The organism is Bradyrhizobium oropedii (assembly GCF_020889685.1).
In the GTDB taxonomy this organism is placed as follows: domain Bacteria; phylum Pseudomonadota; class Alphaproteobacteria; order Rhizobiales; family Xanthobacteraceae; genus Bradyrhizobium; species Bradyrhizobium oropedii.
In genome coordinates, this window is the sequence record NZ_JACMYO010000051.1 from 1 (window position 1) to 46,998 (window position 46,998).

The following is a 46,998-nucleotide window of genomic DNA, read 5'->3' on the forward strand; positions in this document are numbered from 1 at the left end:
TTTCGCAGGGACGACAGCTGTGGTTGCTGTGAAAGCAGTCTACGCCGTGGGCGGCGGGGGGCAGCGGCCAATTTAGCCACCAGCATTCGCGCCCGGCGAACTCGCCATTGCCAAACCTCGCATTGACCGTGCGGCCATGGCCGGGCACAGCGTGCGGGCGGTGTCGTTGAACGGTTGCAAGAGCCGAAGGAGATACCGCCGGATCGGATTTTGCAGTGCAGCAATGACGGAATCGGCCCCTGCTAAAGGGGCAATGGCAATCGTCGGTGCTTGTCTGTAATGGTGCGACCGGATGTCCCGGGGCCGGTGTTCGTGCTCCGCAATTACGCGGGAGGAAACATGCGTAAACTCATTTTGGCTGCGGCGTCGATCGCGGCCTTGACCTTTGTCGGGCAGGCCTCGGCGCAGTCGCCGATCGTCCTCAAGTTCAGCCACGTGGTGGCATCGGATACGCCGAAGGGCAAGGCGGCCGACAAGTTCAAGGAACTCGCCGAGAAGTACACCGGCGGCAAGGTGAAGGTCGAGGTGTATCCGAACTCGACGCTCTACAAGGACAAGGAAGAGCTCGAGGCGCTGCAGCTCGGCGCCGTGCAGATGCTGGCGCCATCGAACTCGAAGTTCGGCCCGATCGGCATCAAGGAGTTCGAAGTCTTCGATCTGCCCTACATCCTCCCCGACCTGAAATCGCTGCGCAAGGTGACCGATGGCCCGCTCGGCGCCCAGCTGCTCAAGAAGCTGGATTCCAAGGGCATGATCGGTCTCGCCTATTGGGACAACGGCTTTAAGCAGATGAGCGCCAACAAGAAGCTGGTCGCGCCATCCGACTACAAGGGGCTCAAGTTCCGCATCCAGTCGTCGAAGGTGCTGGAAGCCCAGTTCCGCGCGCTCGGTGCGATCCCGCAGGTGATGGCGTTCTCCGACGTCTACCAGGCGCTGCAGACCGGCGTGGTCGACGGCCAGGAGAACACCTGGTCGAACATCTACACCCAGAAAATGCATGAGGTGCAGAAGTACGCCACCGTCACCAATCACGGCTATATCGGCTACGTCGTGGTCGTGAACAAGAAGTTCTGGGACGGCCTGCCGGCCGATATCCGCGACGAGCTCTCCAAGGCGATGAAGGAAGCGACCGAGTTCGGCAACAGCCAGTCGGCCAAGGAAAACGAGGACGCGCTCGCCGAGATCAAGAAGGCCGGCAAGACCGAGATCGTCGCCTTGACGCCGGAGCAGGATGAGGCGATGCGCAAGGCGATGATGCCGGTCTACAAGGACGTGGCGTCGCGCGTCGGCCAGCCGCTGATCGACGAATTCCTGAAGGAAACGGGCCGCAGCCCGATGAACTAGGGCATGATCCGGAACACTGGACTGCGGTTTTCTGGATAGACCATGCTCAGCAAAACGCGGATCTGAACCGCAAATCTAACGAATGCCGCGGCCACGTGAGGCCGCGGTTTGGGTGCCGTGGCCGGTTGCCGCATCAGGCCATGACAGGGGAGATCAATGCTGCTTAAAATTCTGGACCGGCTCGAGGAAATCATCATCGCGAGCCTGATGGGCGCTGCGACGCTCCTGACCTTCGTCACGGTCGTGCACCGCTTTTTGGTCGACGTTCCCGTGCTCTATCCGTACCTGTTCGGCATCAACCTCGCATGGTCGCAGGAACTCTGCATCTACATGTTCATCTGGATGGCGAAGTTCGGCGCCGCATATGGCGTGCGCACCGGCATCCATGTCGGCGTCGACGTGCTGATCAATCGCCTCAATGACGCCTGGCGCAAGCGCACCATCACTTTCGGCCTGCTCGGCGGCGCGCTGTTCACCGCGATCGTCGGCACCATGGGCGCCAAGTTCGTGTTCGAACTGATGCACACCGACCAGGTCTCGCCGGACATGGAGATCCCGAGCTGGATCGTCTACGCCTGCATCCCGCTCGGCTCCTACCTGATGTGCTTCCGCTTCCTGCAAGTGTGCTGGAACTACTGGTGGACCGACGAGCTGCCACATCATGACGCCTCGCATGTCGACGGCGTCGAGACCAGCAAGACTGCGCCTGTCGCGCTTGGAGAAGCGTGATGAGCGCCGCACTTATCTTCGGACTGCTGTTTGCCCTGATGCTGACGGGCATGCCGATCTCGATTTCGCTCGGCCTGACCGTGCTCACCTTCCTGTTCACGATGACCGAGGTGCCGATCGAGAGCGTCGGCCTGAAACTGTTTTCGGGCCTCGACAATTTCGGCATCATGGCGATCCCGTTCTTCATCCTGGCCGGCACCTTCCTGACTCGCGGCGGCGTCGCGCGGCGGATGATCGCGTTCACGACCTCATTAGTGGGGCATCTACCGGGCGGCCTTGGGCTGGCCGGCGTTGCGGCCTGCGCGATGTTTGCGGCGATCTCGGGCTCGAGTGTCGCCACTGTGGTCGCGATCGGCTCGATCATGATGCCGGCGATGGTCGATCACGGCTATCCGAAGCGGTTCGGCGTCGGCGTGATCTCGACCTCGGGCGCGCTCGGCATTCTGGTGCCGCCCTCGATCATCCTGGTGCTGTACGGCGTCTCGACCAACACTTCGATCGGTGCGCTGTTCATGGCCGGCATCGTGCCGGGCGTCCTGCTTGCGCTAATGCTGGCGGCGGTGACCTTCTTCGTCGCCCAGCGCAACGGCTATCCGAAGATGCCGCGCGCGACCATCGGCCAGCAGTTCACCGCCTTCCGCGAAAGCATCTGGGGTCTCTCGCTGATCGCGATTGTGCTCGGCGGCATCTATGGCGGCATCTTCACGCCGACGGAAGCAGCCGCGGTCGCCGCGACCTACGCCTTCTTCATCACCGTGTTCGTCTACAAGGAGCTGAAGCTCTCCGAGGTGCCGAAGGTGCTGTTGCAGGCGGCGAGCATGAGCTCGATGCTGCTCTACATCATCACCAACGCGGTGCTGTTCTCGTTCCTGATGACGCATGAGCAGATCCCGCAGGAGATGGCGGCCTGGATCATCGACAAGAACTTCTCGGTGTGGATGTTCCTGCTGGTCGTCAACGTCATCCTGCTGCTCGCCGGCAACGTGATGGACCCGTCGTCGATCCTCCTGATCATGGCGCCGATCCTGTTTCCGCTGGCGACCAAGCTCGGTGTGCATCCGGTGCATCTCGGCATCCTGATGATCGTCAACACCGAGGTCGGGCTGTGCCATCCGCCTGTTGGCCTTAACCTCTATATCGCGAGCAGTATTGCCAAGATGGGTATCAGCGAGATCACGATCTCGGTGCTGCCGTGGCTGTGCGCGATGCTGGTGTTCCTCGGCCTGATCACTTACGTGCCGGAGATCTCGCTGTGGCTGCCGCGGCTGCTCGGAATGATCTGACGCACGCATGATCCGGAAAAGTGTGCAGCGGTTTTCCGATGAGATCATGCGTAACAACAAGAAATCCAGAGCGCGACCTCGCGCTTTGGATGTTTCTGACGGGCAATGAAGCGGATTACATCTTGGTAAGACAGGTCTCTCTGTCCAATCCGTAAGTTGAAGGCAGCAGCAGGCGGTATCATCTTCGAGCAACCTTCAAAGGAGGTTCGGATGAATAAAGTTCTGCTCGCCGGCGTCGCGGCGCTCACGATTGCCGGTTCGACTGCGGCCTATGCCCAGCATCGTCCCTGGTTCCACGGCCATATGCGGATGAGCGCCGAGGATCGCGCCGCCTTCCTCGACGCGCGCATCGCCGCGGTGCACGCCGGGCTGAAGCTCACCGCCGATCAGGAAAAGCTGTGGCCGCCGGTCGAGGCCGCGGTGCGTGACTTCGCCAAGATGCGGATCGATCGCGCCAATGCGCGGATGGCCGTCGAGAAGACCGACGCGGACAAGGCCGACAAGCCGGATGATCCGATCGCGCGTCTGCGTGAGCGCGCCGACAACATGGCGGCGACCGCGACGTCGCTGAAGAAAATCGCCGATGCCGCCGACCCCCTCTACAAGACGCTCGACGACAACCAGAAGCGGCGGCTCACCCTGCTCACCCACATGGAAGGCCGCGGATTCGGCGCCGAGGGCTGGCGCCGCCACCGCCTCGAGCGCGGCATGGACCGCTGGGAACGCGGCGGCCGCGACCACCATTTCGACCACGATGACGGGCCGGATCAGGAGCGCTCGGGCCGGCTCTGAGCGCCAGTCGACGACGCTTTCCCCAAGCCCATGAAAGGCCGCCGGAATCCGGCGGCCTTTCGGCTGTCGGGAGGGTTCGCAAAAGTCGGGAAAACTTGCGCCAGCTTGCTGGACATAGCGGAATCGCTTTGCTAAACGACGGCCTCTCTTGCGAGGGTCATTTCCGGACGAGTTCCGGGCGCATAGCTCAGTTGGTAGAGCAGCTGACTCTTAATCAGCGGGTCCCAGGTTCGAGCCCTGGTGCGCCCACCAATCCTCTCAACGAGTTAGCAGGGATACGAGGTCGTCATTCTGACAACGTGTCACCTGCTTATTCTGACAAATTCCCCCTATCCGTTCTCGCGTTCAGTCGTTTGCGCCCGGCGATCTGCCGCTGCGCGTCGGTCTCCTTCGCGTACCGGAGCAAGGCGGCGGTACTCTTGTGGCCCCCCAGCGCACGCATCTGTGCGTCGGTCAACCCGGAGTTCGCGCCGTCTGTATGTCCTCCGTGCCGGAAGGTCGTGAAGGTGATGTCGTCAGGGAGGCCAGCGAGGCGGCAGATTCGACGTACCTCGGCCTGGACGTAGCGCATGGGGTTCCGGCCGCCCGTCATCCAGGGAAGATGGACTTTCTTCCGGCGGTCGGCGTTGTCGCGCATCACGACCAGTGTTCCCGTACGCTTCGCTACTTCGAGCCGAGCCGTCATCTCGGGCCAGAGAGCAGTGCCGTCGGTGTCGAACAGGGGAACGGCTACCTTCTCGGTCTTCCTGTTCTTGTGGTGCCAGGCCAGAACATGGTCCTGCCGGTCGGCAGGGCGGTAATCCGACCATGCGAAGCGACCGAAGATGTCCTCCTCGCGCACCAGCCAATAGAACGCGATCATTGCCGCGGTGCCCAGCGACGGGGTGCCGTCGGCGTCGGCCGCGGTTACGAACTGGATCAATTCGGGTAGCGTTGCCGCTCTGTTTTGCTTGGGCTCATATTCGATCTCGAGCCCTTTGAACGGGTTTGCCGTCGGCACCACCGTCGGATGGGCGCGATGCGCGACGTCCCATGCGCGCTTGCAAACGGTCATGGATAGCAGGGCGCTCCTGTGCCGTGTCTTTCCGTTCGAGCCCACCTTCAGCTTCTCGTACAACCGATCGACGGCATGGGCATCGATGCTCTTGATGTGTAGAGCTCCGAACCGGCGTCCATCCTTGAGGGAGTACCCCGCCACATCATTCAGCGCGCGGTCGTAGCTGGCTTGAGTGCGGGCTGGGCGGTTGGTGAACTTCTTGCTGGATCGATATGCGGCAACGAGCCAATCGAACGACCCCACTATGGCGCGAGGCCTCCTGAAGTCATCGGTAGCACCACCGGTCCGCCAGCTGTCGAACGCAGGATTCAGGAATTCGTCGCATCGTGCCTTCGCTGCGCCGTAGTCGGTCCCAAGCGCCTCGCTGGTGATCGGGTAGTCGCGTTTTCGCGCCCAGGACGGCGCGTTCCAGTAATAGCGTAAGCCGCTCGCGGTCTGCTTGGCCTCCATGTAGTCGGGCCAGCCTGGTGGTTTGCGTTTCATCCGATCAGCGCCGCTGCATCTTCAGATTCTAGGCGATCATGCTGCAGCCCGTGACGGTGGGCAATGCTGGCGTCCAGCTTGTGGCGGTGCCATTTTGGATGGGAGCCTTTCTCGCGCCTTGGAGGCGGATACACGCCTCTCGAAACCTTTGCGAGAAATGCCTCTACGCTCGGCTCGTCGCAGTAAGCCGCAGCTGTCTCGGCCCTCATCTCCAGAGGCCAAGCTCCAACCGGCATTGCGACAGGGCGCGCCATACGCTTGTCCTTGAAAACTCTATCCCGCGGCTTTCGACCGTGCTGCGGCCCAAGCGATCGGATCGGCTTCCCACGCCAGCACCTCAGACCTCCGCCAGCCCGGCGTGTGGGGAGCGAGCGCGACCCTGTTGGGAAAGAGGCCGGCGATCTCCGCGCGTTTCCTTGCGCGATCACTCACCGGGTGGACTTTCTCAACTTCGCTTTTCAGCATGAAGTTGGGTTCAGCCTGAGTGGTCATCAGTCGTCTCATCCATTGGTCGAAGGGTCGTTTAGTGTCTGCGGTCAATACTAGGCGCTCGGGGGCGAAATGGTATTTTTTCCTAGTGTTGTCCACATGAAAAAGACAAATAGATGTTTGTTATCAGGTGGTTACCTACCAGTTCGGTACTGGTTCGGTAACTGCGGAGAAACGGTTCGGTTGCACTGGAGAAGAGGTTCGGTATTGGTGGGGAAGTAGTTCGGTACAAGTAGGGGAGCGGTTCGGTGGTGGTGGGGAAGCGGTGGTAATGATATTGAACGAGAAGTGGTGCGCATAAGACGGCACAACTCTTTGAGCTGATGACTGAATTGGCAGTGGTTGCTTGATGGGGGTTTCGAGCAATTTTGATTTTCTTGCGGTGCAGGACGAGCGTCTTGCGCGGCTGGGCGCGTTGGCCGAGCGCTATTTCTTCGATGACGCCCCATCGACACTGATCAAGCTGCGGCAGCTCGGCGAATTCCTCACCAAGGAGGTCGCAGCCCGGCACGGTCTTCTGCCGTCCAGCACTGCGACTTTCGACGAGGTGCTGCGGACTCTGAAAGTTCGAGGTGTGCTACCGACCGAGGTCGCGAACCTCCTTTTCCACCTGAAGCGCGTTGGTAATGCTGCGGCTCACGAGAATGTAGGCTCGACAGCAGATGCGCTCGCTGCGCTGAAGATTGCGCGCGGTGCGGCCGTATGGTTCCACCAGAGCTATGGTGGTCGGCCGAACTACCGGCCCGGTCCATTTGTCCCCCCAACGCCTCCTGTTGACGCCACGGTCGCTCTCAAAGCCGAACTGGAAGAGCTGCGGAAGGTGGTCAGCGTCAGCTCCGATGAGGCAGCGAAAGCATTGCTTGCGTATCGGGACGCAGAAGACGCGCGCCTGAAGGCGATCTCGGAAGCAGAAGCATACCGGCAGGACAAGGAATTCTGGGAGACCTATGCCGCCGAAACCGAGGCCGGCATGCGAAGGACCGAGGCCGCATTGAAGGCGGCCCAAGCTGCGGCGGAGGCCGCACCGCCACAGCAGCTCGATCTCCTGGCGCAGCTCGCCAACCGGCAGGCACAACAGGTCGAGCTCGACGAGGCGACCACGCGCGTCCTGATCGACGAGCAGCTCCGCGCCGCTGGTTGGACTGTCGACAGCCGTAAGCTGCGGCACGCAGCCGGCACGCGGCCGCAGTCAGGGCACGCGATAGCGATCGCCGAATGGCCGACCGACAGCGGTCCCGTCGATTAGATTCGATGGCACAGGTCGATCACGTGCCCGTCGTAGAATGGGATAATTGGGCGAGCAAAACGGACAATCCTGTTCCGCCCTTCGCGGGAGGGTACCGCTTGCTGCAGAATTAGAATCGGATTGTCCGGGCGGGGAGCGATGTGCTCCCTAGCCAGGCTTCGCCTGGGCCGCCGTGTTCCTTGCCGTGAACAGTATCTGCTTCGCAGCGCTATCGCGCCCTCCGTACCGGAGCGTCTTTCGCCGCCTGACGATTGGCTATTCCGGACCGAGCTTGCTTTCGAACAGGATCCGCTCAGCGGCACCTTCGAGGTCATCGTATTGGCCGTTCCGAAGCGTCCACATGAATGAAGCGAGGCCGGCCAATCCCAATCCTATCGCGATCGGCACGAGAAAAAAGAAGTCGATCATTTGTGCATCCCGAGTATCACGGGCCTTGTATCGCGGGCTTTGCCGCCCGAACGACATCCCGCGATTCGCGTTGCGTCCGGCAGTCAAGCCGTAGCGCGTTGGCGACAACCGTTACCGATGAAAGCGACATGGCGACCGCGGCAAGAAGCGGCGTCACCGTGCCGAGCACGGCGAGCGGGATCGCCACGATGTTGTAGGTGATCGCCAACGCAAAATTCTGCCGGACCAGAGCACGCGCCGCGCGCGATATTGCGATCGCCTCAGGGACCGCCTCGAGGCTATCGCGCAAAAACACGAGATCGGCGGCGTTGCGTCCGATATCGGAAGCCGACGCCGGCGCCATCGACACATCCGCCGCACGGAGCGCGGGTGCGTCGTTCAGTCCGTCGCCGACCATCAGCACCGTATTGCCGGCCTGCTTCAACGCCGAGATGTGTAGGACCTTGTCGGACGGTCCGGCATCGGATGTCCAGGTCAAGCCAAGTTGTCGGGCAACGTCGCGCACGCGCGGCTCGCGGTCGCCGGACAGAATTTCTACGAACGCTCCCGATCCTCTGAGCTCGGCGACGGCCTCTCGCGCTCCAGCGCGCAATGTGTCGTCGAGGCGGAAATCGGTCGCGCCCACGCCGTCGATCGCAAGTGTCACGGTCGCATCACGATCATTCGCGGGAATTTGTCCTCCGGTAACGGCCCAGTCTCGACGTCCCAGGCGATAGACGTGGCCGCCGCGTCTTGCTTCGACACCTTTGCCGGGAAATTCCGACACCGCGTCGAAGACGGCTTGTCGACCGTCGGGGCCCAACGCGGCCACCGCTTGCGAATAGGGGTGGCGCGAGTGCATCGCGATCGCAGCGGCGAGGCCCAGGATATCGGCATCGGTTCTGCCGCTCGCCGCAGGCCGCGGCCGGCCGGCAGTCAGCGTGCCGGTCTTGTCGAAGACCACGACATTTGTTTCGGCGAGCCGTTCGAGGGCGCTGCCGTCTTTGATCATGATGCCCTTTTTGAACAGCCGCCCGGCGGCGACAACGTGCACCATTGGAACGGCGAGGCCGAGCGCGCACGGGCAGGTGACGATCAGGACCGCGATCGCAATGGTGACGGCCCGGTGCGCATCGCCGGTCGCGATCATCCAGCCAACGAAGCTCAGAAACGCAACCGAGTGAACCACCGGCGCGTAAAGCCGTGCGGCGCGGTCGGCGATCCGGCGATAGGCCGATCGGCCGGTTTCCGCAGCCTCCATCATCCGCCTCATCTCGGCCAGGAACGAGTGATCAGCCGTGGCGGTCGCGACGACGGTCAGTGGTCCCGACAAATTGAGAATGCCCGCCTGCAGCTCTGCACCCTCGATGGCTTGCCGCGGGGCGCTCTCGCCCGACACCAGCGAATAATCCAGCTCGGAGACCCCCTTGAGCACCCGCGCATTGACCGGGACCCGGTCGCCGGCCGCCAGCAGGATGGTCATTCCAGGCTCGATCTCATCAACCGGCAGATACGCCCGGCTGCCGTCGGGCCGCAGGACGAGTGCGCCGCGCGCGGCTAACCGCGCCAGCCCGCCAACCGCCTCCCGCGCCCGCTCGCGCATGATATGGTCCAGCGTCCGGCCGATCAGGAGAAAGAACAGGAGCGATACCGCCGCGTCGAAATAGGCGTAAGGTCCATGATGAAGGGTCTCGTACAGGCTCATGGCGAAGGTGAGCAGGACGCCGATCGAGATCGGGACATCCATGTTGGTCCGGCCGTGCTTCAGGCTGCGCCAGGCGGAGCGGAAGAAAATCCGGCCGGAATAGACAAGCGTCGGAAGCGCGATCAGCGCCGATATCCAGTGGAACAGATCGCGCGTCTCGGCTTCCGCGCCCGCCCAGATCGAAACCGACAGCAGCATCACGTTGGTCGAGGCGAAGCCCGCAACCGCCAGCGCGCGCAGCAATTGCGCCAGCGCCGCGTCCTGCTTTCCGGTGTCGATATCGTGGACATGGGCCCGATAGCCGATCGCTGTCAGCGTCGGGATCAGGGGAGGCGGTGAATCGCCGCGCCAGAGAACCGTGACGCGGCGGGTCGAGAGATTGGCCCGCGCTTCTGCCACGCCTTCGAGCTTGCGAAGGGCCGCCTCGATCTGCTGCAGGCAACCGCCGCAATGGATGTCGGGCACCGACAGGTCGGTCTGACGGAGATCGTCATGGACGGTCCGGCTTGCAAGCAGGATCTCGTCGTCAACGGCTTTGACCTGCTGAAGGTAGAGTTCGGCGCCGGGGGCACAGCAGCTCATCGGGAAGCTCCATCAGTTTCGCGGTCAAGCCTCCTCCGGCTGCACGGCACGATAGGCGTGCCAGGTGGCATGACCGAGCAGGGGGTAGATCACGATCAACCCGAACATGCCGGTGCCGAGACCTGCAAGAAACAACGCGAGCACGATCGCCGCCCACACCAGAAGGACGCGCAAATTGTTCCAGACCAGGGCCATACTGGAGCCCATCGCGGTCAGCGCGTCGGTGCGCTGGTCGAGCAGCATCGGAATTGAGAACGCGCTGATCGCGAAAGAGAAGGCAGCGAACAATCCGCCGGCGAGGGTGCCGACGGTCAGCATCGCCCAGCCGGTGCCTGATGTGAACAGCATCGGCGCGATATGGCCGAGGCCGGGGAATGCCACCATGCCGAAGAACAGCGCATAGATCAGCACGGCCGCACGGATCCACACGATCATCAGCAGGCAGAGCAGGACGCCGGTGAACAGAATCTGGCCGCCGGAACGCGGCCTGACGAAAAAGAGGTTTTGCCAGCGCACCGGCAGGCCTTCCTCGATCCGCCGGCTCTTCTCGTAGAGCCCGACGGCCAGGATCGGGCCGATCACCATGAAGCCCGCGAAGACCGGAAACAGGATGTAGTCGCGCTTGAGCGCGATCAGGCCCGACACCAGGATCAGGGAGATCGCGAGGATCAGCACGCCATAGGCCAGGCTCAGCGGCATCTGCGTGACGAAATCGCGCCAGCCTTGTGCCAGCCATTTGACGGGATCGGCCATCGTCAATGGCCGAGCCCATTTGTTGATCGTCGGGAGCGGCGGCGCGACGGAAGGGAGCATCGTCATCGCTCGTTTCCTTGTGCAGGAGGGCGGCGGGCGGACGGCGAACAGGACGAGTTGGCCGCGCGGTAGAGGCCCGGTTCGCTACCGGCTTCGTTCTGGCGGAGGTGGTCGACGCAGGCCGGCTGCGAGCTCGACGCGACATAGAGCAAGTGCGCATTGGCGGCCAGCACGGCGACCACGCCGCACGCGATCAGGGACCAGAGCGCCACGGTCGCCCTGCCGCGCCGCCGTTCGAAGGCAAGGTCGGTCATTCGGGCGGTATCCTCTTGTCGACGAGGTAGAGCGTCAGGATCTTGCGGTCGAGCTGGGAGAGCCGGCTTTCCCAGGTCGGCATGTGGCCCTGACGTCCGCCCCACACCGTGGTGTCGATCGTGTCGAAATCGCCGCCATAGATCCAGAAGCGATCGGTCAGATTGGGAGCGCCGAGTTCCGGATTGCCCTTGGCGTCAGCTCCGTGGCAGGCCACGCAATTTGCAGCGAAGATCGCCTTGCCGGCTGCGATCGCCGCGGGATCGACATCATCCGCGCGCGGATGCGACAAGGAATAGATGAAGCGCGCCACCTTGATGACGTCCTGGCGCGGCAGCATCTGGTCGCGGCCGAATGCCGGCATCTGTGAGACGTGCGTGTCCGGATGCGCGGAGTTGACACCGACGCGGATGGTGTTGAAGACATCTTCAGGCTTGCCGCCCCAGAGCCACGAGTTCGTCGTCAGGTTCGGAAAGCCGGGACCGCCCCTGGCATCGGCGCCATGGCACGCCGCGCAATTGTTGCCGAACAGGGTGTGACCGGTCTCGCGCACGATTGTCATCAGACGCGCATCAGACTGGATCGCGGCAAAATCCTCGGTCTCGATCCGCTTGGTCCAGACGCTGCGTTCGAGTGCGGCATCCTGCAGCGATGCCGCTACGAGCTTGCGCTGGTCGATGCCAAGCAGGCCTTTGGTGTAGGTCACGCCAAGCGGCCAGGCCGGCATCAGCACCCAGTAGCCGACCGAGAACAGGAACGCCAAGGTCAGGAAAAAATAGAGCACGCGCGGGACCGGCGTGTTCAGCTCCTTCAGGCCGCTCCACTCGTGACCGGTCGTGAGATAGCCCGTATAGGCGTCACGATCTGGATGCTCTACCGCCATGGTTCTGCCTCATCGCGAAGGATCGATCGGGCCGCCTCGTCGAATCGTTGCTTGTTCGACGGTTTCATCGCGTGAATCGCCACAGCGACCGACAGGGCGATCAGGTAGAACAGCCCGAACGACTTCGAGAAGCCGACCAGGAACGCGTGCTCGACGATCATTGGCCGGCCTCCACCTCTGCAATCGATTTGCGCGCCGCGTCGGTGAGATGCCCAAGCACCTGGAGATAGGCGACCAGCGCGTCCATTTCGGTCAGGCGGGTTGGCTGGCCGTCGAATGCGCGCAATGTTGTGGCCTTGCCATAACGCTTGATGACACCGTCCGCCTGTGGCGCATCCGGGTTGGACTGCGCGTATGCGTCGCTTGCGGCGTTGGCGATCATGTCGTCGGTGTAGGGTACGCCGACCTTGCGCTGGGCCCTCAGGTGAAGGTCAAGATCGTCGGTGCGCAATTCCGTTGTGAGCAGCCATCCGTAGGCCGGCATCACCGAGACCGGCACCACATCGCGCGGATTGTTCAGGTGTGCGACGTGCCATTGGTCGGAATATTTCTCGCCGATCCGGGCGAGGTCTGGACCCGTGCGCTTCGATCCCCAGAGCATCGGGTGGTCGTATTTCGACTCGACCGCGAGCGAATAGGGGCCATAGCGATCGACCTCGTCGCGCAGCGTCCTGATCATCTGCGAATGGCAGGCGTAGCAGCCTTCGCGGATGTAGATGTTGCGTCCAGCGAGCTCGAGCGGTGTGTAGAGCCGCATGCCGGGCGCGTCTTCGACGGTCTGGTGAATGGTGAAGAGGGGGGCGATCTCGACCATCCCGCCGATGCTCGCGGCCGCGATGATCCCGAGGGTAAGGCCGATCGCCTTGCTCTCCAGCCGGTAGTGAAATCCGAACAACGACATGATGTTCACTCCGCGGCCTGCGGGATGCCCGCGCCGAGCACGACGTGCTGGGGAAGATCACCCGCATGTTCAGCAGCCGTGCCCGGCAGCTTGATCGTCTTCCAGACATTGTAGGCGCCGAGACACCCGCCGATCAGGAACAGCAATCCGCCGACGGCGCGCGCGATGTAGTAAGGGTGCATCGCGACCAGTGTGTCGACGAAGGAATAAGCGAGCGTGCCGCTCTCATTGTAGGTCCGCCACATCAGTCCCTGGACGATGCCGGAATTCCACATCGCGAAAACGTAGATGACGGTGCCGGCCAGCGCGAGCCAGAAATGCGCCTCGATGAGCTTGGGCGAGTACATCCGCTCGCGTTTCCACAGCCAGGGCACGCACGCGTAGATCGATCCGAAGGTGATCATGGCCACCCAGCCGAGCGCGCCGGCGTGAACGTGGCCGATCGTCCAGTCCGTGTAGTGCGACAGCGAATTCACCGAGCGGATCGCCATGAACGATCCCTCGAAGGTCGTCAGTCCGTAGAACACGCCAGCGACCATCATGAAGCGCAACGTGGCGTCGTCGCGGACCTTGTCCCAGGCACCATTCAGCGTCAGCAGCACGTTGCCGGCGGAAGCCCAGGACGGGATCAGGAGCATCAGCGAGAATGTCATGCCGAGCGTCTGCACCCACTGCGGCAGTGCGGTGAAGTGCAGGTGATGTGATCCGGCCCACATGTAGAAGAACGTGATTCCCCAGAAGCTGATGATCGACATCCGGTAGGAATAGATCGGTCGACCGGCGCGCATCGGCAGGAAATAGTACATCATGCCGAGGAAGCCGGCGGTCAGGAAGAATGCGACCGCGTTGTGCCCGTACCACCACTGTGTCATCGCATCCTGCACGCCGGAGAAGGCTGAGTAGCTCTTGGCGTGACCGATCGAGACCGGAACGGCGAGGTTGTTGACGATATGCAGCATCGCCACCACCAGGATGAACGCCATGTAATACCAGTTCGATACGTAGATGTGAGGCTCCTTGCGCCGGGCCAGTGTGCGCAGATAGAGAATGAAATAGGTGACCCACACCACGACCAGCCAGAGGTCGGTGTACCATTCCGGTTCGGCGTATTCCTTGGACTGGGTAATGCCCATCATGTAGCCGGTGACGGCGAGTAGGCAGAACAGGTTGTAGCCGAACAACACGAACCAGGGGGTCACCTGGTCCGGCAGGCGGGCGCGCGAGGTTCGCTGCAGCACGTAGAACGATGTCGCGATCAGCGCATTGCCGCCGAATCCGAAGATCACGGACGTGGTGTGGACCGGCCGCAGCCGTCCAAAGCTCGACCAGCCGGCGCCGAAGGTGAGATCGGGATTGACCAACTGCCAGGCGACCCAGTCGCCAACCGCGAGTCCGACGACTACCCACATCATCGAGAGGACAATGCCGACCTTGCTCGGATCGTCATAGTAGTGCCTAAGGCGATCTTCGGAGGGCGGCGGAGCATAATAGCTCCCGCCGATGCGGAAGATCATGATGATGCTCGCGGCAGAAATCAGAGCACCATGAACGCCCATGAGGTCGTCCCGGCCGGCCAGGATCATCAGGCCGCCGAGAAGGGCGATAGCCGCGCTGATCATGATCGCGTGCTGCCGCTCTATCAGGGTCAATTGGGCGATCATGCGACTGTCCCCGCGCATTTGTAAGAACCTGGGCAAGTCTTGCGCCGATGTAGCTTGGCATCGCGAAGGCGCTTGTCGATTCGAGGACGTCTTTGCTGCGTTTCGCAGCTGATTCATTGCGGAAGGAGTTAGTTTCGCTGCGCGGTCCAATAGCCCAGGCACTGTGCGCTTCCGGAGTGGCCGCGCCATGTGCCGCGGCCCGTGGTATTGGACAGGCGGCCCGTGCCAGCGGCGTATTTCTCATGAACGGTTACCGAAGCGCGAACGGCGCCCGATCTCGCGACGTGCCCCCTGAATTTCACCAGGTTGGGGTGCGTCACGACCCCGTTGAAAACATTGACCGTGAAGTTATAGCTCGGATCGCAGTCGCCGCTTTGGGTCACAAAGAGGAGATCCCAGGACCCGTCATAGGCCGAGCGCGCATGTGCTGCGGGCGTCAGGGCCACAATGCAATTCGTTGCCATCACACAAAGCCAAAGCCGTTTCATGGTCATCTCTCCGAGGCATTCTTGTCGCGTTCAACCCGGTCGGTGGGCTGCACCAATCAGAACAGCCTGCACGATTTCACAGGGCGCTTGCCGCGATCTCACCCTGTCCAACGGCAAAACGCTTGTTCAGATTTGTCTCAATCGTCCTGCACTGGCGAAATTGCCGTCGCGCCGTCGGACAGATGACGGCCTGGCCAACGTTTGCAGGCAGCCGCCACCACGCCGCGTCCTTTCGGCATTGACATCGTGGTGCTAGGCTTGATGCCGGCAGGGAGCATCTGCGCCCTGCTTCATACCGAACGGAGGACGACATGCCTGAGAGCGTCTACAAGGTCATTGAACTGATCGGTACCAGCAGCGATTCCTGGGAGAAGGCCGCCGCCAACGCGGTCGAGCAGGCCGCAAAGTCACTGCGGGATCTTCGTGTCGCCGAGGTCATCAAGCTCGACGTACAACTGGACGCCAAGGGCAAGGTCGAGGCCTATCGTGCCAAGCTGAACGTGTCGTTCAAGTTTGAAGGCACCTGAGTAGATCAGCCTCGCCCTGCTTGCGGGGCGAGGCTGGCCTTACGCAGTGCAGCAATCAGAAGGGGGCATCCCGGTCAGGCCACGGGAGCGGCTTCAACCGTCTGTGCACCCTCGATCATGAGGCTCGAGATTGTACCAAATACGGAAATCCAGGCGGCGCGCATCTCGGGGCTGAATTCATCGCCGAGGAACTCCACCAGTGTCAGCAGCAGAGCGCTAGCGACCTTGTTGTAGTGGTTCATGGAAGCTCCATATCGGCAATGACGCTGTCCCAGCTCTCGCACGCCGCCTTTGATGTCCGCGATCCGGTTTAGTCCCTTGACCAGCGAGCTCAGCATCGACACCGATATGCGTTGCTGGGCAGCAAGGTCGTTCTTGAACAACGGACGCAGTTCCGGGTTGGCTTCAAACAAAATGGTGTAGAAGCGTTCGCCGAACGCGATCAGGCGGGGCGCGATCCGATGGAAGGACGATTGGACGAGGTGAATCGGATCGGGGCTTATGAAGCCATCGCAGGCGTGCAGCAGGGCGGCTTCGGAAGTACCCTTGAGGCGAAGCCTGTTGGAGACGCCAAGACGAAGTGCGCCGGACAAATGGGTGACGACGCTGTCGCTTAGCAGGATTGGGGCATTGAGCTGCTTTGTCATGCGCTCGATCCGGCTGGCGACGTTCACGGTATTGCCGATCACCGTGATCTGCCGCTTTCCCGGATGGCCAACATGGCCCAGGATCGCCGGGCCAAAATGTACGCCGATGCCGATACGCAATGAAATGTTGAGATCGCGCTCGAAGATCGGAGAGAGCCGCGTTGCGGCGTCTTGCATCCCGATCGCAGCGCGAACCGCATTGCGGCACGCGACCGCGGGTGCCTCGCCCCTGATCCCAAAAACTGCAAGCAAGCCGTCCCCGATATACTTGTCGATGAAGCCGTTGTTGTTCAGCACCACTTCGGCGGCCGCGGCGAAGTGGCCGTTCAGGAAGTAGACGACGTCGTAGGGCAGGCTGCGTTCGGTCTGGCTCGTGAAGTTGCGTATGTCGCAGAAGAGCACGGCGACATCCAGCTCTCGCTCCTCGGCTCCCGAACTCGCGCCTAACTCGTCGAGGTCGAGGACGACGACGTCCTGCGGGCTCTGCAACAGCCGGCGTGCAACGACGTTGCCATATATCCTGGTCTGACAGGCGAGACGCGTGAAGTCGTCCCAGCCGCGCTGTGCCGCGACTTGCTCCTCGAGTGGTGCGCGCGCCGAGACCTGCGAGAGACCGTCGAGAATCCGAACGCGGCAGGTCGTGCAGCGCGCCTGACCGCCGCACTGGTGGTGATGCGGAATGCGGTTTTCGATCGAGGCGTCGAGCAAGGTCTGACCACTGGATGCCTCGATCGTAACTCCGTGAGGGTAGGTTATCCGATGCACGGTATCAGCTCCCGCAGATTCCCATCACTGGTATCCGATGTCGGCTCGCACCTTTCCGCGGAACACCCAGTAGGACCAGCCGGAATAGGTCAGGATGACGGGCAGCAGAAACAGCGTGCCTACCAGCAGGAAGGCCTGGGTGCGCGGCGAGGAGGCGGCATCCCACAGCGTCAACTGATAGGGAACGATCATCGGATAAAGGCTGATCGCGATGCCGAGATAGGACAGCAGAAACAGCCCGATCGCGCCGAGGAAGGGCATTGCCTCGGCTCTGCCGCTGAGCGCGCGCCAGGTAACGAACCCGACCGCGGTCGTAAGCACCGGCACCGGTGCGAACAGCAACATGTTCGGCCAGTCGAACCAGCGGGCTGCGACCGTCGGGCTGATCATCGGCGTCCAGATGCAGACGATGCCGATCGCGGCAGCCACGCCCGCGAGACAGATCCGCCCATGGCGGCGCGCTGCGGCCTGGACGTCGCCTTCGGTTTTCAGGATCAGCCAGCCAGCGCCGAGCAGGCCGTAGCCGAACATCAGGGCAGCGCCGGTCAGGACGGAGAACGGGGTCAAGAATGCGAACGAGGTGCCGCCGAATTGCCCGTCAACGACGGAAAACCCCTGGATGAAAGCGCCTAGCACGAGCCCTTGGGCGAACGTTGCGATGGCCGATCCATAGCAGAACGCGTGATCCCAGAACGTCTTGTTCTCGGCGTCACGGAAACGGAATTCGAACGCCAGACCGCGGAACACCAGCGCGAGCAGCATCACGAGGATGGGAAAGTAGACCGCGGGAATGATCACGGCGAATGCGACCGGAAACGCAGCCAGCAGGCCGATGCCGCCAAGCAGCAGCCAGGTTTCATTGCCGTCCCAGATCGGCGCGATGGAGTTCATGATGGTGTTTCGGGCACCGGTGTCGGGCGCCAGGCCATAGAGCATTCCGACGCCGAGGTCGAAGCCATCGAGCAGGACGTAGAAGAATACGGCCAATCCGAGTATGACGGTCCAGATCGGGACAAGATCGAGAACCTGGGTCATAGCGTTTTTCCTTTCGCTACGGCGATTGCGGGCGCAAGAACGGGTCCGGCGGGACGCCCGGCCTCGACGGCGGCGTCTGCCTCGGGTGTCTCCATCGGGCCTCTGCGCACCAGCCGCAGCATGAGGATGAGGCCCCACGGATAGATCAGCAGATACACGGCCATGTAGCCCAGCAGCGACAGCGTCACGTCGAGACCCGTGAGCGACGGCGACACGGAGTGCGCGGTGCGCAAGAGCCCGTAGATCGTCCAGGGCTGGCGTCCGACTTCGGTGACGAACCAGCCGGCGATCACGGCGATAAAACCGAGCGGAATGCCGTACTGGCACAGCCGAAGGTAAAGCGGCGTGTCATAGAGCCGCCCGCGCCAACGCAGCCACGCGCCGGCCACGACCAGCAGGAACATCACGCCGGCACAGCCGACCATGGCACGGAATGCGAAGAACGGAATCGCGACCGGGGGACGCTGATCGGCCGGAAAGTCCTTCAAGCCCTTCACCTGGCCGTCGAGGTCATGCGTCAGGATCAGGCTGCCGAGCCATGGAATCTCGATCGCGTATTTGTTGCGCCCCTCCTTGTCATCGGGCACGGCGAAGAGCGTCAACGGCACGCGCCGCGCGGTATCCCAGCGCGCCTCGATCGCCGCGAGCTTTGCCGGCTGATGGTCGCGCGTATTGAGGCCGTGCAAGTCGCCGACGACGATCTGCAGCGGCACCAGCACGGTCAACATCCACAGTGCCATCGATAGCATGGTGCGCGACTCCGCCACCGAACGGCCGCGGCGGAGCAGGTAGGCGCCGACGCCGAGCACCACGAAGCCGGTGGTCGTGAAGAAGGCGATGACGGTGTGGGCCAGCCGGTAGGGGAACGACGGATTGAAGATCACCTCGATCCAGTCCTTCGGATAGAACTGGCCGTTGATGATCTCGTAGCCCGCCGGCGTCTGCATCCAGCTGTTGGCGGACAGGATCCAGAACGACGAGAACAGCGTTCCCAGCGCCACCATGACGGCCGCCACGAAGTGCGCCCAGGGCGGGACCAGCTTGCGGCCGAACAGCAGCACGCCGAGGAATGCCGCTTCAAGGAAGAAGGCCGTCAAGCCCTCATAGGCGAACAGGGGGGACAGCACATTGGCGCCGGCTGAGGCGAACCGACTCCAATTGGTGCCGAACTGGAATGGCATGATGATGCCAGTCACCACGCCCATGCCGAAGGCGATCGCGAAAATCTTGATCCAGAAGGTCGAGATGCGGACGTAGACCTCGTGCCCGGTCTTCAGCGCCAGGCCTTCCACGACGGCGATGAAGGAGGCAGCGCCCACGGTAAAGGCCGGCAATAGGATGTGCCAGCCGATCACCCAGGCAAACTGAATACGCGATAGCAGCACAGGGTCAAAGGACATCGCGGACCTCGCATGATCTGGTGGCAGACGCCGGTGAGGCTTGCTCTTCCGGGGCAGCTTTCGACTGTTGCTGCCTGATATGCCGATCCGGGCGATGGAGTGCGTGCATCGGTTTGACCGCAGCGGGACGTTCTTGCCGCGTAGTGTCTGACCCGCAGCCAGTTCCTCAAGCACGCCCCAACCTCGGCGGAACCGAGAACCGGTTCGAACGCGGCAAGAGCGTTCTAGGCTTGGCAACCCCGTTCAAGCGCGGAGGGGCAAGCCGAAGTATCTCGTCTCGGACAATGGGCAGACGGCCTCAGCAGGAAAGATCGTCAGGGACGCCGATGAGCACCGTTTTGACCGAGAATCTTTCGCAAGCGAAGAGCACGCCGGACGCCGAGCTGCAATCGAGGCGCAAGCGCATCGTGATCGTCGGCGGCGGATTTGCCGGGATCGCCGCCGCGCGTGCACTGAGGAAGGTCGATGCCGAGGTGATTCTGATCGATCGGCGCAACCATCATATCTTCCAGCCGCTGCTGTACCAGGTCGCGACTGCGGTCCTGGCCCCGTCGGAAATCGCGACGCCGATCCGCCAGCTCGAAGCCAAGCAGAAGAACCTCAGCGTGGTGCTGGCCGAGGTCACCGGCATCAGCTTGAGTGGGCGCACGGTCGAGGCGATCCATCCAGGCCTTGGTCTTCGCAAGCTTGGATTCGATTACCTCGTCGTCGCAGCGGGGATGCGCCCGAGCTATTTCGGGCACGACGAGTTCGCGCTGTACGCGCCGGGCCTCAAGAGCCTCAACGAGGCCGAGACGATCCGCACCAAGATCCTCAGCGCCTTCGAATTGGCTGAAGCGACAGAAGACGACGCCGAACGGGCTCGCCAGATGACGTTCGTGCTGGTCGGGGCGGGCCCGACCGGCGTCGAGCTGGCGGCGTCGATCGCCCACATGGTCTCGATTACGCTGCGCGACAATTTTCGCAGCATTGATCCGGCGCGAAGCCGGATCGTCCTGGTCGATGGCGGCAATCGTATCCTGCCGACGTTCGCCGAATCCCTGTCCGGGAAGGTCGAGCGGCGGCTCGCGCGGCTCGGGGTCGAGGTAAGGACCGGCCTGAAAGTCGAGAAGGTCGACGAGCAGGGCGTTGTTGCCGGCGGCGAGCGCATCGCCAGCGCCACCGTGCTGTGGACCGCTGGAGTGGCGGCGTCACCGGTCGTGAAAATGCTCGGTACCAAGACCGATCGGGCGGGACGCGCGCTGGTCGGTCCCTACATGGAAATCGGAGAAGCTGGCGATGTGTTCGTGGCCGGTGATGCGACATCAATGACACAGGACGACCACCCGGTGCCGGGTGTCGCGCAGGCGGCGATCCAGCAGGGTGGGTTCGTCGGCCGGCTGATCGCCAATCGCGTCACGGGACGCAAGGACGGCCGCCCGTTCCGTTACCGCAGCAAGGGCAACATGGCGGTTGTCGGCAAGAATTTCGCGATCCTGGAGGCCGGCCATTTGCGCACCAGCGGCTTTGCGACCTGGGTCGTGTGGGCCGTTCTCCACGTGCTCGCATTACCCCAGCTTCAGAACCGCTTCAGGGTCCAGACGCAATGGCTGTGGTCGTATCTGACCGGCCAACGCAGTTCGCGGCTGATCACGGAAGCGCCCCGTCCCATCGACCCCGGCAAGCAGAAATCCGCACCATGAGCGCCTCATCCGCAGCCTTGAAAACTGTCCGCTGGATCGTCCTGGCCGGGGCCGTGCTTGGACTCGGCACTTTCCTGTGGTTTGCGACCCGACCGCCGCCGCTGACTGTCCAGGGCGAGGTCACCGCCAACCGGGTAGATGTCAGTCCCCGTGTCAACGGGCGGGTGGCAGAACTGCGCTTTGACGTCGGCGACACGGTCGATCGAGGCGTGCTGCTTGCGCAACTCGACAGCCCCCAGCTCAAGGCGGCCCTCATAGCCGCGCACGCCCAACTCGCGGTCGCCAGGGCCGATTTCGATCGGGTCTACAGCACGCGCCCGGAAAATATCGCCGCCCACAAGGCTGACCTCGCAGCGGCCGACGCCGACGTCGTTCTCGCCAAGGAGGTATTTGACCGGCAGACGAGCCTGATCAGTTCGGGTTCAACCCCGCAGCAGCGCGTCGATGAGGCTACACGCAATCTGGAGACAGCAACGCGCAAGCGCGAGGCCGCGAAAGCCGCGCTTGATCTCACCATCAAGGGCGCGAGTGACGAGGAGAAGGCGCTGGCGGGCGCGCAGGTCAAGCAGGCCGAAGCCAACCTGAACCAGCGCGAGGTCGATGTCGCCGAACTTGCGCTGCATTCCCCGACCTCGGGGCAGATCACGAGCCGCGTCGCCGAACTCGGTGAGAATTTCAGCGCCGGCGCGCCGGTGTTCTCGCTGATCGACATGGGCGATCTCTGGTTCACCTTTAATCTCCGCGAGGACCTGCTCGCCGGGTTGAAGGTCGATGACAAGTTCGACGTGACTGTGCCGGCCCTGAAATCGCAGGTCATTCCCGTGCGCGTTACGATGATCAACGTTCAGGGGCAGTACGCGACCTGGCGGGCCACGCGCGCAACCGGCGACTTCGACCTGCGGACATTCGAGGTGCGCGCGAAGCCGTTGCAGCCGGTCGACGGGCTGCGGCCCGGCATGAGCGCCATCGCGGCCTGGTCGGCACGGGGCCGCTGACATGCAGCGCCGAGACCGCGAGCGTCCGGGCTTCTCGCTGGTGTTTTGGCGCGAACTGGCCTGGCTGCGGCGGCGCCCGCTCCTATTGATGCTCACTGCCGTGATCCCGCTCGGCTTGATGCTGTTGCTGACGGCGATCCTGAGCGCCGGGCTCGCAACACGGTTGCCGATTGCCGTGCTCGACCTGGATGGTTCGGAACTCTCGCGTTCCGTCATCCGCGCCGTCGACGCCACGCCGGATACCGCAGCCGTGCTGCACGTGGCGGAATTATCGGAAGGGCGGCATCTCATCGTCGCACGTAAGATCCGCGGTCTGTTGATGCTGCCGCGGAACCTCGAGCGCGACGTGTTTGCCGGGCGCCGACCGGAGGTCGTGTTCTTCTACAACACCCAGACGTTCACGGTCGGAAACCTCGTGCTGCGCGGCGCGAATGCCGCAATCCCGACCGTTGCCGCCGGCATCCGGATCTCGCTGCGAACCGCGGAAGGGCAGCCGGTGGAGGAGGCGCAGGCCGCGATCACGCCGATCCCGCTGCAAACCCACGCGCTGTTCAATTCGACCTTGAACTACGTCCACTTCCTGCTTGCGGCGTTGTTGCCGGCGGTGCTGCAGACCCTCGTGGTGACGACCATGGCCTATGCCGTCGGCCTCGACGTCGAGACCCGTCATCGCTTCGCGGTACTGCGTCGATTGGGTGGTGGGCTTGTGCCGGCGATGTTCGGCAAGATGCTTCCATACACGATCCTGTTCCTGTCGATGCTCGGGATCGCGGACGCGGTGCTGTTCCGCTTTCTCGAGCTGCCATTGCGGGGCGATCCGTCACTGCTCGTGTTCGCCGGCGTCCTCTTCGTGCTGGCCTGCCAGTTCATCGGGGCACTGCTCGCGCTGTTGCTTCGGCAGGTAGCTGTCGCGGTCAGCATTGCCACGCTGCTGACGGCGCCGGCGTTCGGATTTATGGGCATCGGCTTTCCCCGGCTTGGCATGAACCAATTCGCCTATGGCTATGGCGAATTGCTGCCGGGCACCTGGTACCTGATGGCCCGGATCGACCAGACCATCCGGGGAACGCCGCTCGATCTGTCCTGGAAGCCGATACTGGTGCTGGTCGGCTTCGTGATCGTGCTCATCAGCTTCACCGCACTCAGGATCTGGAAGATGCGGGGCTCCAGCGAGGGCCGCGCACCATGACGATGGTCCTTGCTGTCTTTCGAAACGAGATCGGCCGGCTGTTCTCACTGCGGCCGGTGGTCTCGGTCGTGGTGGTCGCGGCGGCCGTCTACGCCGTGTTCTATCCGCAGCCCTATCTGAATGAAGCTCTGCGCAAGGTTCCGATCGCGGTCGTGGACCAGGATCGCACCCAGACCAGCCGCGAGCTGGCCCGGCTCGTCGATGCGACGCCGGACGTCGCAGTCGCCCAGGTGCTGCCGGATGTGCCGACCGCACAGCGCGAAGTCTATGCGCGATCGATCTTCGGCATTTTGCTGATCCCCCGGCATTTTGAACGCGACCTGATGCACGGCCGTACATCCCCGATCGCGCTGTATGCCGATGCCAGCTACTTCCTGATGTATCAGCGCATGAACGGTGCGGTGACGGCAGTGTCGCGTACGCTGGGGACGAGTTTCGAGGTTTCGCGTCTGGTCGGGCTCGGCGTCGATCTCCCCGTTGCCGAGGCGGCCACCGATCCGATGCCATTCATCCCGGTGCCGCTGTTCAACCCGCAGGGCGGTTACGCCACCTACATCCTGCCAGCCGCCCTCGTCCTGATCCTGCAGCAGACGTTGCTGATCGGGGTCGGGCTGCTCGGGACCTTGCCGGGTGGAGCGGCGATCGCCGTTGGCACGTCGCGGCGGCGCTTCGGCGATCTGGCCTACGAGTCGATCGCAACCGTTGCCGGCAAGCTTCTCGCATACCTGGCGGTGGAAGCTTTGATCGTCGCGACATACCTGATCGGCTTGCCATATCTCTACGGCATTCCGCGCCTTGGTTCGGTCGCGACCATCCTCGCATTTGCGTTGCCCTTCACGCTTGCGGTCGGCGCGCTGGGCTTGTTGGTCGCGGCCGCTCTCCGCAAGCCGCTCGCCATTCAACTCGTGTTCGCGGCAATCGGGCTGCCGTTTTTCTTCCTCGCCGGCTTCGCCTGGCCGGCCGAAGCCATGCCCTTGGCGGTGAGGTGGGTCGCGAAGCTCCTTCCGAGCACGCTCGCGATCGACGGCCTCGTCGACGTTGCTCAGCTCGGCGCGAGCCTGTCCGACGTACGCGGCGAGTTCCTGGGACTGTGGCTGCTCGTGGCAGTCTATGCCGGCATTGCAGTTGTCGTCGAGTTCAACAACCGGCGTCGTGCGTCAACACCTGCTCTAGTTCGGGGAGCTTCATAAATGGATGCATCGATCATCTCGGCGCTGGCTGCCTTGACCGGTACTGCCGTCGGCGGAATGAGCAGCCTGATTGCCAACCTGATGAGCCAGCGCGTCCAGCTTCGTGCACAATGGCTGTCGCATGAGAAAAATCGCCGCCAGAACCTTTACCGGGATTTCATCGAGGAAGCCTCCAAGTGCTATATCGACTCGCTCCAGCACGACGAGGCCGACATACCGAGCCTGGTCAGTCTTTACGCAAAACTTGGTCGGATGCGAGTGCTCTCGAGCGAACCGGTCGTCAGGTCTGCCGAACATATCGCAAGGAAGATCCTCGACACCTATCTGGAGCCGGATAAGAGTTTTGTCGAGCTTCGTGATATGGCACAGAACGGCGCGATCGACCTGTTGCGCGAATTCAGCACAGCAGCCCGCGTGGAATTCGAGGCGCTTGATGCCGCCCGGCGATGGTTCTGACGACCGGGGCCGACCAATCTCTATTCAGCTGCAACCAGGGAATTGGCGAGGGGAAGGCGCAGCCGCTGCCACACGTCCACCAAGGCGTCCCGGAGTTGATCGATCAGCGCATCGTCATGGTACGGCGTCGGCGTGATACGTAGTCGCTCGGTCCCCTTGGCCACCGTCGGGTAGTTGATCGGCTGGATGTAGATTCCGTAATCGCTGAGCAACAGATCGCTCGCCTGCTTGCAGAGTCTGGGATCGCCGACCATGAGCGGCACGATATGCGTGCTGGTCGGCAGGATGGGAAGTCCCGCCGCAACTAACACTTGCTTCAGCCGCGCGGCGTGCCTCTGCTGCAATCGGCGTTCCTCGTCCGAGGTCTTGAGGTGGCGGATCGCGGCCGTTGCGGCGGCGCAGAGCGGCGGCGGCAGGGCGGTGGTGAAGATGAAGCCGGCGGCGTGGGAGCGGACCGCGTCGATCAGGTTTCGGCTCCCTGTAATATATCCGCCGAGGCATCCGAACGCCTTGGCGAGCGTCCCCTCGATCACGTCGATGCGGTGCATCGCGCCATCACGTGCGGCGACGCCGGCGCCGCGCGCGCCGTACATGCCGACGGCGTGGACCTCGTCGCAATAGGTCATGGCGCCATAGCGCCCGGCTAGATCGCAGATGCGATTGATCGGCGCCACGTCGCCGTCCATGGAGTAGAGGCTCTCGAACAGGATGAGTTTGGGACGGGACGGCTCGGCAGCCAGCAGGCGCTCGAGTGCTGCAGTGTCGTTGTGGCGCCAGACCTTCTTCTCGACGCCCGACTGCCTGACACCCTCGATCATCGAGTTGTGATTGAGCTCGTCCGACAGGATCAGGCAGTCCGGAATCAGCCTTGCGATTGTCGAGATGCCGGTCTGGTTCGAGACGTATCCGGAGGTGAACACCAGCGCCGAGGCCTTGCCATGCAGGTCCGCAAGTTCGCGCTCGAGCGTGACCAGAGGCGAGTTGGTCCCGGCGATGTTGCGGGTCCCGCCGGCGCCGATGCCGGTCCTGGCGGCGGTCTCGGTCATCGCGCGGATCACGTCGGGGTGCCGGCTCATGCCGAGATAGTCGTTTGAGCACCAAAGCACGACGGTGCGCGGTCCCGTGGGGGATTGCCAGGTTGCCAGCGGACAGCGGCCGGCGATTCGTTCGATCTCGATAAAGACGCGGTAGCGCTGCTCATCATGCAATGGCTTGAGCGCGTCTGCGAAGAGTTTATCGTATGTCATGCGGCGGGCTCCGTGCCTGGCATGCCGGCCAGCCGGGCATCGACCGTGGCCGACCGGCGCAGGGTTTCGCTGACCGGGCATTTTTCGGAGATCTGAAGGAGGCGCAGCTTCTGCTCGTCAGTCAAATCCCCTTCAAGAGAGATGGTCCGGGTGAAGTAGTCGAGCGTGCCTGCGTCGCCGATCGACGGCAGGGTGAAATGCTGTAGCTCGACCGTCGTTCGGGTGAGCGGCATTTTGTGGCGCTCCGCATACATCCGGACCGTCATGGCGGTGCAGGCGCCGAGAGCAGCCATGATGAGCTGGTACGGCGACGGCCCGTGGTCGTCGCCGCCATTTGTTGCCGCTTCGTCCGAGCGAAGCGTATGGCGGCCGATCCTGATCGTCTCCGAATATCGGCCGTCGCCGCTTTCGCAGACTGTGACCTGATGCTCCGTCATGTCCGCCTCGCTGTGTGTCTGCGGCCGTTGCTAGGCTGCGGAAGGTTTTTGTTCCTTCGCGCGTGGCACGGCGCCGCTGACCAGGAGGCCCTCGATCCGCCCGTCGTCATAGCCGAGCTGTTTCAGGATCTCGGCGTTGTGCTCGCCGAGTTCGGGCGCGCGCCGGGCGGCGACCTTGGTCACGCCATGGACCTTCAGCGGACTGCTGACGGTGAACGTCAGATTGCCGCCGGCGCCTTGAAGCGGAACCACGATGTCGTTGTCATGCAACTGCGGATCCTTGACGACCTCGTGGGGCGCCCGGACGACGCCGAAGGTGATGTGGTTGTGGTCGAAGACGTCGTGCCAGTGCGGCATCGGCTGCGCGTGGAATACCTCGTCCAGGATCGCGGCGAGCTCTTTTGCGTTTGCCACCAGCTTGGCCGCATCCGAGAACCGGGAATCCGACAGCAGGTCCGGGCGGCCGATCCCGGTTGCAAAGGCCGGCCAGCGGTCCGGCGTCAGCACGATCAGGAACCAGGTTTCGTCCGATGCCTGGTAGACGTTGAAGATCGCGTTCGGCGGGCTTTTGCGATCGTGCAACGGATAGAACTGGGCATCGCAGAGGGCAGCCTGCACCGAGACGCCACAGGCCCAGACGCCGGAGGCGAGCAGGGATGTCGTCACGGAGGAACCTTGTCCGGTCCGTTCGCGGCGGTACAGCGCGGTGACGATGGCGGAGTAGAGGCTCACCGCCGTGGCGTGATCGCCGCTACCCGAGACCGGCAGGGTCGGCGGCGCGCCAGCGTCCCGGGTCAGAGATAACAGGCCGCTCCGCGCCCAATAGGCCGTGATGTCAAATCCGGGAAGGTCGGCATCGGGCCCCTTGTCGCCGTAGCCGGTAAGGTCGGCGTAGATCAGGCGCGGGTTCCAGGCCGAGACGTCCTCGTAGGTGAGTTTCAGGCGTTTGCGCGCTGGTTGTGGCGTGTTGACGATCAGGACGTCGGCCCATTTGACCAGCCGCTCGAGGATCTCGGCCGCGTGTGGCGACTTCAGATCGAGCGTCAGGCTCCGCTTGTTGCGATTGCTGAGATGCCAGGGATAGTTGTCCTTGGCGCGCGGTTGTGGCGGGATCTTGTAGCCGATCCGCCAGGTGTCGCCGCTCGGCGGCTCCACCTTGATGACGTCGGCGCCGTAATCCGAGAGGATGACGGCAGCGCCGGGACCGGCAATGAAGCTCGCCAGATCCACGACCTTCAGGCCGGAAAAGATGTTGTCAGTGGACATTGCCGTCTCCTCAGCGTTGCAGTTCTCGCGCAATGGAAAGATGGTTGGTGTGGACGTCCGACCGGTCCAGCACATCTGAAATCCAGCCGAGCAAACCGGTTTGGACGTCGCGACGGTTGATCTCGTTGAGCATCTCGTGGCGGCCGCCCGGATAGAAGTCGAAAGCGATGTCGCGCAGGCCGGCAGCTTGATAGCGTTCGATCAGGAGATTGACGCCAGCCAGGTGCTGGCCGACGGGATCCTCGCTGCCGGAGAACAGATAGACCGGCAGGTCACGGCGGATCTTCGACAGCGCGATGGGGTCCGCGAGCCGGCGTGCCGAGCCGAGAAACGACGCGAGCGAATCCGGCTGCAATGCCGCAAAGCACAGCGGATCGTTGACGAAGGCGTCGACGATCCGCTGATCGCGGCTCAGCCAGTCGAACGGGGTCCGTGCCGGCTCAAAGGCCGCGTTCAGCAGGTTTGCGCCCGGCGGCGCCGCATTCACGAGGCGAGCCAGAGTATCGAGCGATCCCGATCCGGAAAGCATGAGTCCGTCGATCTCGTGGCTGTGATCGATCACGTAGCGTTGCGCGGCGAAAGAGCCCATGCTGTGGCCGAGCAGTAGCAGGGGCACGTCGGGATTTTCGTCGCGGGCAAGCTCGGTGAGGCGCAGCATGTCGGCGACCAGGAGCTCAAAGCCTCCTTCGCCGAAATCCCCGAGAGCCGCTGCGGAACGTGCCGAAAGTCCATGGCCGCGGTGATCGTTGCCGTAGACCGTGAGCCCGGCCGACACCATGACTTCGATGGTGTCGGCATAGCGCCGCAGATGCTCGCCCATGCCATGCGCGATCTGGACCACGCCGCGGGTCGGACCGCGGCTGTCCCAGCGCGCACATGCGATGCACATGCCGTCGGCGCTGGTCAGGCGAAATTGGGCGTCTGGAATCGGCTGTTGGCTCGGGATTGCCATGATCATCCATCCGGGTTCGCTTGTGCATCACCGTCCGTGGAATTGCGGCAGCCGCTTCTCGAGGAAGGCGGACGTACCTTCCTTCTTGTCCTCGGTCGCCGCGCAGATGCCGAAATAGGAGGCCTCGAGCGCGAATCCCTCGCTCTGGCTGGTGTCGAGGCCCTTGTTGGCTGCCTCCAGCGAGAACTTCACGGCGATCGGCGCGTTGGCCGAAATCTGCTTCAGGATCGCCTCTGCGCGCGCGACCAAATTTGCCGCGGCCACGACCTCGTTGACCAGCCCGATGCGGTAGGCTTCCTGGGCCGAGATCGTCTCTCCGGTGAGGATGAGCTGCAGCGCGCGCCCCTTGCCGACCAGGCGCGGCAGCCGTTGGGTGCCGCCGCCGCCTGGTACCAGGCCGAGCTTGACTTCGGGCTGGCCGAACTTGGCATGTTCGGCGGCGATCCGGATGGTGCAGGCCATGGCGGTCTCGCATCCGCCGCCCAGCGCAAAGCCGTTGATCGCCGCGATCACGGGCTTGCCGAGATTTTCGACGAGGCTGAGAACTTCCTGGCCGAAACGGCTGGATTCCTCGGCCTCGTAGGCATCGACATGGGCGAGCTCCCCGATGTCGGCGCCGGCGATGAAGGCCTTGTCGCCCGCGCCGGTCAGGATCACGCCGTGCACCGAGCCGTCCTCCTTCGCGTCGAGGAAGGCTTTCCGCAGATCGATCCAGGTTGGCGTATTGAGCGCGTTGAGGACCTTCGGCCGATTGAGGGTCACATAGGCGATACCGTTCTTCTTCTCGTAGAGCACGTTCTCCAGCGCCAACTGGGCTGCCATGGCTGTCTCCTTTTGATGGAATGAGGACGGGCGGAGTGGTCTGACGCCCGTCCTCCGATGTGGTCAGACGAAGGCGCCGATGCCGGTGATCGCCTTGCCGACGATCAGGTTCTGCATCTGATAGGTGCCCTCGTAGGAGTAGAGCGCCTCCACATCGGCGAACAGCTTGCCGACGTGATAGTCGGCGACGATGCCGTTGCCACCGAGCAGTTCGCGTCCCCACGCCACCGTCTCGCGGGCCTTGGCGGTGCAGAAGGCCTTGGCGAGCGCGGCGTGATGGTCTCCGAGCTTGCCCTCGTCGTCGAGCTGCGCGAGGCGGAGCATCATGCACTGGCACGCGGTGAGATTGCCGAGCATCTTGGCCAGCAGGTCCTGCACCAGCTGGAACGAGGCGATCGGCTTGCCGAATTGCTGCCGGCTCTGGGTATAGGCAAGGGTGTTCTCGAACGCGCCCATCTGCGCGCCGGTCGAGGCCCATCCGACCATGTAGCGGGTCATCCGCAACACGCGGGCGGTATCGCGGAAAGAGTTGCCGCCCTGCAGCCGGTTGGCTTCGGGGACCTGCACGTCCTTTAGCGTGATCTGCCCGTTCTGCACCACCTTGAGCGCGACCTTGTGCTCGATCTTCTCGACGCTGAAGCCGGGAGTGGTCTTGTTCTCGACGATGAAGCCCTTCACCTGGTTGTCGGCGAGGTCGCGCGCCCAGATGATGGAGAGGTCGCACCAGGGAGCGTTGCCGATCCAGCGCTTCTGACCGTTCAGAATCCAGCTATCACCGTCACGCCTGGCGGTCGTGGTCAGGCCGCCGCTGGCACCCGAGCCGATCAGCGGCTCGGTCAGGCCGAAGCATCCGATCTTCTCGAACCGCGCCATCTGCGGCAGCCATTTCTGCTTCTGCTCCTCGGAACCGTCGAGATAGATCGAGCCCATCGCAAGGCCACTGTGAACGCCAAAGAACGTGCACATCGACGGATCGACGCGCGCGAGCTCCATCGCGACATAGCCGAACAGCTTCTGGCTGCCGCCGGCGCATCCATATCCCTCGTAGCCGAGGCCGCCAATGCCGAGCTCCTTGAATGACGGCAGCAGCTCGAACGGGAAGGCGTCGTCCGACCAGTATTTGCTGATGATCGGCTTGACCTTGGCGTCCATGTAGGCCCGGACCTTTTTCACCAGCGCTAGTTCGTCGGCGGTCAGCAGTTCGACGAGCTGATAGAAGTCACCGTTTGGTACCGGCAGCGCTTTCGCGTCGGTTTTGCGGGCTGCAGCAGCTGTGGCCATGTTCGATCTCCTGGGCAGGACATTTGAAAGCGATGAGCGCGGCGACGCACTGGGCGTCGTTCGGTCGTGGTCGAAATGTGCCGGGAGTGCCGCTCGTGTTCTTGAAGCCGCTTGCCGTCCCGGGGACGTTTTTGCGTTGTTGTCGCGGCCCGCAAGGTCGTGACGACGGAGCTGCCCTGCAAAATCAATTCGCCCCAGAGGGGCACGACCTCTGGAGGCGAATCGGCGCGATCGGGCAGCTGTCGTCTAGGCGACCTTCGCCTGGTTTGCCTTGCTCGCCTTGTTGCGCATCTCGATCAGTCCGAGCAGGATCTCGTCGCGTTCGGCAGCCAGATCATCGATCGAGCGCGCGCCGACTTCGGCGTGAACGCCGTCGATCAGCTTTTGCTGAACTTCGGGCGTCATCTCCGGCGAGCCCAGCACCTTCCACCAGGCGGTCATGGGACCGATGAATTGCTTGAGGAAGTGCTCGATGCCGCCTTGGCCGCCACCGAGATGATTGAGCATCACCTGGCCCATGATGCCCCAGCGCAGGCCCGGGCCCCAGCTCAAGGCGGTGTCGACATCGGCGACGCTGACCACGCCTTCGGCGACCAGGTGATAGACTTCGCGCGCCAGCGCTGCCTGCAAGCGATTGGCGACGTGGCCCGGCACTTCCTTGTGCAGGCGCACGGTCCGCTTGCCCATCGCGGTATAGAACTCAGCTGCCCGGCGGATCGTGTCCTCCGAGGTCTTGGCGCCGCCGACAATCTCGACCAGCGGCACGAGGTGCGGGGGATTGAAGGGATGCCCGATCACGCAGCGCTCGGGGTGCGCCGGGCAGGCCGCCTGGATCTCGCTCATGGTCAGGCCGGACGAGCTGGAGGCGATGATCACATCGGGCGGCAGGAGCTCGTCGAGCTGCTTGTACAGCGTCCGCTTGAAATCGATCTTCTCGGGGCCGTTTTCCTGGACCAGATCGACGTTCTTGACGGCGTTCACGAGTGCTGCCGTGAAGGTCAGCTTGCTTTGTGTTGCGCCGGGCGCGAGGCCTAATCGTTGCAGCGCCGGCCAGGCCGCCGCAACAAAGCGCCTGAGGGCCGCTTCCGCGTCCGGCGCAACGTCGGTCGCCACAACCTCGAGGCCGTTCGCCAGGAAGAGGGCGGTCCAGCTTGCGCCGATGACCCCTGTGCCGATGATCGCGACCCGGCGAATGGGCTTCTGTTGTGACATGTCAGATCTCCTTCGGGATTTCGGCATAGGCGATGCCGGTGAGGTTGCCCTGGGCGTAGAGGAAGTTGCGTTCGGCCGACCCGTCCAGCTTTGACGAGTACAAGGATCCCGCGAAATCAGTCACGAACATCCGGTTGTTGGGGACGTCGAGCGCGATGCCGATCGCCTCCATGAGGTGGGTCAGCACGATGTCCGGTTCGGCCGGCTTGTTGTCGATCGAGGCCCGGTTCACGGTGTTGCCGCGCGGTGCGTCGCCGCGATCGGTCCAGTAAAGGACCCGGTTCTTGGCATCGAGTTCGAGGTCGATGGGTTCCGGCAGGCGGCCGAAGAACACTTCGACGTCGGTACGGCTGGCCGGCGTCTCGCCCTTGGGAATCTCGAGATTGGCGCGGAAGATGCAGCCTCGGCCGGCATTGTCGGGGCCCTTCTGCGTCCAGTAGATCTTGTTGTGCATGTGATCGATGGTGAGGCCAACGCACCACTTGGTCTGGTCGCGGCGATCTGCGTCGCCGTGCCCGGCCTCGATCAGCGTTTCCAGTTGGGAGCCGTCGAGGTTCGCGCGCATGACGCGCATCCCCTCGCGATCGCACCAGTAGAGCTTGCCAGCCTTCTTATCGAGGATGATCTGCTTGGGTGTGTAGGTGCCTCCCTCGGCCACGATCGTCCTGCGACTGCCGCCGTCCAGATCCGCGCGCTCGATCGACCCGTCGTTCTTGCTGGGAACGCCCATATTGGTCCAGTAGATGTGGCCGTCCTCGACGTCGACGACGATTCCGTCCGGGTGCCGGCACCCGGTGACGATGGTCTTCTTGTCCGAGCCATCGATATTCATCGAATGAATGTTGCCGGCATTCAGTTCGAGTACGAACAGGCGGGGAGTGGCTGTCGGCGCGTCTGCGCGCGGTGCTGATTTCAAGACGGATTCGGGCATCTGTCACCTGTGGGGCCAACGCGTCCGACACGCGATCGGGTTCGATCCGCGTCGCCGGCGACAGTGCCTCAGGCTCCGTTCGCCATATTGAATGGGATTGCGACCTCTGGGATGGTTTTGCGCTTCTTCTTGGCCGCCGCCATGCCGCCCACAGGTCGTGTTGGCGCGTTGCAATGGCTATTGCCGGGTTCCGCCGGCCGCTGGAAGCGTAAACGAGAATCGAGCGCCGCCGTGGATGCTGCCATTGTCGGCTTCGATCCGTCCGCCATGCGCCTCAATGATGGAATGGCAGATGGACAATCCCATCCCCATGCCGCCCGGCTTGGTGGTGAAGAAGCTGTCGAACAGGCGGGGCAGGTGATCGGGCTCGATTCCCGGGCCGCTGTCCTCGACGCTACAGCGCAACATGGCTCCGTCGGAGGAAGCCGTCCGCACCGTGATCCTGCGCTCGGCCGTCCCGACCTGGGCCATCGCCTGCATGGCATTGACGGCGAGGTTGACGATGACCTGATGCAGCAGGGTCCTGTCTGCCAGAACCTGCGGCGCCGCGGGCGAAAAGATGTGTGACACGGTGACACCGCGCCACTCGACTTCGTGACGAAGAAATTGCAGCGCCTCGAGGATCACGTCGTGAGGTCCGACAAGTACGCGCTCGGTCGCGCGGCGTGCTGCCATGGCGCGCACCCGGGCGATGATGTCCGCCGCACGCCGCGCATCCGCAAGACTGCGCCGGGTCAGGGCGAGGACCTCGTTCAGGTTTGGCTCCGGCCGATCGAGCCATCGCAAGCCGGCCTCGCAATTGGTCGTGATCGCTCCGAGGGGCTGGTTCAGTTCATGCGCGATCGAAGCAGTGAGCTCGCCGAGCGTTGAAACCCGCGCTGCGTGCGCAAACTCGATCTGCAATCGTTCTAGCGTCTCCTGTGTCCGAACAAGGTCGGTCAGCTCGACCAATCCAGCCAGAGCGACGCCGAACTCGGTGCGCTCCGCGGTCAGGAGCACGTCGATCAGGCGGCCGTCCATTGTGACGAGCTGCGACTTCTCCTCAAACAGCGCATCGTCGTTGAAGCGGCTTTCCAGGATTCGCTCCATCGTGTCTGGACGCATCTTGAAGAAACGCCCGATCGATCCAAGCAGTTCTTCCTGCCTGCTGGCCCCGAACATGCGGACGGTCGCTTCGTTGACCTCCTCGGCAATGATGACATCCGTTGCGCGGTTGAAGAACTCGGGATGGTCCGAGAGATAGGCACGGAAGTCGGTCACACCGTTCCCCTTCAACTCGTCGAACATCTCCATCAGCCGGCGCACGTCGAGCTTCCAGAGCGAGATCGGCATGAACTTGAAGAGATTGCGATAGCGCAGTTCGCTGTTCTCCATGGCATCGTAGGCAATTTTGTGCGACGTCACGTCCATGACGGCGCCGATCATCTTGACTTGGCCGCTCTCGTCGGTTGATGGCCGGCCGACGACGTGCAAGGTCTTGATCGAGCCATCCGGCATCTGCGCCCGATGTTCGAAATCGAGTGGCTCTTCGCGCGAGGTTGCCTGCTCCAGCGTCCGCTGCACGAGGTCGCGGTCCTCCGGATGGACGCGTTGAAACAACATATCGAGCGTCGGGCTGGTTGTTCGGTCATATCCGAATATCCTGAAGCTTTCCTCCGACCACGTTAGTTCGCCGGTCGTGACGTTCCAGCCGAAGCTGCCGGTATGGCTCAGCCGCTGCGCCTCCGACAGATACGCGGCCTGGCTCCTGCGAAGCGCCTCTTCGGCGCGCTTTCGGGCCGTGATGTCGGTATTGCTCTCGAGGGCGCCGATCGGGTTTCCGCGAACGTCCCGTCGCAGGATCAACTTGCTCTGGACATAGACCTGCCCGCCGTCCCGGTTTGTCTGGACAAGCTCGCCTTCCCAGCGCCCCATGCGCTTCGAGGTTTCGAGAATTTCGTCGAGCGGGGCGGGATAAGCAGTCTTCAACAGAAGGTGTGCGACTTTTCCGATCGCCTCATCGCGTTTCCAGCCAAACAGGTTCTCGGCGCCGCGATTCCAGTATGTGATGACGCGATTGACGTCGAGGACGAGGATCGCATCGGGCGTCAGGTCGAGAAGATGGGCCTGCTGATGCTGCGCCTCGCCGAAGTGCCGTGCCCTGCGCACCAGCGTCGTGATCGCAAACGAGGTTGCGATGAAAGCCGCGAGCGCCACCATGTCCTGCGTGCTTGCAATCTCGAGGGAATAGAGCGGCAGCATGAAAAAGTAGTCCAGGCAGCCGACCGCGACCAAAGAGAAGATCGCCGAGGTGATGAAGCTGTCCATCAGCGAAAGCACGACGATGATGAGCAGATAGACGAGAGCCGCGGTGCCCGGGCGATCGAAGATATCGAGCCTCACCATCCCCCAGGTCGCCGCGGTCATCAGGACGACGCCAAAAAGCCAAAGCTTTGCGAGATACCGTACCTGCTCGCCGAGCGAGGTGGCTTGCGGCACGAGTACATTCGGCGGCCGCTTGGTGTTGAGAAGGGCACCCACGAACTCGGAGAGGAAGCTGGTCGTCGCGCTCTGGCTGGCGTCCAGCGGTTTCCGTTCGATGATGGTGTCTGTTTTCCTCAACTGTTTCATGACCATTGCTCGCCGAGATGTCGCGAAGCGCAATCGGCCGGTTGGCCGGCTGAATCCTTCGTCTGCGGCCTATCCCTTCCTCCAGTTCTTGGGATGCTGGCCGGTGACACGCCTGAAACTCCGCGCCATGTGATCGTCGGTGGCGAACCCGCACAGCCTGGCGACTTCACTCAGACTGACCGGCGCTCGCTTCAGCAGGGATTTGGCATGCTCGACCCGATACTGCATCAACCAGCGATGGGGGCTGACGCCGGTCGCCGCGCGGAACGCCCGCAGGAATGCAGCGGTCGGAAGCCCGCACTCGCTTGCAAGGTCGGATACGAAGAGTTCGCCATCCAAACGGGAGCTCAGCAGCTCCTCGGCGCGGCGGACCTGCATCGGCGTCAAGGCCGTAACGACCGATGAAGCCTGTCGCGGTGCCACGCCATAGGTCTTGATCGCGTGACCCATGGCGGCGATCGTCAAGTGATCCACGAAGAGCTGATCGGCCTCCTCGGGGCGGCGGAACGCAGGCAGCAAGGCCTCGCCAAGTCCGCCGAGGGTCGCATCTCTGGTGCCGAGGCCGGGCTTGTTGTCGAATTCGTCGACCCGGCCACTGTCTTCCATATCGGCAATGGCATTGAGCGCTGCCCGCGGCACGTAGAAGTGCAGCGAATGAAAAGGGCTGATGCTGTTGGCGACCGGGCTGGATCGCAGGTCGTAGATGCAGACGGAGCCAGCCTGCAAATGGCCGCTCGGCACCTGCCGATCATCGATGAACAGATCGTGCCTCGGGCAATCCCGCAGCTGCAGTGTAATCAGAAAGGCCTCTTCGCGTGGAATCGGCGCGGTCAGGCCGTGGTTGGTGATGCCGCATTTGATTTCGGTGACGGCGATTGTCGACTTCTGCAGCGAGCGCGTGACGAACGACGGCGCACGCTCGAGCTGAAAGACATCTGCAAGCCGCTGTCCGTAGGCGCCCTGGTCGGTCACGAGTGATTCTCCTGCAAGGTGCGGTGGTGCTATTTGCATCGCTCTTGCAGAAAACGATTGTCAGAATGCCGCAGGCTTTGCCGATTTCGACCAGGAAGCGAATGACGGCGTCAGTCCAGATTTCGGCGCCAGGCACCGGGGCTGATACCCGTCAGGCGGGTGAAAACGCGGGTAAAATGGCTCTGGTCACCGAAACCGCAGGCGAGGGCGATGTCGGAGAGGGGGATCTGTCGATCGCGCAGCAGGTGCTTGGCCATTTCCACGCGATGCCGCAGCAGCCACTGGTGTGGTGAAAGACCGGTCGATTGCCGGAAGGCTCGGGTGAAGTGACTCGCTGATAGGCCGCACTCGTTCGCCAGATCGGCCAGTGCAATGCCGCCACGGAGATCGGCGGCAAGGGCATCCTGTGCACGCCTTAATTGCCACGGCGCCAATCCGCCGCGCGGGGGGCGGACCGCGGAGATCATGCCCCCATAGGTTTTGGCGACGTGAATGCCGACCGCAAGCGTCACGTGGTCGATGAACAGCCGGCTGGCCTGTTCCGGTGCTTCGAATGCGGGGACGAGCGAGGAGGTGAGCGCGCGCATGATGGGATCGTCGATTCCGACACCGGGCTGGTAGCGTAACTCGCCGATTTGGGCTGCTTCGGCGCTATCCGCGATGATGTTCAGGGCCGTCCGCGGAAAGTAGAAATGAACGCAGTGGCACGCCTTGTTGATGGTGAATTGCGGACTGCGCTTGAGGTCGTAGAGCGTGGTGTTTCCGGCTCTGAGCGATGTCACGGGTGCGACGCGGTCGTCCTCGAAATACTCGTGCACCGGGTAGTCGACGAAATGGAAGCCGATCAGATAGGCGTCTTCGCGCACGAGCGGCGCCGATATGCCGAGCTCGGGGTTGTCAGAGCGAAGCTCGGTGACCGCGATATCGGTATTGCGAAGGGTGCGCGAAACGAACGCGGTCGCCTTCGCCCGCAAGCGCTCGCCGAACCGCTCGCCGTAACCGCTGCTTTCTTGCATCCCAAGTCTCGGTCGCTTGAGTGTTACTGTCCCCGGATTCGGTGGCCAATCGGTACTGTAACCGCCGTCGCGAACGCGCGGGCTAGAACATGCCGAAAGCATACAAATCCGCGGCGACTGGCGGCTATTTCCCCGTAGATTGACGGGGTTATCGAGCAGATGATTGAAAAAACGTGCGCGTATTGTCGATTCCGATCATTAACCCAACGCTTGTAGATGACTTTAGCCGCTGTTGCGGCGCCAAGCGCCCGGGCTGGTCCCGGCGAGGCGCGAGAACACACGCGTAAAGTGGCTCTGATCGGCGAATCCGCACGCTAGCGCCACTTCCGACAGTGTCAGCTTGCGGTCGGACAGCAGGCTTTTCGCCAATTCGACACGGCGCCGCAGCAGCCACTGATGCGGCGACAGCCCGGTTGATTGTCGAAACGCCCGGGAAAAATGGCTGGCCGACAGACCGCAATCGCTGGCGAGGTCCGCCAGCGAGATATCTCCCTCGAGATCGGCCGCCAGCGTCTCTTCCGCGCGCCTGATTTGCCACGGCGCGAGCCCGCCATGCGCGGGCCTGGTCGCCGGCCGAAGACCGCCATAGGTCGTCGCGGCATGGGTGCAGGCAGCCAGCGTGACATGTTCGACGAACAGGCGACTCGCTTGTTCGGGATGCTCGAACGCCTGTCTGAGCGAGCCGACCAGGCCGCGCATCACCGCATCGTCAACCCCCGCGCCCGGCTGGTACCGCAGCTCATCGATCCGCTTCGCTTCAGCGCCGTCCGCAACAAGTTCGAGCGCGGCCCGCGGGAAATAGAAATGAACGCTGTGAATCGGGTTGTTGATGAGGAATTGCGGGTTGCGCTTCATGTCGTAGAGCACCGTCTCTCCGGCCTTGAGCGACGTCAGCCCTGCGATTCGTCCCTCCTCGAAATACTCATGCGCAGGATAATCCCGCAACTGCACCGTGACCAGAAACGCGTCCTCACGTATTTGGTCACCTGACAGACCGTGCGGAGGGTCGTCGTTGCGCACCTCCGTCACTGCGATCTGGGTGTGGCGCAATGTGCGAACGAACGAAGTGGCGCGTGCCCGTAGGCGTTCGCCAAACGCTTCGCCAAAAGCGCTGCTATCTTCCATGCCGGACCCCCTCGACCTCGTTGTCGTCAGGTGCACGGTCGGAGATACCAGTGGGCCAGGCTCCGTCCGAGCAGTCGCGCGACAGCAGTAGCTATCTAGGCATCCTCATACCACAGTTGTCTTTACCGATCTTGCTCTCGCACAACGACCTTGAACGTGTCGCCCTGACTATCGCGGCGGCTTTTTGCCGTCCTTGCGGAATGTGCCAGGCGGTGCTCCGAAGGCGCGGGTGAAGGCCCTGGTAAAGCTCGATTGCGAGGAAAAGTTGCAGATCAGCGAGATTTCCGCAAGGGACGCGTCGCTCTCGATGAGAAGTTGCTTTGCCTTTTCCAGGCGGCATCCGCGCACGAAGCGGTGGGGCGGCTCGCCCGTCGACTTCCGAAAAGCCCTGGAGAAATGAAACGGACTCAGGTTCGCGACATCGGCCAAATCCTTCAGACGAATGTCGGCGTGCAGGTTGGCCTCAACGAACTGCATGATCTTGCGCAATCGCCGGTCATCGAGTGCGCGGGGCCGGGGCCGGGGCGCCTTATCGCCAGGGGGCGGCATATCCACCTCGCCCGGCTGCCAAACGAGGCGCTCCGTCCAGATGTTGTTGCGCAGTCGCGCCGTGACAAGCCAACTTCCTCTCCCCACCGGTTGATGAATGACGATGGGCGGGAGTTAAAGAGCGCTGCGCGGACACGGGATCACGGAGAACCGTGAATAGGAGGTCACGGACGCAAGCGGCTGTGTTGACAGTGGAAAACTACCGTCGCAGCATTCCTTGCACATCACGCCGGGCTGGAGCACTGGATGCCGTTATCCCACGAGAATTCAACGGCAGGCCTGCGAGGCGCTCGCTTTTCGCCCCCGCGGGCGCCGGCTGCCATGGTCGAGCGGGCCCGCCTGGTGTCCCAGATCGACGAAAGCCACGCCCAGCTCACGCTGATCTGTGCGCCGGCCGGATTTGGCAAGAGCACGCTGATGCAGCAATTGCGCCAGCGTCTCCAGGCACGCGATGTCGCTGCGGTTTGGCTCGCGGTCGAGCAGGCCGACAACGATCTCGGTCGTTTCCTGCAATCGCTGACCGCGGCCGTCCAGGCCGTGCTGGGGGGACATCCGCAAAGCCCAGCCCCGGAGCCCTACGCAACCAACGCGAACCCGCCGCAGGGCAGGGCAGCCGACCTGATCGCGCGCCTGTCGCACTCCGACGTGCCGGTCACCCTGTTTCTCGATGATCTCGAACTGATCGTCGACCGGGGCGTTTGGGCGTTTCTGCAGCGCCTGTTGGGCGATCTCGACATGCATCACCGCATGGTCCTTGCCAGCCGCACCAGGCCTCCGCTGGAGCTTGGTCGGGTGCGCGCGCATGGCCAGCTTCTCGAACTTGGTCAAGGCGAACTGCGCTTCACGCTCGAGGAGACCCAGGCGTTTCTCGAGCGTCAGAACGTCGGCGCACCGGTCATTCGTGCACTGCAGCAGCACACCGAAGGATGGCCTGCCGTCTTGCAGCTTGCGGCGGCGGCAATCCACGGCAAGCATGGGTCCGATGCGTTGCGGTCCATTTCCGGAATGAACGCAGGCATTGCCGAATACCTCGCGCAAGAGATCCTCGACAGCCGGTCCGCTCCGCAACGCGAATTTCTCCTGTACTCCGCTGTGCTCGGCCAATTCTGTGCCGAATTGTGCGATGCAGCGCTGGAGCGATCGGACAGCGAGGAGATGATCTCTCAGATCATGCAGGACAATCTTCTCCTCGTCCCGATCGATGCCGAGCAACTCTGGTATCGCTATCATCCCCTGCTTGCGGATTTTCTGCGCGCGCACGTGGCTCGCGATGGGATAGAGCGGCTGACTCTGCTTCATCGGCGGGCGGCGGACTGGGCGGCCGCCCACGGCTTCATGAATGAGGCCTTCGCACATGCGCTGGCGGCAAATGACCAGTCACTCGCAGGGGATCTGCTCGCCGTATTCGCAATGGACAACCTCCAATCGGGCCGCGTGGCCGACACCGCGCGCGCGATCGAAACGCTACCTGACACCGAGGTGTACCGCAGGCCGAAATTGCTGCGGGCCGCTGCCTTCGCCGCGATCTTTGCACACCGCTACGAGGCGGCCAGGCGATACATGGACGTCATCGAGCGGGTAGATGAGCGCGCCGGCGACGACGAGACCATCGCCATGCGGATGATGCTGCTCGGTTGGACCGACAGTATTCCCCAGCTGCTTGGCGCTATCGAGGAGCTGCGCGCCAAGGCTACTCATTTCGGAGAATTCACCGCAGGATTGGTCAGCAATGCAAGGGCCTTCTGCCATATCGCATTGGGTCAATATGCCGAGGCAGAGCGCGACCTGACGCGGGCGCGCGAGGCCTGCGAACCGATCGATGCGCTCTATGTCCTGAGCTACAGCGTGTGCTTCGCCGCTGCGCTCGAGCTGAATCTGGGGCAGGTCGTGGTGGCGCGCGCGAGGCTGGAGGAGGCCTTCACTCGTGCGATCGACGCCGGCCAGCGATATGGCAGCGCCGGCGCCGTCATCGCGACCTATCTCGCCGAATGCCTGTACGAGGCCAACGAGCTTGACGCCTGCCAGTCGCTGGTAGACGACTATCTGCCGATTGTGATCGAGACCGGACTGCCGGATCACCTCATCATGTTGCATCGTATTGCAGCTCGGCTCTATTTCCTGCGCGGACGCGTCGATGCGGGCCACGCGGTACTGGTCCGACTTGGCGAGATTGGCGCACGGCGGGGCCTGCGCCGGCTCGGGGTCGTTGCGTGGCTTGAGCGCTCATATGCGTCGCTGCGCAGCAACGACGCTGAGAGCGCGCGCCGGGCGCTGGCCAACGGCAGCGATACGGCCATGTGGGAGAGTTTTGGTGCGTTCAATCCACATACCAGCGAGATCGACGACGTGCTGATAGCCGGATTGCGCTTGTGCCTGGCGACCGGTGAGGGCACCAAGGCCTTGCCAAAGATCTGCGCCGAACGGCACGCGGCCGAATCGGCCGGGCGTCGACGGCGCGCGTTGCGGCTCCTGTTCCTCGAATCGCAGGCGCTCGAAGCGGCGGGGCGCCGGCGTGAGGCAAGCGAGGCGTTCGATCAGGCGGCGACTCGTGCCGCGGAAAGCGGAATGGTGCGGGTGTTGGCCGACGAGAGTTGGCTCACCGAAGCGTTGGCGGTGCGGTCGTCAGTTACTGGTGAAGCTCGCCTGGTCGGGCTTCTGCGCGAACTGGGTGAGCCGATCGCCCGGTCGACCGCTCCGGACCGGGGGGATGTGGCGAGCGCCGATGCTGGCAACGCCGTTCGCCTGACCTCCAGGGAAGTTCAGGTCCTGCGGCTTGTCTGGAAGGGAAGCACGAACAAGGCAATCGCCCGGACTCTTTTCTTGACCGAGAATACCATCGAAACGCACCTGCGGCGCATCTATGAGAAGCTTGGGACGCGTAAACGTACACAGGCGGCCGCGCTTGCGCACGAGGCCGGCGTGATATGACGATATGTCCTATTAAGTGCGGAGCGCCTTCTCAAGGCAGCCGACCAATGTCGCCGCCTCGATCGGCTTGCGGAGGAAGCACGCTGCACCGCTCAACATGGCTTTCTCTTCGAGATCGGGCTCGGCGCGGGCGGTGATCATGATCACGGGGACGGTCTCGTGACGCTGGCTTAGTTGCCGCTTGAGTTCGATTCCATTCATGCCCGGCATCTGGATGTCGGTGATCGCGCATGAGAAGCGCCCGAGCTCGTCGGATGCCAGAAAGGCTTCGGCCGACGCGAAGACACGAACCTCGTGTCCCAGCGAACGGATCAGCCCTGCGAGAGCGTCTCGCATCGAGGGATCATCGTCGACAATCGAAATCAGATGTCCCGCAGCCATGTTTCAGCCCCTGGGGAGGCGGCCGCAGGCAATGCCTGCTGGCGCCAGGTGAGTTCGCGGCATGCGTTTGGCATGTTTCCGGTCATCGCGCCCTGTCCTTCAACGCATCCGCCATGCGAACGAGGTCAGCCAGCGAGCGGGCCCCCATCTTTCGCATTGCCGCGCCGCGATGAATTTTAACCGTGACCTCACTCAGGCCGAGCTCTGCGGCGATCTGCTTGTTCATTTTGCCCGCGGTTACCAGGGCCATGACCTCGCGCTCCCGCGGCGAGAGTGTCGCGTGGCGGTCGACGATGGCGATGGCTTGGTTCTCGTTCGCCCGCTGCAACCGATCGCGATTGATCGCCGCAGTGACCGCGTCGATCATGTCCTGCTCGCGAAACGGCTTTGGCAGGAAGTCGACAGCGCCGGCCTTCATCGCGCGCACCGACATCGGGATGTCGCCGTGCCCCGTCATGAGGACGACCGGCAGGCGAATTCCCAACGTCGCCAGCTCCTCCTGGAAATCGAGCCCGCTGGTGCCTGGAAGGCGAACGTCGAGCACGATGCAGCCAGGCCCATCCAGCCGATCCGCTTTCAGGAATTCCTGCGTCGAACCGTAGGTCCGTGCCGCGAGACCCACCGAACGAAGCAGGCTGTCGAGCCCAAAGCGCTGCGAGTCGTCGTCGTCGACGATGTGCACGACAGGGGTCTCACCGGACGCCTGGGGCATGTTACAGTCCACCGAGTGGCTGGATGAGCAGCGATACCGATGTCCATACCATGGTTCAAGGCCTTAGCATCATCACACGAAAGTATGGTCGCCAAGCGGAGCCGTCGCTGCGGAAATTATGAGCGGCGGTTCGCCAGCAACACAATTGAGCTACGCGCCAACCCGCCTGATTGCCCTGTTTTGTACAAAACGCGCACGCTTTTCATAGATCGATCATTCGTACCACACCTCGCCCATACCAACGTGTGATGGGATCAGACCCCGGCACGATTGGCGCCGCGAAGGGCGTCCATCATCCTCACTGGCACGACGAAGCACCTTTCTTAACGCGAAGTGATCGGGCCCTCCCATGCTCGATGCGGAAGCGACGAGAACCGATCTAACAGAGGATCCAATCATGCTCAAATCGTTGGACGAACGACAAATCGAGCCTTTGATGCTGCTGTTGCGGCCTTCAGTCGCGGAAGAAGATCCCGAGCCTCGCCTGCCACAGTCGCTCACAGCCGGCGTGGTCGATCGTGCAGCTGCCGCGCCATCGCAGGGCTTTATCCGAGGCGGATTGCCTCCGAGAGTCTTGCGTCGGATTCGCGATCATGTTGACGCCAACATCGAGCAGCGGATCAGTGTCGAAGCACTGGCCAGGCTCGCGAATCTCTCGGTGTGCTACTTTGTCCGCGCATTCAAGCGGTCTGTGGGCCTCACGCCACATGATTATCTGATCCGGCGCCGGGTCGAGCGAACAATGGAAATGCTATCGCACACGAACCTGTCCCTTTCGGAAATCGCCCTGGCGGTGGGCTTCGCGGATCAAAGCCATTGTGCGCGGCGTTTCCGGCAGCACGTCGGAATGTCGCCGCGCGACTATCGCTGGTCGATACCGTAGGGGCTTGCCGGCGGCGGCCCCTGCGCCACGGATGATTCATCCCGACGCGGTTATCAAGCAGATCTCAACGTTGATTCCGGCGCATCGGGCTCGTCCGTTGCGCCGATGCCGGCTTCGTGGTTTCCGTAGCTCGGCCCTCGCTCGGCCTGCGGGAACCAGCCCGTTTGCCGTTGGCCGCGCTACCGCTGTTGATCACACCGAAATCTCCGTTCCGTTCGAAAGCCAAAGGCGACTGGTCCGGCGACCACACCCATGCCCACTCGCGGTAAGCGTTAGCCGCCGCATCGGGCGAGGGCGTCGTTGAAGGCGTCGATCTCCGAATCCAGAAGCGCGAGGCCACGTTCGCGATCGGAGCCGCGGACGCAGTTCGCGGCTGCCTGGCGGATGGTTACCAGCTCGTAGAACGAGGCGGCGTACGCACGGCAAGTCCTGTCGTCGTGTGCCATGCCGGCTGGCAGGCTGCGCGTCGCCGCCAGACGGGTGCGCGAGGCCGCGATGTCGGAATTCGATATGCATTCGGAAGCACGGGCAGCGATCGACGCGACGTTGAACGCCACAGACGCGATGAGAATGGCAATTCTCGTCATTGGGTAGCTCCACGGCGGACTTGATGCCGTGAGTTCTAGCGTCGCCGTCGCATAGCTTCGCGAATGACCTTGCGCCCATATGAACGGGCTTGCGCAAATACGGGCGGGCGCGACGTGCCGTCAACTCCGCTGGTCTGTGTTCACGACAACTCCAGACAAGCGGCGATCACCGCGATCATGTAGCTTGAATTGCGTCGCACTCACCCCCGTACCATGCGTGCGACACCCGACCTGAGGTGGGCGTCTTCTTCTCCCGAGATGCTCGTCGTCGTCGCAGTCCTTGCGTGACGTCGACCGGGTCAGTTGGGCCGATGGCCAGCGCCGCCGCCATCGGCCCATTTTTTCGAGCATCTGGCTGTCGAGCCCGCCTCGGGCTGGCCGTCACCTGTTCGCGCGTCGGCAGCGCTGCGCGGCAGTTGAACGAGCTGCGATTATTCGCCGCGGATCTCGCTCGGCGCCTTGTTGGTCCAGCGATGGAATGCGCGCCTGAAGTTCGCGGCATCGCTGAATCCGAGCGCAAGGGCGATGTCTTCGTTGGCCAGAGACGTGCTGCGGAGGTATTTAAGAGCGATCTGCCTCCGCAATTCATCCCGCAGTCCGCGAAAGGAGAAGCCTTGCTGACGAAGCTGGCGCCGCAGCGACCGTTCGTTCACACCAAGCAGCTTGGCGATGGCCTCAAAGGTCGGAGGGTTCGCGATGTCGCGGAGCAGGACGGTACGAATCTTCCCTGCGATCCCGATCCGTAACGTCAGGTCTCCGAGCAAGTCGTCGCACAGGGCGACAATGGTCGGATACGTCGTCTTGTTGCCTAGGCCGGCAAGTTGATCCAGCCATTTTGACTGGAAGACAATCTGATTGACCGGCTGGTCGAAACCGGACCGGGCATCCGATGTGATTCCGCGGAAGCTCGAAGTCCGACGCCTGCGGGTAGGTGAGCGTGATTTCCGAGGGTGCAAAGGTCGGCCCCATGATGTCGCGCATCAGCGATATGTGGATGCCGATCTGCATCTCGGTGACAAAACGGTAGAGTGCGGAGTCGCCCATCGCATGCAGATTGGGTTCGATGACCCATCTCGCGTCAGCCTTGTCTTCCCTGAAGTCGATCGTTGCCAGGGGCGCAGCGAGTGCGTGGTGGCGCATCGCAAAATCCATCGCCTTGCGGAAGTCGGGACAGCAGAGGAGCGCATAGCCGTACATCCCGTAGGTCGAGACGTGGATCGACGCGCCGATCCGATACAGCAGGTGGCGGTCGGTCGATAGCCGGAGCGCGTTTTGACAGATGGTGATCAACTGCGTCAGCGATATCCCTGCCTGCGGCGAATGGATGTCCTGCAACGGGATGCGCACGTCGCGCAAGATGGCATCGGCGGCGACGCGTGACTGATCAGCACGTCGAAGACGGCGCCCAGCTTGGTGGTCTCATAGACCCTGTCGCTGACGCCGACGGTCATGATGTCGCCGTGTGAGCCCTGATGTCTCTTGGGTCGCGTGGTTGGTCGCAATCTGAACCAGCCTTTCCTTCCGCGACGGAAAAGGACACCGTATGTTTGAGCCGGGCCTAGCTTCTCCTGGGCGGATTCTGTTCGCCCATGCAACAGAACATAACCGGTTCCCTGTACAACCCAAGGCATATTGGCCGCGTCGTCCTTGCTGCGGAGCAGCATGGATCGCGTTGAAAAGAACTCGAATACGACAAAGAGAGCAATTTCGGACAAGACCGATGCCTGTCATGCGAGCAGCCTGTCCGGTTCAGACCGGGGCGATGTCCGTTTCGGACCTTCACAAGGAGCGGGCATCACGCGACGCTTCCGCCGTAAGGTCGCGCGGTGAAATCGTCGCGGCACAGGACGGCTGACCAGGCGATCCGCGCACTCAGAATTGCAGACGCCTGCATCGGTTGGAGGGAATGACAAGTCGAGGGAGGCCGCCATGGTAGGAAGGCTGATTCAGACCGCCAAATCCGCCTATCAATATCCGCTCATCTTCAAGCAATTGTGGCACACGCCGCGTGTGCAGGCGCCGGATCAGGAGATCGTCTACCGCGATCTGAAGCGTTTCACCTATCTTCAAACCAGGGAGCGGATCGGCCGTCTCGCGTCGGCGCTG

General features: G+C 62.9%; 45 protein-coding genes and 1 tRNA gene. 14 read left to right on the plus strand and 32 right to left on the minus strand.

The window, feature by feature from the left end:
- Positions 1-339: 339 nt before the first annotated feature.
- The 5 genes from H8A95_RS16375 (at position 340) to H8A95_RS16395 (ending at position 4,400) form a co-directional block, all read left to right on the plus strand.
- Positions 340-1,344 (plus strand): TRAP transporter substrate-binding protein, encoded by a 1,005-nt coding sequence (locus H8A95_RS16375; protein WP_229184053.1) that lies wholly within the window; start codon positions 340-342, stop codon positions 1,342-1,344.
- Between the two features lie 156 nt (positions 1,345-1,500).
- Positions 1,501-2,073 (plus strand): TRAP transporter small permease, encoded by a 573-nt coding sequence (locus tag H8A95_RS16380; RefSeq protein ID WP_229184054.1) that lies wholly within the window; start codon positions 1,501-1,503, stop codon positions 2,071-2,073.
- A complete protein-coding gene (locus tag H8A95_RS16385; RefSeq protein ID WP_092115778.1) occupies positions 2,073-3,356 on the plus strand; it encodes a TRAP transporter large permease in 1,284 nt (427 codons plus the stop codon). Before H8A95_RS16380 ends, H8A95_RS16385 begins: the two co-directional genes overlap by 1 nt.
- Positions 3,357-3,566: 210 nt before the next feature.
- A complete protein-coding gene (locus tag H8A95_RS16390) occupies positions 3,567-4,148 on the plus strand; it encodes a Spy/CpxP family protein refolding chaperone (protein WP_229184055.1) in 582 nt (193 codons plus the stop codon).
- Between the two features lie 176 nt (positions 4,149-4,324).
- A tRNA-Lys gene (locus H8A95_RS16395) sits at positions 4,325-4,400 on the plus strand.
- Between the two features lie 58 nt (positions 4,401-4,458).
- On the opposite strand, the gene H8A95_RS16400 is transcribed toward H8A95_RS16395, so the two are convergent.
- Both H8A95_RS16400 and H8A95_RS16405 read right to left on the minus strand, forming a co-directional pair.
- Positions 4,459-5,688, minus strand: a complete 1,230-nt coding sequence (locus tag H8A95_RS16400; protein ID WP_229184056.1) for a site-specific integrase — start codon at positions 5,686-5,688, stop codon at positions 4,459-4,461.
- A gap of 273 nt (positions 5,689-5,961) precedes the next feature.
- Positions 5,962-6,180: a helix-turn-helix transcriptional regulator gene (locus tag H8A95_RS16405; protein ID WP_229184057.1), complete on the minus strand. Its 219-nt coding sequence runs from the start codon at positions 6,178-6,180 to the stop codon at positions 5,962-5,964.
- A 412-nt stretch (positions 6,181-6,592) separates the two neighbouring features.
- Between H8A95_RS16405 and H8A95_RS16410 the strand changes: the two genes are divergently transcribed.
- Complete coding sequence (locus tag H8A95_RS16410) at positions 6,593-7,423, plus strand: DUF4145 domain-containing protein (RefSeq protein ID WP_229184058.1); 831 nt, start codon at positions 6,593-6,595, stop codon at positions 7,421-7,423.
- Between the two features lie 255 nt (positions 7,424-7,678).
- Here H8A95_RS16410 and ccoS read toward each other — a convergent pair whose 3' ends face one another.
- The 9 genes from ccoS to H8A95_RS16455 all read right to left on the minus strand — a co-directional run bounded on the left by ccoS (position 7,679) and on the right by H8A95_RS16455 (position 15,095).
- The gene (ccoS, locus tag H8A95_RS16415; protein ID WP_229166507.1) at positions 7,679-7,831 is read right to left on the minus strand and encodes a cbb3-type cytochrome oxidase assembly protein CcoS; all 153 of its coding nucleotides are present in this window, start codon (positions 7,829-7,831) and stop codon (positions 7,679-7,681) included.
- A gap of 16 nt (positions 7,832-7,847) precedes the next feature.
- The gene (locus H8A95_RS16420; protein WP_229184059.1) at positions 7,848-10,097 is read right to left on the minus strand and encodes a cation-translocating P-type ATPase; all 2,250 of its coding nucleotides are present in this window, start codon (positions 10,095-10,097) and stop codon (positions 7,848-7,850) included.
- A gap of 24 nt (positions 10,098-10,121) precedes the next feature.
- On the minus strand, positions 10,122-10,916 hold the full coding sequence (locus H8A95_RS16425; RefSeq protein WP_229184060.1) for a DUF2189 domain-containing protein: 795 nt from the start codon (positions 10,914-10,916) through the stop codon (positions 10,122-10,124).
- On the minus strand, positions 10,913-11,164 hold the full coding sequence (locus H8A95_RS16430; protein WP_229184061.1) for a hypothetical protein: 252 nt from the start codon (positions 11,162-11,164) through the stop codon (positions 10,913-10,915). The genes H8A95_RS16425 and H8A95_RS16430 overlap by 4 nt, the downstream gene beginning before the upstream one ends.
- Positions 11,161-12,045 (minus strand): cytochrome-c oxidase, cbb3-type subunit III, encoded by an 885-nt coding sequence (ccoP, locus tag H8A95_RS16435; RefSeq protein WP_229184062.1) that lies wholly within the window; start codon positions 12,043-12,045, stop codon positions 11,161-11,163. Before ccoP ends, H8A95_RS16430 begins: the two co-directional genes overlap by 4 nt.
- Positions 12,036-12,206: a cbb3-type cytochrome c oxidase subunit 3 gene (locus tag H8A95_RS16440; protein ID WP_229166502.1), complete on the minus strand. Its 171-nt coding sequence runs from the start codon at positions 12,204-12,206 to the stop codon at positions 12,036-12,038. Before H8A95_RS16440 ends, ccoP begins: the two co-directional genes overlap by 10 nt.
- Positions 12,203-12,946, minus strand: coding sequence for a cytochrome-c oxidase, cbb3-type subunit II (ccoO, locus tag H8A95_RS16445; protein ID WP_229184063.1), 744 nt, complete (start codon positions 12,944-12,946; stop codon positions 12,203-12,205). The genes H8A95_RS16440 and ccoO overlap by 4 nt, the downstream gene beginning before the upstream one ends.
- A 5-nt stretch (positions 12,947-12,951) precedes the next feature.
- Positions 12,952-14,607 (minus strand): cytochrome-c oxidase, cbb3-type subunit I, encoded by a 1,656-nt coding sequence (gene ccoN / locus H8A95_RS16450; RefSeq protein ID WP_229184064.1) that lies wholly within the window; start codon positions 14,605-14,607, stop codon positions 12,952-12,954.
- A 128-nt stretch (positions 14,608-14,735) separates the two neighbouring features.
- The gene (locus H8A95_RS16455) at positions 14,736-15,095 is read right to left on the minus strand and encodes a hypothetical protein (protein WP_229184065.1); all 360 of its coding nucleotides are present in this window, start codon (positions 15,093-15,095) and stop codon (positions 14,736-14,738) included.
- Between the two features lie 311 nt (positions 15,096-15,406).
- On the opposite strand from H8A95_RS16455, the gene H8A95_RS16460 reads away from it, so the two are divergent.
- Positions 15,407-15,622 (plus strand): dodecin family protein, encoded by a 216-nt coding sequence (locus H8A95_RS16460; RefSeq protein WP_229166498.1) that lies wholly within the window; start codon positions 15,407-15,409, stop codon positions 15,620-15,622.
- A gap of 74 nt (positions 15,623-15,696) precedes the next feature.
- On the opposite strand, the gene H8A95_RS16465 is transcribed toward H8A95_RS16460, so the two are convergent.
- The 3 genes from H8A95_RS16465 to H8A95_RS16475 are packed head-to-tail and all read right to left on the minus strand — an operon-like array spanning position 15,697 to position 19,469.
- Positions 15,697-17,034 carry an adenylate/guanylate cyclase domain-containing protein gene (locus H8A95_RS16465; RefSeq protein WP_338027858.1) on the minus strand — a complete coding sequence of 446 codons (1,338 nt, stop codon included), beginning with the start codon at positions 17,032-17,034 and terminating at the stop codon, positions 15,697-15,699.
- Positions 17,035-17,058: 24 nt separating this feature from the next.
- Positions 17,059-18,069, minus strand: coding sequence for a cytochrome d ubiquinol oxidase subunit II (locus H8A95_RS16470; protein ID WP_229184067.1), 1,011 nt, complete (start codon positions 18,067-18,069; stop codon positions 17,059-17,061).
- The gene (locus H8A95_RS16475; protein ID WP_229184068.1) at positions 18,066-19,469 is read right to left on the minus strand and encodes a cytochrome ubiquinol oxidase subunit I; all 1,404 of its coding nucleotides are present in this window, start codon (positions 19,467-19,469) and stop codon (positions 18,066-18,068) included. The genes H8A95_RS16470 and H8A95_RS16475 overlap by 4 nt, the downstream gene beginning before the upstream one ends.
- A 326-nt stretch (positions 19,470-19,795) precedes the next feature.
- Between H8A95_RS16475 and H8A95_RS16480 the strand changes: the two genes are divergently transcribed.
- From H8A95_RS16480 to H8A95_RS16500, 5 genes are read left to right on the plus strand one after another with little or no spacing between them, the layout of a single operon-like run.
- Positions 19,796-21,151 (plus strand): NAD(P)/FAD-dependent oxidoreductase, encoded by a 1,356-nt coding sequence (locus tag H8A95_RS16480; RefSeq protein ID WP_229184069.1) that lies wholly within the window; start codon positions 19,796-19,798, stop codon positions 21,149-21,151.
- Entirely contained in the window at positions 21,148-22,146 is a 999-nt protein-coding gene (locus H8A95_RS16485; RefSeq protein ID WP_229184070.1) for an HlyD family secretion protein, read from the plus strand. Before H8A95_RS16480 ends, H8A95_RS16485 begins: the two co-directional genes overlap by 4 nt.
- Before the next feature lies 1 nt (position 22,147).
- Positions 22,148-23,335, plus strand: coding sequence for an ABC transporter permease (locus tag H8A95_RS16490; protein ID WP_229184071.1), 1,188 nt, complete (start codon positions 22,148-22,150; stop codon positions 23,333-23,335).
- A complete protein-coding gene (locus H8A95_RS16495) occupies positions 23,332-24,525 on the plus strand; it encodes an ABC transporter permease (protein ID WP_229184072.1) in 1,194 nt (397 codons plus the stop codon). Before H8A95_RS16490 ends, H8A95_RS16495 begins: the two co-directional genes overlap by 4 nt.
- Positions 24,526-24,981: a hypothetical protein gene (locus tag H8A95_RS16500; RefSeq protein WP_229166490.1), complete on the plus strand. Its 456-nt coding sequence runs from the start codon at positions 24,526-24,528 to the stop codon at positions 24,979-24,981.
- Positions 24,982-25,001: 20 nt separating this feature from the next.
- On the opposite strand, the gene hemA is transcribed toward H8A95_RS16500, so the two are convergent.
- The 13 genes from hemA to H8A95_RS16565 form a co-directional block, all read right to left on the minus strand.
- Positions 25,002-26,228 carry a 5-aminolevulinate synthase gene (gene hemA / locus H8A95_RS16505; RefSeq protein ID WP_229184073.1) on the minus strand — a complete coding sequence of 409 codons (1,227 nt, stop codon included), beginning with the start codon at positions 26,226-26,228 and terminating at the stop codon, positions 25,002-25,004.
- Positions 26,225-26,665 carry an OsmC family protein gene (locus H8A95_RS16510; RefSeq protein WP_229184074.1) on the minus strand — a complete coding sequence of 147 codons (441 nt, stop codon included), beginning with the start codon at positions 26,663-26,665 and terminating at the stop codon, positions 26,225-26,227. Before H8A95_RS16510 ends, hemA begins: the two co-directional genes overlap by 4 nt.
- Positions 26,666-26,695: 30 nt before the next feature.
- Positions 26,696-27,931, minus strand: coding sequence for a CaiB/BaiF CoA transferase family protein (locus H8A95_RS16515; protein ID WP_229184075.1), 1,236 nt, complete (start codon positions 27,929-27,931; stop codon positions 26,696-26,698).
- Between the two features lie 10 nt (positions 27,932-27,941).
- On the minus strand, positions 27,942-28,883 hold the full coding sequence (locus H8A95_RS16520; protein WP_229184076.1) for an alpha/beta fold hydrolase: 942 nt from the start codon (positions 28,881-28,883) through the stop codon (positions 27,942-27,944).
- Positions 28,884-28,910: 27 nt separating this feature from the next.
- Positions 28,911-29,705 (minus strand): enoyl-CoA hydratase-related protein, encoded by a 795-nt coding sequence (locus H8A95_RS16525; RefSeq protein WP_229184077.1) that lies wholly within the window; start codon positions 29,703-29,705, stop codon positions 28,911-28,913.
- A 63-nt stretch (positions 29,706-29,768) separates the two neighbouring features.
- Complete coding sequence (locus tag H8A95_RS16530; protein WP_229184078.1) at positions 29,769-30,986, minus strand: acyl-CoA dehydrogenase family protein; 1,218 nt, start codon at positions 30,984-30,986, stop codon at positions 29,769-29,771.
- 246 nt (positions 30,987-31,232) lie between these two features.
- A complete protein-coding gene (locus H8A95_RS16535) occupies positions 31,233-32,198 on the minus strand; it encodes a 3-hydroxyacyl-CoA dehydrogenase NAD-binding domain-containing protein (RefSeq protein WP_229184079.1) in 966 nt (321 codons plus the stop codon).
- Position 32,199: 1 nt separating this feature from the next.
- Entirely contained in the window at positions 32,200-33,114 is a 915-nt protein-coding gene (locus H8A95_RS16540; protein ID WP_338027860.1) for a 3-hydroxyacyl-CoA dehydrogenase, read from the minus strand.
- A 192-nt stretch (positions 33,115-33,306) separates the two neighbouring features.
- A complete protein-coding gene (locus H8A95_RS16545; protein ID WP_229184081.1) occupies positions 33,307-35,739 on the minus strand; it encodes a PAS domain S-box protein in 2,433 nt (810 codons plus the stop codon).
- 69 nt (positions 35,740-35,808) lie between these two features.
- On the minus strand, positions 35,809-36,711 hold the full coding sequence (locus H8A95_RS44175) for an AraC family transcriptional regulator (protein ID WP_229166481.1): 903 nt from the start codon (positions 36,709-36,711) through the stop codon (positions 35,809-35,811).
- Positions 36,712-36,821: 110 nt separating this feature from the next.
- Positions 36,822-37,727 (minus strand): helix-turn-helix domain-containing protein, encoded by a 906-nt coding sequence (locus H8A95_RS16555; RefSeq protein ID WP_229184082.1) that lies wholly within the window; start codon positions 37,725-37,727, stop codon positions 36,822-36,824.
- Positions 37,728-37,949: 222 nt separating this feature from the next.
- The gene (locus tag H8A95_RS16560; protein ID WP_229184083.1) at positions 37,950-38,852 is read right to left on the minus strand and encodes a helix-turn-helix domain-containing protein; all 903 of its coding nucleotides are present in this window, start codon (positions 38,850-38,852) and stop codon (positions 37,950-37,952) included.
- A gap of 168 nt (positions 38,853-39,020) precedes the next feature.
- Positions 39,021-39,341: a helix-turn-helix domain-containing protein gene (locus H8A95_RS16565; RefSeq protein ID WP_229184084.1), complete on the minus strand. Its 321-nt coding sequence runs from the start codon at positions 39,339-39,341 to the stop codon at positions 39,021-39,023.
- Positions 39,342-39,722: 381 nt separating this feature from the next.
- Between H8A95_RS16565 and H8A95_RS16570 the strand changes: the two genes are divergently transcribed.
- A complete protein-coding gene (locus H8A95_RS16570; RefSeq protein WP_229184085.1) occupies positions 39,723-42,329 on the plus strand; it encodes a winged helix-turn-helix domain-containing protein in 2,607 nt (868 codons plus the stop codon).
- A 12-nt stretch (positions 42,330-42,341) separates the two neighbouring features.
- On the opposite strand, the gene H8A95_RS16575 is transcribed toward H8A95_RS16570, so the two are convergent.
- Together H8A95_RS16575 and H8A95_RS16580 are read right to left on the minus strand one after the other, a co-directional pair.
- Positions 42,342-42,710, minus strand: coding sequence for a response regulator transcription factor (locus tag H8A95_RS16575; RefSeq protein WP_274617422.1), 369 nt, complete (start codon positions 42,708-42,710; stop codon positions 42,342-42,344).
- An 82-nt stretch (positions 42,711-42,792) separates the two neighbouring features.
- Entirely contained in the window at positions 42,793-43,422 is a 630-nt protein-coding gene (locus H8A95_RS16580) for a response regulator transcription factor (protein ID WP_229166473.1), read from the minus strand.
- A 397-nt stretch (positions 43,423-43,819) separates the two neighbouring features.
- Between H8A95_RS16580 and H8A95_RS16585 the strand changes: the two genes are divergently transcribed.
- Entirely contained in the window at positions 43,820-44,305 is a 486-nt protein-coding gene (locus tag H8A95_RS16585; RefSeq protein ID WP_229184087.1) for a helix-turn-helix domain-containing protein, read from the plus strand.
- 272 nt (positions 44,306-44,577) lie between these two features.
- Here H8A95_RS16585 and H8A95_RS16590 read toward each other — a convergent pair whose 3' ends face one another.
- From H8A95_RS16590 to H8A95_RS16600, 3 genes are all read right to left on the minus strand, one after another.
- The gene (locus H8A95_RS16590) at positions 44,578-44,892 is read right to left on the minus strand and encodes a hypothetical protein (protein WP_229166471.1); all 315 of its coding nucleotides are present in this window, start codon (positions 44,890-44,892) and stop codon (positions 44,578-44,580) included.
- Between the two features lie 431 nt (positions 44,893-45,323).
- A complete protein-coding gene (locus H8A95_RS16595) occupies positions 45,324-45,656 on the minus strand; it encodes a helix-turn-helix transcriptional regulator (protein ID WP_233287074.1) in 333 nt (110 codons plus the stop codon).
- The gene (locus H8A95_RS16600; RefSeq protein ID WP_338027861.1) at positions 45,568-46,251 is read right to left on the minus strand and encodes an AraC family transcriptional regulator; all 684 of its coding nucleotides are present in this window, start codon (positions 46,249-46,251) and stop codon (positions 45,568-45,570) included. The genes H8A95_RS16595 and H8A95_RS16600 overlap by 89 nt, the downstream gene beginning before the upstream one ends.
- Between the last annotated feature and the right edge of the window lie 747 nt (positions 46,252-46,998).

Coding starts and splice junctions, on each gene's coding strand:
- H8A95_RS16420 (WP_229184059.1), bottom strand. CDS start 10,097: ATGAGCTGCTGTGCCCCCGGCGCCGAACTCTACCTTCAGCAGGTCAAA.
- H8A95_RS16385 (WP_092115778.1), top strand. CDS start 2,073: ATGAGCGCCGCACTTATCTTCGGACTGCTGTTTGCCCTGATGCTGACG.
- H8A95_RS16405 (WP_229184057.1), bottom strand. CDS start 6,180: ATGACCACTCAGGCTGAACCCAACTTCATGCTGAAAAGCGAAGTTGAG.
- H8A95_RS16375 (WP_229184053.1), top strand. CDS start 340: ATGCGTAAACTCATTTTGGCTGCGGCGTCGATCGCGGCCTTGACCTTT.
- ccoO (WP_229184063.1), bottom strand. CDS start 12,946: ATGTCGTTGTTCGGATTTCACTACCGGCTGGAGAGCAAGGCGATCGGC.
- H8A95_RS16585 (WP_229184087.1), top strand. CDS start 43,820: ATGCTCAAATCGTTGGACGAACGACAAATCGAGCCTTTGATGCTGCTG.
- H8A95_RS16515 (WP_229184075.1), bottom strand. CDS start 27,931: ATGTCCACTGACAACATCTTTTCCGGCCTGAAGGTCGTGGATCTGGCG.
- H8A95_RS16425 (WP_229184060.1), bottom strand. CDS start 10,916: ATGACGATGCTCCCTTCCGTCGCGCCGCCGCTCCCGACGATCAACAAA.
- H8A95_RS16570 (WP_229184085.1), top strand. CDS start 39,723: ATGGTCGAGCGGGCCCGCCTGGTGTCCCAGATCGACGAAAGCCACGCC.
- H8A95_RS16495 (WP_229184072.1), top strand. CDS start 23,332: ATGACGATGGTCCTTGCTGTCTTTCGAAACGAGATCGGCCGGCTGTTC.
- H8A95_RS16485 (WP_229184070.1), top strand. CDS start 21,148: ATGAGCGCCTCATCCGCAGCCTTGAAAACTGTCCGCTGGATCGTCCTG.
- H8A95_RS16555 (WP_229184082.1), bottom strand. CDS start 37,727: ATGCAAGAAAGCAGCGGTTACGGCGAGCGGTTCGGCGAGCGCTTGCGG.
- H8A95_RS16480 (WP_229184069.1), top strand. CDS start 19,796: ATGAGCACCGTTTTGACCGAGAATCTTTCGCAAGCGAAGAGCACGCCG.
- H8A95_RS16390 (WP_229184055.1), top strand. CDS start 3,567: ATGAATAAAGTTCTGCTCGCCGGCGTCGCGGCGCTCACGATTGCCGGT.
- H8A95_RS16580 (WP_229166473.1), bottom strand. CDS start 43,422: ATGCCCCAGGCGTCCGGTGAGACCCCTGTCGTGCACATCGTCGACGAC.
- H8A95_RS16520 (WP_229184076.1), bottom strand. CDS start 28,883: ATGGCAATCCCGAGCCAACAGCCGATTCCAGACGCCCAATTTCGCCTG.
- H8A95_RS16575 (WP_274617422.1), bottom strand. CDS start 42,710: ATGGCTGCGGGACATCTGATTTCGATTGTCGACGATGATCCCTCGATG.
- H8A95_RS16500 (WP_229166490.1), top strand. CDS start 24,526: ATGGATGCATCGATCATCTCGGCGCTGGCTGCCTTGACCGGTACTGCC.
- H8A95_RS16590 (WP_229166471.1), bottom strand. CDS start 44,892: ATGACGAGAATTGCCATTCTCATCGCGTCTGTGGCGTTCAACGTCGCG.
- H8A95_RS16380 (WP_229184054.1), top strand. CDS start 1,501: ATGCTGCTTAAAATTCTGGACCGGCTCGAGGAAATCATCATCGCGAGC.
- ccoN (WP_229184064.1), bottom strand. CDS start 14,607: ATGATCGCCCAATTGACCCTGATAGAGCGGCAGCACGCGATCATGATC.
- H8A95_RS16455 (WP_229184065.1), bottom strand. CDS start 15,095: ATGAAACGGCTTTGGCTTTGTGTGATGGCAACGAATTGCATTGTGGCC.
- H8A95_RS16490 (WP_229184071.1), top strand. CDS start 22,148: ATGCAGCGCCGAGACCGCGAGCGTCCGGGCTTCTCGCTGGTGTTTTGG.
- H8A95_RS16535 (WP_229184079.1), bottom strand. CDS start 32,198: ATGTCACAACAGAAGCCCATTCGCCGGGTCGCGATCATCGGCACAGGG.
- H8A95_RS16510 (WP_229184074.1), bottom strand. CDS start 26,665: ATGACGGAGCATCAGGTCACAGTCTGCGAAAGCGGCGACGGCCGATAT.
- hemA (WP_229184073.1), bottom strand. CDS start 26,228: ATGACATACGATAAACTCTTCGCAGACGCGCTCAAGCCATTGCATGAT.
- H8A95_RS16545 (WP_229184081.1), bottom strand. CDS start 35,739: ATGAAACAGTTGAGGAAAACAGACACCATCATCGAACGGAAACCGCTG.
- ccoP (WP_229184062.1), bottom strand. CDS start 12,045: ATGGCGGTAGAGCATCCAGATCGTGACGCCTATACGGGCTATCTCACG.
- H8A95_RS16460 (WP_229166498.1), top strand. CDS start 15,407: ATGCCTGAGAGCGTCTACAAGGTCATTGAACTGATCGGTACCAGCAGC.
- ccoS (WP_229166507.1), bottom strand. CDS start 7,831: ATGATCGACTTCTTTTTTCTCGTGCCGATCGCGATAGGATTGGGATTG.
- H8A95_RS16560 (WP_229184083.1), bottom strand. CDS start 38,852: ATGGAAGATAGCAGCGCTTTTGGCGAAGCGTTTGGCGAACGCCTACGG.
- H8A95_RS16470 (WP_229184067.1), bottom strand. CDS start 18,069: ATGACCCAGGTTCTCGATCTTGTCCCGATCTGGACCGTCATACTCGGA.
- H8A95_RS16440 (WP_229166502.1), bottom strand. CDS start 12,206: ATGATCGTCGAGCACGCGTTCCTGGTCGGCTTCTCGAAGTCGTTCGGG.
- H8A95_RS16400 (WP_229184056.1), bottom strand. CDS start 5,688: ATGAAACGCAAACCACCAGGCTGGCCCGACTACATGGAGGCCAAGCAG.
- H8A95_RS16475 (WP_229184068.1), bottom strand. CDS start 19,469: ATGTCCTTTGACCCTGTGCTGCTATCGCGTATTCAGTTTGCCTGGGTG.
- H8A95_RS16530 (WP_229184078.1), bottom strand. CDS start 30,986: ATGGCCACAGCTGCTGCAGCCCGCAAAACCGACGCGAAAGCGCTGCCG.
- H8A95_RS16525 (WP_229184077.1), bottom strand. CDS start 29,705: ATGGCAGCCCAGTTGGCGCTGGAGAACGTGCTCTACGAGAAGAAGAAC.
- H8A95_RS16430 (WP_229184061.1), bottom strand. CDS start 11,164: ATGACCGACCTTGCCTTCGAACGGCGGCGCGGCAGGGCGACCGTGGCG.